The following is a 56,145-nucleotide window of genomic DNA, read 5'->3' as shown; positions in this document are numbered from 1 at the left end:
AGCGGGGTGGCGGCCTCCGGGGGAAGATCCGGTGCGAACTCGGTGACCATCCGCGCGGCCTCGTCGCGCAGATCGTCGGCGAGCGGCGGCAGGGCCAGGCCGTCCGTGCGATGGGCCTCCGCGACCACGGCGATCAGGACGAGGCCGACGCGGGAGGCGGGGCCGATCGTCGCCTGCGGGGCCGTGTAGCCGGGCACGGGCGAGCCGTAGATCAGGGCGTATTCGTGAGGGTGGGCGAGGGCCCAGTCGCGCACGGCGCGGGTGACCACGATCCAGCGGGCCAGGTGGGTGGCGGACTCGGCGCCGGCGGCCCGGTGGGCGGCCTCGGCGGCCTCGCCCACGGAGTCGTACGCGTCGACGATCAGGGCGGTCAGCAGTTCGTCCCGGCTGGGGAAGTAGCGGTAGAGGGCGGAGGACGCCATGCCGAGCTCCCGTGCGACGGCGCGCAGCGACAGCTTCGCGGCGCCCTCGGCCGCGAGCTGTTTCTTCGCCTCGTCCTTGATGGCGGCGGTGACCTCGATGCGGGCCCGTTCCCTGGCTCCTCGGACAGTGCTCATGGGCAGCAGTCTGCCACGGAAGCAGAGCACCGACCACTAACGAGAGCAGTGCTCTTGCTTTTGGGCACCCATCCCGTGCACACTGATCTCAAGCGAGAGCACCGCTCTCAAAGCCTTGGGGAGTCACCATGTCTCAGCCGTACTACCTTCGCGGCAGCGCCCTCAACGTCTGGATGAACGGCATCGTCGGCCGGCTCGCCCGCCACGGCGTCAGCATGTTCGGCTCGGCCGAGATGTCGGTGCGCGGCCGCAAGAGCGGGCAGCTGCAGCGCATACCCGTGAACCCCCACACCCATGAGGGCACGCAGTACCTCGTCTCCGCCCGGGGCCACTCCCAGTGGGTGCGCAACATGCGGGCCGCGGGCGGCGGCGAGCTGCGGGTGGGCCGGAAGGTCCGGGCCTTCACCGCCGTGGAGATCCCGGACGACGAGCAGAAGTCGCTGATCATCCGCACCTACCTGGAGCGGTGGGGCTGGGAGGTCAAGGACTACTTCCAGGGCGTCACCGCGAAGTCCTCGGACGCCGAACTACGGGCGGCCTGCCCGGATCACCCCGTCTTCCGGATCAGCGTGGAGCGCTGACCCCGCGGCCGGGCAGGCGGCAGTTCGATCGGAGCCGCTAGCGGTCCATCGCGTTCAGCGCCCGCTGCGCCAGCGGATGCGTACGGACCAGCTCGCCGAGCGAGGTCGTGCCACGGGTGATTCCGGCGAACGCGTTCCAGGCCGGACGGAATCCCGTGAGCACCGCGTGCAGCACCCCCGGACGGCGCTCGAACAGCTTCAGCATGCGCCGTCCGACGCCCATCTCGACGCCGAGCCCCGCCTTGACGGCGAACGCGTAGTTCAGCGCCTGGCGCCTGGCGTCCACCGCGTCGTGCGACTCCGCGATCCGGACCGCCCACTCGCCGGCCAGCCGCCCCGACCGCAGCGCGAAGGAGATCCCCTCGCGGGTCCACGGCTCCAGCAGCCCCGCCGCGTCGCCGCACACCAGCACCCGCCCGCGTGACAGCGGCGAGTCGTCGCTGCGGCAGCGCGTCAGATGACCGGAGGAGATCTTCGGCTCGAAGCCGGCCAGGCCGAGCCGGGCGATGAAGTCCTCCAGGTACCGCTTGGTTCCGGCCCCGTCGCCCCGCGCCGAGATCACACCGACCGTCAGGACATCGCCCTTGGGGAACACCCAGCCGTAACTGCCGGGCATGGGGCCCCAGTCGATCAGCACCCGCCCCGCCCAGTCCTCCGCGACCGTGGCCGGAACCGGGATCTCCGACTCCAGGCCGAGGTCCACCTGGTCGAGCTTCACCCCGACATGAGCCCCTATCCGCCCCGCGCTGCCATCGGCACCGACGACCGCGCGGGCCAGGACCGTCTCTCCGCCGGACAGCACCACGGCGACCGTGCGCCGGTCGGGCACCGAGGCGCCGTGCTGCTCGACCCGTGTCACCGTCGCGCCGGTGCGGAGCTCGGCGCCCGCCTTCTGCGCCTCCTCGACCAGGCCCGCGTCGAACTCCGGGCGGTTGATGAGCCCGAAGAGCATCCGCTTGGAGCGGCGGGTCCGTGCCAGCCTGCCGTTGAGCGAGAACGTGACCGCGTGAATCCGGTCCCGCAACGGCAGTTCGAACCCGGGCGGCAGCGAATCACGCGAAAACCCGATGATGCCGCCGCCACATGTCTTGTACCGGGGAAGCTCCGCCTTCTCGAGGAGCAGCACCCGTCGGCCGGCGACTGCCGCCGCGTATGCCGCCGAGGCTCCGGCCGGTCCACCGCCGACTACGACGACATCCCACACGGACGACTCTTCGTGCTCCTGTACGGCGTCTGCGTTCTCGCTGCTCACGATGTGCTTCTGCTCCCGATCCCACCAGTGGCCCATGCTGCTCACGGCATCCTACGGCGCGTTGCTCCCGGCCCCCGCTGTGGGAGGATCGACCGTACGTTCATCCTGCATGCGACGCCGCACACTCGGTGCCCATGTGGCCGGATTCGTATACATAACGTCGCACCCACGAGGAGCGTGCCCATGACCGCCCGTCCGATTTCCGAGACCATTGCCTCGCTGATGCCCCGCGCCAAGGCGGAGCTGGCCGAGTTGGTGGCCTTCCAGTCGGTGGCGGATCCCGCGCAGTTCCCGAAGAGCGAGTGCGAGGCGGCCGCAGACTGGGTCGCCGACGCGCTGCGCGCCGAGGACTTCCAGGATGTCGCCCTGCTCGACACCCCCGACGGCACCCGGTCGGTCTACGGCTTCCTGCCCGGCCCGGCCGGTGCCCCGACCGTACTGCTCTACGCGCACTACGACGTGCAGCCGCCGCTCGACGAGTCCGCCTGGCTCTCGCCCCCGTTCGAGCTGACGGAGCGCGACGGCCGCTGGTACGGCCGGGGCTCGGCCGACTGCAAGGGCGGCTTCATCATGCACCTCCTCGCTCTGCGCGCCCTCAAGGCCGACGGCGGCGTCCCGGTTTCGGTGAAGGTGATCGCCGAGGGCTCCGAGGAGCAGGGCACCGGAGGTCTGGAGCGGTACGCGGAGGCGCACCCCGAGCTGCTGGCCGCCGACACCATCGTCATCGGTGACACCGGCAACTTCCGGGTCGGTCTGCCGACGGTCACCGCCACGCTGCGCGGCATGACGATGCTGCGGGTCACCGTCGACACCCTCGAAGGCAACCTGCACTCCGGGCAGTTCGGCGGCGCCGCCCCGGACGCGCTGGCCGCGATGATCCAGCTGCTGGCCTCGCTGCGCGCCGAGGACGGCACCACGACCGTGGACGGGCTCGCCACGGACACCGAATGGGACGGACTCCAGTACCCGGAGGCCGATTTCCGCAAGGACGCGAAGGTCCTCGACGGGGTCGGACTGATCGGCACGGGCACGGTCGCCGACCGCATCTGGGCCCGGCCCGCCGTCACGGTCATCGGAATCGACTGCCCGCCGGTGATCGGCGCGACGCCGTCGCTCCAGGCGAGCGCGCGGGCGCAGATCAGCCTGCGGGTCCCGCCGGGCCAGGACGCCGCCGGGGCGACCGAGCTGCTGATCGCCCATCTCGAGGCGCACGCCCCGTGGGGTGCCAGGGTGACGGTGGAACAGGTCGGCCAGGGCCAGCCGTTCCGAGCGGACACCTCCAGCCCGGCGTACACGTCGATGGCTCAGGCGATGGAGGTCGCGTACCCGGGCGAGAAGATGCAGACGTCCGGCATGGGCGGCTCGATCCCGCTCTGCAACACCCTCGCCGCTCTCTATCCCGAGGCCGAGATCCTGCTGATCGGCCTGAGCGAGCCGGAGGCACAGATCCACGCGGTGAACGAGAGCGTGTCGCCCGAGGAGCTGGAGCGGCTGTCGCTCGCCGAGGCCCTGTTCCTGCGCAACTACGCGGAGTCCAAGCAGGTCTGACCCCACGCCGTGCGATCCGGAACCCCGCGGACCCCCGGCGCACCGCCGGACCGCGGGGTTCCGCGCTGTCGGCACGGCCGCACGGCACACGGCCGCTACGCGCTGAGCGAAGCTCGCCCACAGCGTAGATCCGTCCGGCGGGCGGGTACGTCCACGTACGTTCGCCGTATGGATGTCGTCGAAGTACTCCCCGGCTGCACCTGTTCCGCTTCCCCATCGGCCAGGCGTATCTGTGGCAGGACGGTGCGGACCTCACCCTGATCGGCGCGGGCGACATCGACGCCGCGCCCGCGATCGAGGGCGCGGTGCGCGGTCTCGGTCTGGACCCGGGACGCATCGGCCGGATCGTGATCACTCACGGGCACTGCGACCACTACGGCGCCGCGCAGGAGCTCGCCGACCGGCACGGCGCCGAGATCCTCGCCCATGGCCTGGACGCCGCGGTGATCCGCGGCGAGGAGGTCATCGCCGATCCCGTACTGCTCGAATGGGAACGCCCTCTGTGGGAGCACGCTCGGGCCGTTCCCGCCGCCCCGCCGACCCGGGTCGACCATGAGCTGGCCGACGGCGACGAGCTCGGGTTCGGCCCGGGGGCGCGGGTGGTCCACGCCCCCGGCCACACCCCCGGCTCCATCGGCATCCATCTCCCGCGGCACGGCGTGCTGTTCACCGGGGACTGCGTGGCCAGGGTCGACCGGGTGATGCTGGGCGTCTTCAACATCGACCGGGCGCAGGCCGTGGCCTCGTTCCGGCGGCTGGCCGCGCTGGAGCCGGCCACGGTCTGCTTCGGGCAGGGCGATCCGCTCACCGCGGACGCCCCGGCGCTGCTGCGCGCCTCAGCCGACGGGGACTCCGGCCTCCAGGTTGAGCACGGCTGACCGTTCGCGGGCGCGCAACGCCCAGCGCAGCCGTTCGTACCGGGTCGGGGGCAGCATGGTGGCCGCCTCCGCCTCGGTGACGAACCGCCAGCCGCGCAGTTCGGAGCCGGGCAGCAGCAGCCGCTCGGCGTCCGCGCCGGTCAGCAGGCCGCCGTCGAAGAGGAGCCGCAGGCCGCCGTAGCCCGGCGGCCGGGGCGCCTCCCAGTCGACGACGAGGAGTTTCGGCACCCGGTCGAGACGGATGCCTATCTCCTCGGCCACTTCACGGATCCCGGCCTGGGCCGGTGCCTCGCCGGACTCGACGACTCCGCCGGGGAATTCCCAGCCGGGCTTGTACGTCGGGTCGACGAGCAGCACCCGGTCGTGCTCGTCGAAGAGCAGGACTCCGGCCGCCACGGTCTCCGCGGTCGGCTCGGGTGTCTGCACGATCTCGCACGGGGTGGCGGCGCCGCTGCCGACCGCCTCGGCGATGCGCTCGGCCGTCTCGTACGGGGTGAGCGCGCCGGTGTCGATGGCGTAGGCGTCCGGGGTGAGCCAGTCGAGCGCGGCCCGGTACGGCTCGATGTGCTGGCGGGCCCATTGCCGTACCCGGTCGCTGTGCACCGGATCGTCGGGATGCTCCACACGGTCGGCGATCCGTTTGCGCAGGATCGTTTCCTCAGCCGAGAGCAGGACATGACGCACCGCGATGCGCCGGGAGGCCAGCCCTCCGAAGATCTCGTCGCGGTACTCCTGCCTCAGCAGAGTCATCGGCACCACCAGCACACCGGACACCTCGGCGAGCAGGGCCGCCGCGGTGTCCACCACCAGACGCCGCCAGATCGGCAGGTCCTGGAAGTCCGTCACCTCGGCGAGTCTCTTCTGGGGCAGAAGCTGTCGCAGCCCCGCGCCGACCAGTTCGGGGTCGTAGAAGGTACTGTTCGGGATCAGATCGATCAGTTCACGCGCGGCGCTCGTCTTGCCCACGCCGAACGCACCGTTGATCCAGACGATCACGGTTCCCCCTCTTCCGTAGCCCCCTGTGGCTTGCCCGCAACACCCTGCCGCGAAAACCCGGTTGTGGCGATGCCTGTTCCCCGGGCGGAACCGACGGCTGTCCGCCTCCGACAGCCCCGGCAGCTGCGACAACCTCCGGGCGCCTTCCGGACGGCCACGGCCCTTCCACTTGGTCTTCACAATTTCATCACCACCGGAATATTCGAATCCTGGGTACTTGCCGGGACCGTTACGGTCATCTCTCCATGAGCAGCACCAGGGGGGACATATGTCTCAAAGCCCGCAACCGCCGTGGGGGCCACCGCCCCAGCCGCCCGGCAACACCCCATACGGGACCGCCCGTTCCGCCGGACCGCCGTCCCGGATGGGCTACGCCAACTGCTCCGCCGCGCGCGCTGCCGGCGCCGCGCCCGTCCACACGGGTGAGCCCGGCTACGGTCGCCATCTCGACCGGGACGGGGACGGGGTCGGCTGCGAATAGCGGCCGCCCGGAGCGGTCCCGCTCCCTCGGGTCCGGTGACTACCCCTTGCTGGACCCGAGGGTGAGGCCCGCGATGAAGTGGCGCTGGAGCAGCAGGAAGACCACGAGTGTGGGCAGGGCGACGATCACCGAGCCCGCGGCGAGCAGGTTGTAGTCGGTGAAGAACTGGCCCCTGAGGTTGTTCAGCGCCGAGGTGATGGGGAGCTTGTCGCCGTCGGAGATGAAGACCAGCGCCCACAGGAAGTCGTTGTACATCCAGGTGAACTGGAGCGTCCCGAGCGCGGCCAGGGCCGGGCGGCACAGCGGCAGGGTGATCCTCCAGTACCGGGTCCAGACGCCCGCACCGTCGACGACGGCGGCCTCCAGGATCTCCTGCGGCAGGGTCCGCATGAAATTGGCCAGGACGAAGACACAGAAGCCGAGCTGGAATCCGACCTGTACGACGATGACGGCCCAGTACGAGTCGAACATCGTCATCGAGTCGGACATCCAGTAGGGCAGCGGGATGCGGTTGAACACCACGTACAGGGGCGTCACGATCATCTGCTGGGGCAGCAGGTTCCCGGCGGTGAAGAGCATCAGCAGGACCAGCCCGCCGCGCATCTTCAGGCGCGCCAGCGCGAAGGCCACGAACGAGGCGAGGAAGAGGGTGACGAGTACCCCCGGGACCGCGATGATCATGGTGTTGACGAAGTACTTCGTCATGCCGGAGTCGGAGAACGCCTGGCGGTAGTAGTCCAGGGAGAGATGGCGGGGCAGCGAGAAGTAGCCGTGCTCGGCGGTCTCGTCGTACGGCCGCAGCGATGCGTACACCGCGAGCAGCAGCGGGGCGAGGAAGGCGAGGGAGACCGCCATCAGGAAGGCGTGGACTCCGATCCGGCCGGGGCGGATCCGGCGCCGGGCGGCGGGGACCGGTGGCACGGGCTGTGCGGCGGGACGGGCCTGGGCTGCTTGGACGGTCAACGGTTCTTCTCCCCTCGGAGCTCCTGGACCAGGTACGTCACGACGAACCCCAGGGAGACGGCCAGCAGGACGACGGCGATGGCGGAGCCGAAGCCGATCCGGCTGGCCTCGCCGATGATGTTGTCGGTGACGAGCACCGAGAGCAGTTCGAGTCCGTTGCGGCCGTGGTTGACCGCGTACACGATGTCGAACGCGCGCAGGGACTCGATGACGGTGATGACGCCGACGATGACGTTGACCGGCCGCAGGGTGGGCAGGACGATGCGGAAGAAGGTCTGGGCCTCGCCCGCCCCGTCGATCGCCGCGGCCTCCTTCAGCGAGGGGTCGACGGCCTTCAGTCCGGCGAGGTAGAGGATCATCACATAGCCGGTGTGCCGCCAGGCGGCGGCGAGCATGACCATCCAGATGTTGAGGTCCGGGTCGCCGAGCCAGTCCGTCGGTGAACCCGTGTCGCCGATGACCGCGTTGAGGGCGCCCTGGTCGCGGGAGAAGACCAGCTGGGCGATGAACCCGACCACGGCGAGCGACAGCACGACGGGCATGTACAGCGTCGACTGGTAGAAGCGGCTGAAGCGCACTCCCCGGTCGATGAGCACGGCCAGCAGCAGTCCGAAGGGGGTGGCGACCAGGCCGAGGAAGGCGAGCCAGAGCAGATTGTGCCGGACCGCGGGCCAGAACTGCGGGTAGTTGGTGAAGAGGTTCTCGTAGTTCTGCGTACCGACCCACTTGATGTCACCGATGCCGTCCCAACCGGTGAAGGAGAGCACCACGGAGGCGAGGGCAGGCCCCCAGACGATGGCGATGTCGAGCAGGACGGGTATGCCGAGCAGCACACCGAGTACGGCGAGGTCGCGGCCGGTGAACCGCCGCGAGACCCGCCGTCCGGTGCGCCGGGCCGGGATGAACGACACGGTCGGTACTCCAGATTCGGTCGGATGCCATCGGGGTCGTCCGGGGTCAGTCGACGGCGAAGATGGTCTTCTTCTGCCGTTCGATGTCGTTGACCAGGCCGTCCACGTCGTTCGGGTCGTTGATGAACTTCTGGATCGCGGGGATCATGACCGTGGAGGAGAAGTCCGGCCTGGTGTCCCGGTCGAGGAACTGGGAGATCTGCTTCGCCCCGGAGACCAGCTCCACGGCCTTCTTCTGGAGCGGTGAGTAAGCGGAGATGTCCGCCTGGTCGCTGACCGCGATGTTGTTCGGGTCGCTCTTCAGGTAGATGTCCTCGGCCTTCCCGGTGGCCAGCCACTTGAGCAGGTCCTTGGCGCTCTCCAGGTTCTTGCTGTTCTTGAGGTTCTTCGACTTCTTGGCCAGCAGGAAGCCGTCGATGGGTGCCTCGACCGCGTCCTGCCCGTGCTCCGGATCGATCACGGGGAAGGGGAAGAAGTCGATGTCGTCCTGTTCGCCCTTGGGGAACTGGGCGCCGGGGTGCGGCAGTCCGAGGACGGCCATGCCGGCCTCCTTCTTCTGGAGGCTGTTGGCGGCCTCCTGCCAGGTACGGCCGTTGGCGCCCTGCTGGCAGTACGGCAGGAGCCGGCGCCAGGTGTCGAAGACCTCCCTGACCCGCTTGTCGGTCCAGGCGACCTCGCCCGCCATCAGGCTCTTGTGGAACTCGTAGCCGTTGGTCCGCATGTCGATGTAGTCGAAGGTGCCCATGGCGGGCCAGCCGTCCTTGTCGCAGAACGCGATGGGGTCGAGCTTGTCCTTCTTCATCTGTTCGGCGAGCGCCACGTATTCGTCGAGCGTCCTCGGCGCCTGGTAGCCGCGGTCGGCGAACAGGCTCTTGCGGTGGAAGACGGCCCACGGATAGTAGTAGTACGGCGTGAGGTACTGCTTGCCGTCCGCTCCGGTGGACTGGGCCTTCAGCGCGGCCGAGAAGCCCTTGTAGTCCTGCCAGTTGTCGCTGATGTCGTGCAGCAATCCCTTTTCGGCGAAGAATTGCATCCGGTTGCCGGCGAACCACATGAAGACATCGTCCGGCTTGCCCTGCAGATACCGGTTGATGTTCTCCTGGAAGGTGTTGTGGTCGACGGTGTTGACCCGCACCTTCCGCCCGCCCGACTGAGCCTCGTACGCGGCGAATGCGTCGTCGAATGCCTTCTTCGGAACCGGGTCGGAGGAATTGGACCCCAGGGTGATCGTCTTCCCGTCCCCACCGGGTCCGCTCCCGCACGCGGCGAGCAGCGCGGGCAGCGCCACCGCTCCGGCACCAACGGCCGCACCACGCAGCAGACTTCGCCGGGACATCCGATGTCCCGCGACGCTGCCCGGCACACCTGACCTGTCGTAATCAGACTGCGTCATGCCCCGCTCCTCCGGAGATGCAACCCAACACAACCGAACGTGCGATTGGATCTCACCCCCAACTGATGGAGCCGTCAAGGGTTTTGACGAGATGTCGGACAACCGTCGCAGCTCCCCTTCCAACAGAGTTCAACACGCCCTAACGTAATCACACGCTTTGGCGTGCACATGTCGTCATCCGATCATGGACGAGTATGGAGGAACGTAACGATGCGTCATCTTCCAACCCGTACAACCCGAACCAGCCGTCGCGGAGTCGTCGGAGCACTGATGGCCGGGCTGCTGTGCGTCGCGGGAACCGCCGTTCCCGCCGTCGCGGACTCGCCCGTAGCCGCCCGCACCGTGACTCCGCAGTCCGGAAACGGCCTTGCGCTCACCCCGCCGATGGGTTTCAACAACTGGAACTCGACGCACTGCCGGGCCGAGTTCGATGAGTCGATGATCAAGGGCATCGCCGACATCTTCGTCGAAAAGGGTCTCAAGGAAGCGGGATATCAGTACGTCAATCTCGACGACTGCTGGGCAAAGCCACAGCGCAATGCGGACGGCAAACTGGAGGCCGATCCGCAGCGATTCCCGAACGGCATCAAAGCCGTCGCGGACTATGTCCACTCCAAGGGCCTCAAGATCGGCATCTACACCAGCGCCGGCACCAAGACCTGCGACAGTGTGGGTCTCCCGGGCGCGCTGGGTCATGAGTTCAGCGACGCGCAGCAGTTCGCGGACTGGGGCATCGACTATCTGAAGTACGACAACTGCAACAACCAGGGCGTCGACGCGAAGAAGCGCTACACGACGATGCGGGACGCGCTGGCGGCGACCGGCCGCCCGATCGTCTACAGCATCTGCGAATGGGGCGAGAACAAGCCCTGGGAGTGGGCCGGCGAGCTCGGCAATCTCTGGCGCACGACCGGCGACATCAACGACAGCTGGGGCAGCATGCTGTCGATCATGAAGAAGAACCTTCCCCTGGCTGCCGCCGCCGGCCCGGGGCACTGGAACGACCCCGACATGCTGGAGGTCGGCAACGGCGGCATGACGGACACGGAGTACCGCACCCACTTCTCCATGTGGTCCGTGATGGCCGCGCCGCTGCTCATCGGCTCCGATCTGCGCAAGGCGAGCGCGGAGACCTTCGAGATCCTCTCCAACCACGAGGTCGTCGCGGTCGATCAGGACCCGCTCGGCAAACAGGGCACCGTGCTCTCCTCCGCCGGCGGACGCTGGGTGGTCGCCAAGGAGATGCAGGACGGCAGCCGCGCCGTCGCCCTCTTCAACGAGACCGGCAGCGCCCAGCGCATCGCGACGACGGCCACGGAGGTGGGGCTGCCGCAGGCCGACGGGTACACGATGCGCGACCTGTGGGAACACAGGTCGTACAACACGGCGGGCACCCTGGCGGCGACCGTCCCGGCGCACGGGACGGTGCTGCTGCGCGTCGCCGCCGACGACACGTGGGCCGCGCAGCCGCCCGCGCTGGAACTCGGCCTGGGCAACCGGCCGTTGATCGCGGCCGGGCGGACCGCCACGCTGACCACCACGGTCACCGATCTGGGCCGCACCCCCGCCAGGTATGTCTCGGCGCTGCTCACCGGCCCCTCGGGCTGGCAGGTGAAGGCGGTCTCGCCGACCGCTTCACCGGCCCTGCCGACCGGCCGGTCCCTGACCACCCGCTGGCAGGTGACGGCCCCCGCGGACGCCACCGGTGCCCACGACCTGACGTTCGCCGTCCGGTACCGCTCGCCGGCCGGCACACGGGTGAGCTCCACGGTCCCCTTCCGGGCCCATGTCGTGGTCGCGCCACCGGCGGGCGGCGGCTACCTGAGCGATCTGCCGCAGCTCTCGGCCGCCAACGGCTGGGGCCCGGTCGAGAAGGACACCAGCAACGGCGAGAGCGGTGCGGGTGACGGCAGTCCGCTGACGATCGGCGGCGAGGTCTTCGCCAAGGGCCTCGGCGTGCACGCCGACAGCGCCGTCGAGTTCTACACAGGCGGGGCGTGCAGCACCGTGACGGCGCGGGTCGGGGTCGACGACGAGAAGGGCGCCAAGGGGACGGTCGCCTTCGAGGTCTGGGCCGACGGTACGAAGGCGGCGTCGACCGGTGTGCTGACCAACGCGATGCCCGCCCAGCCGCTCAGCGCCTATGTCAGCGGCGCGCAGGTGGTACGTCTGGTGGTCGGCGACGGCGGGGACGGCGTCGACTCCGACCACGCCGACTGGGCGGACCTCCGGATCGCCTGCTGACGAGGGAGCGAGGTGGCGGCCACGCCGTCGGGCGGGCTCCCGGGACATCGCCCCCAGGAGCCCGCCCGGCGCACCTCGCGCCCGCTCCGCCCGGTCAGCCCCGGGCGGCCACCACGCCGCCCGGACCCACCCGCGCCGCCGCGGCGGCCGCACCGACCAGTCCCGCGTCGGTACCCATCACCGCCGGGGCCACCGTGATCTGCCGGATGAAGGAGAGCGTGGCGTACTGGCTCAGGGCCCGGCGCAACGGCGTGAAGAGAACGTCTCCCGCACCGGCCACTCCCCCTCCGATCACCGCGATGTCGATCTCGACGAGCGTGGCGGTGGCGGCGATCCCGGCGGCCAGTGCCTGAGCGGCGCGCTCGAAGGAGGCGACGGCGATCCGGTCCCCCACGCTCGCCGCGTCGGCCACCGCGGCGGCCGAGACATCACCGTCCGGCCCGGGCCGCCAGCCGGCCTCCAGCGCCCGGCGGGCGATGTTCGGACCGCTGGCGATGCGCTCGACACAGCCACGCGAACCGCACGGGCAGGGATCGCCGTCCAGGTCCACGCAGACATGACCGATGTGCCCCGCGTTGCCCGTGGGGCCGGGATGGAGCGTGCCGCCGAGGACGAGCCCGCCGCCGACACCGGTCGACACCACCATGCAGAGCGCGTTGTCGTAGCCGCGGGCGGCGCCCAGCCAGTGCTCGGCGGCCGTCATCGCGACCCCGTCGCCGACCAGCTGCACGGGCAGCCCGCCGACCGCCTTGCCGACCCGTTCCACCAGCGGGAAGTCCCGCCAGCCGGGGACGTTGACCGGGCTGACCGTACCGGCCGCTGCGTCGACCGGACCCGCGCTGCCGATACCGACCGCCGTCGCCCGCCCCCACAGCGGCGAGCCGGACAGCTCGGCCAGGACCTCCGTCACGGCCCCCATCACCGTCTCGGCGCTCTCGCGGGCGGGCGTCGGCCGCTGCGCCCGTGCGAGGAGCGAACCGCCGCCGTCCACCAACGCGGCGGCGATCTTGGTGCCGCCGATGTCCAGCGCGGCGACGAGGTCGGTATGCATCGGTGTGGCTCCGTGAGTAGAGGGCGGGGACCTGCGGCTTCTGGAAACAGTCTGCTCAGTCTCCATTCTGCTGACAACGTTGTCCAGGGCCTATGCTCGTCGGCACAGCCGGTCCGGCCGCCTCCGTGACACTTCCACGGATCCGCCGGACCGCCCGCACCCGAGGACAGGACAGCGCACCGTGGCCGAGACCACCCGTCACTCCGAGACCCGTTACGGCAACCGGCCGACCATGAAGGACGTGGCGGCCCGCGCCGGAGTGGGCCTCAAGACGGTCTCGCGCGTAGTCAACAGCGAGCCGGGGGTCACGCCCGACACCGAACGCCGGGTCCAGGAGGCGATCGAGGCGCTCGGCTTCCGGCGCAACGACAGCGCGCGCGTCCTGCGCAAGGGCCGCACCGCCTCGATCGGCCTGGTCCTGGAGGACCTCGCGGACCCGTTCTACGGGCCGCTGAGCCGGGCCGTGGAGGAGGTCGCCCGCGCGCACGGCGCGCTGCTCATCAACGGGTCGAGCGCCGAGGACCCGGAGCGCGAGCAGGAGCTCGTGCTAGCGCTGTGCGCGCGCCGGGTGGACGGGCTGATCGTGATCCCCGCCGGTGACGATCACCGCTATCTGGAGCCGGAGATAAAGGCGGGCGTCGCCACCGTCTTCGTGGACCGCCCGGCGGGCCGGATCGACGCCGACATGGTCCTCTCCGACAGCTTCGGCGGCGCGCGCGAGGGGGTCGCCCATCTGATCGCGCACGGCCACCGCCGGATCGGCTTCATCGGTGACCAGCCGCGTATCCACACCGCGACTGAGCGGCTGCGCGGGTATCACGCGGCGATGTCGGACGCCGGGATCGCCGTCAAGGACTCCTGGGTCTCGCTCGGCTCCACCGAACCCGCTCGGGTCAGAGCGGCCGCCGAGGCGATGCTCGCGGGCCCGGAGCCGGTCACGGCCCTCTTCGCGGGCAACAACCGTGTGACGGTCACCGCGGTCCGCGTGCTGGCCGAGCAGGACCGCCGGATCGCGCTGGTCGGCTTCGACGACATCGAGCTCGCCGATCTTCTCGGCATCACCGTCATCTCCCAGGACGCCGCGGCCGTGGGCCGGACGGCGGCCGAGCACCTCTTCCGCCGCCTGGACGGCGCGGACCACGCCCCGGCACGGGTGGAGCTGCCGACCTCCCTCATCCCCCGCGGCTCCGGCGAACTGCCGCCCGCCTGAGCGGGACGGACGGCCCCGCGTAAACCGATTGCCGGTTCCGTCGTCCGGTCATCAGGACGGCGCCGTGCCCACCTTCACCGCTGACGACGGAACCGAACTCGCCTACCACCTCAAGGGCGAGGGTGAGCCGCTGCTCGTCCTGCCCGGAGGCCCGATGCGAGCCTCCGCCTACCCCGGCGATCTCGGCGGTCTGTCGAGCCGGCGCCGGCTGATCATGCTCGATCTGAGGGGTACGAGGGATTCCGCCGTACCCGCCGATCCGGCGACCTACCGCGTGGACCGACAGGTCGCCGACGTGGAGGCGTTCCGCGAGCACCTCGGCCTCGACCGGGTGGACGTCCTCGCACACTCGGCGGGTGGCGATCTCGCGCTCCTCCACGCGGCCCGGCATCCGCGGCGCGTCCGTAACCTCGCGCTGATCACCGCCCGTGCGCGCCCCCGGTGTCGACTTCACCGAGGAGCACCACAGCGAAGCCATGGCCCTGCGCGCGGGAGAGCCGTGGTTCGCGGCCGCGCACAGCGCGTACGACGCCGTCCGGGCGGGCGAAGCGACCGACGACGACTGGGACGCCATCGCCCCGTTCTTCTACGGCCGTTGGGACGGTGCCGCGCGGGCACACGCCGCCGCCGACGCCGAGCAGAGCAACTACGCAGCCGCCGACCGCTATGCGGCTCCCGACGCCTTCGATCCCGCCGAAGCCCTCGACGCGCTGGCCGTGTGGGATGCCCGGGTCCTGGTCCTCGCGGGCGAGCTGGACAGCGGTCCGCTGCCCCGGGTCGCGGCCACGATCGCGGGGTTGTTCCCCCGGGCGGAGCCGGCCGTCCAGCCGGGTGCCGGTCACTTCCCGTGGCTCGACGATCCCCGGTGCTTCACGGGGATCGTCGAGACCTTCCTGCAGGGGTGACCCTACGGTCTGGGCCCTATGGCGCCGTCACCGTCAGCCCGCCGCGCCGCGGCGAGGCGAAGGCGTCCAGGTCGTCCCGCGTCAGCCCGGTCAGCCGGGCGACCTCGGCGGTGTCCAGGGCACCGCAGTCGATGCCGCGCAGCAGGTAGCCGCTGAGGGCCTTGGCGGTGGCGGGCTCGTCCATGACGTCGCCACCGGCCTTGGCCACGTACGCGGCGAGGCGGGCGGCGGCCTGCTCCAGGCCCTCGCGGTAGAAGGTGTAGACAGCCGCGTAACGGGTCGGCAGGTGGCCCGGGTGCATGTCCCAGCCCTGGTAGTAGGCGCGGGCCAGGGCGCGGCGCGTGAGGCCGTAGTGCAGCCGCCAGGCCTCGTGGACCTGGGGCGTGGGGCCGACCGGGAGGACGTTGGTCGAGCCGTCCGAGACCCGTACGCCGGTGCCGGCGGCGGCGACCTGCATGACGGCCTTGGCGTGGTCGGCGACCGGGTGGTCGCTGGCCTGGTACGCGGCGCTGACGCCGACGCAGGCGCTGTAGTCGAAGGTGCCGTAGTGCAGACCGGTGGCCCGGCCCCGCGCCGCGCCGATCATGCGGGCGACCGCCGCGGTGCCGTCGGCGGCGAGGATGGACTGGCTCGTCTCGATCTGGATCTCGAAGCCGAGCCGCCCGGCGGGCAGCCCGTGCGCCTCCTCGAACGCCTCGAGCAGCCGGACGAAGGCCGTGACCTGCTCGGGGTACGTCACCTTGGGCAGCGTCAGGACCAGCCCGCCGGGAAGGCCGTCGGCCCGCATCAGACCGGTGAGGAAGATGTCCGTGGTGCGGATGCCGCGGTCGCGTACGGCAGCCTCCATGCACTTCATCCGGATGCCCATGTACGGGGCCGCCGTGCCGTTCGCGTACGCCTCCGAGACCAGGCGGGCGGCGCGGGCCGCGGCCTCGTCCTCCTCCGCATCGGGGCGGGGGCCGTAGCCGTCCTCGAAGTCGATGCGGAGGTCCTCGATCGGCTCGCGTTCCAGCTTGGCGCGCACCCGGTCGTGGACGGGCCCGGCGAGTTCGGCCGGGATGCCGAGGACGGCGGCGAACGAGGCGGCGTCGGGGGCGTGCTCGTCGAGCGCCGTCAGTGCCTGGTCGCCCCAGGACCGGATGGTGCCCGCTGCGAAGGTGTCGCCGGGTACGTAGACCGTGTGGACCGGCTGGCGTGTGCCCGGGTCCCCGGGGTAGCGGCGTGCCAGCTCGGCGTCGACCGCGGTGAGGGAAGCGCTGATCTCCTCGCTGACCGCACCTGCGAGGCTCGTTGCCACCTTCTCCTGCTGACCCATCTCCACACCCTCCACAGTCACGCTATTTCCGCTTCCTGGAAACAACAATCCGTATAGTGAAGTTATAAGGCTGTCGGACCTGCGTCAATGGTGACCGTAAACGGTCCGGGGCCGTGTGGTGCGTGTGCACCGCACGGCCCCGGACCGTCGGACGGGGGTGTCCCGGCTCGGCCGGGGGTCAGCCCTTGCGGGCCTTGACCTCGTCGGTGAGCTGGGGAACGACCTGGAAGAGGTCACCGACGACGCCGTAGTCCACGAGGTCGAAGATCGGCGCCTCGGCGTCCTTGTTGATCGCGACGATCGTCTTCGAGGTCTGCATCCCGGCCCGGTGCTGGATCGCACCCGAGATCCCCGACGCGATGTACAGCTGCGGAGAGACGGACTTACCGGTCTGGCCGACCTGGTTGGAGTGCGGGTACCACCCGGCATCCACCGCCGCACGCGACGCACCCACGGCCGCACCGAGCGAGTCCGCGAGCGCCTCGATCAGCGCGAAGTTCTCCGCACCGTTGACACCACGGCCACCCGAGACCACGATCGCGGCCTCGGTCAGCTCCGGGCGGCCCGACGCCTCACGCGGCGTCCGCGCGGTCACCCTCGTCCCCGTCGCCAGCGCCGAGAACGCCACGGGCAGCACCTCGACCGCACCCGCGGCCGCGAACGCCTCGACCGGGGCCGAGTTCGGCTTCACCGTGATCACCGGCGTACCCCGCGACACCCGCGACCGCGTCGTGAACGACGCCGCGAACGCCGACTGCGTGGCCACCGGACCCTGCTCACCGGCCTCCAGATCCACCGCATCGGTGATCAGACCCGAACCGATCCGCACCGCGAGCCGCGCCGCGATCTCCTTGCCCTCCGCCGACGACGGCACCAGCACCGCCACCGGCGACACCGCCTCGTACGCCGCCTGCAACGCATCCACCTTCGGCACCACGAGATACCCGGCGAACTCCGCATCCTCCGCCGTCAGCACCCGCACCGCACCGTGCTCACCCAGCACCGCCGCCGTACCGGAAGCACCCGCACCCACCGCGAGCGCCACCGGCTCACCCAGCCGACGCGCCAGCGTCAGCAACTCCAGCGTGGGCTTGCGAACCGCACCGTCCACGTGATCGACAAAAACCAGAACTTCAGCCATGGGACTTCAATCTCCTGCGAGTAACGAAGAAACAGGGGGAACACAACCCGAACCCGAACCGACAACACGGCCACGGAACCAGGACCGCGGAGTGCGGGAAACAGGTCAGATGAACTTCTGGCCCGCCAGGAACCCGGCCAGCTGCCGGCCGCCCTCACCCTCGTCCTTCACGATCGTGCCCGCCGTACGCGCCGGACGCTCCGCCGCCGAATCCACCACACTCCAGGAACCCTCCAGACCGACCTCGTCCGCCCCGATCCCCAGATCCTCCAGATCCCACGACTGAACCGGCTTCTTCTTCGCCGCCATGATCCCCTTGAACGACGGGTAACGCGCCTCACCCGACTGGTCCGTCACCGACACCACCGCCGGCAACGACGCCTCCACCTGCTCCGAGGCACTGTCACCATCACGACGGCCCCGCACCACCCCGCCCCCGACCGACACCTCGGACAGCAACGTCACCTGCGGCACACCCAGACGCTCCGCCAGCAACGCCGGAACCACACCCATCGTCCCGTCCGTCGACGCCATCCCCGAGACCACCAGGTCATACCCGGCCTTCTCCACAGCCTTCGCCAGCACCAACGACGTACCCATCACATCACTGCCGTGCAGACCCTCGTCCTCGACGTGAACCGCCTTGTCCGCACCCATCGACAACGCCTTGCGCAACGCGTCCTTGGCATCCTCCGGACCCACCGTCAACACGGTGACCTCCGCATCGTCCGCCCCGTCCGCGATCTGCAACGCCTGCTCCACCGCATACTCATCGAGCTCCGACAGCAGACCGTCCACATCCTCACGGTCCACCGTCAGGTCATCGGCGAAATGCCGGTCACCGGTGGCGTCGGGCACGTACTTCACACAGACAACGATCCTCAAGCTCACGCCGGCTCTCCTACTGCATCGTCATTTCCGGGCTGCCTTGTTGCACGCAGCATAGGCGCCTGATGGGGCGGTTTCCGGTCGAGGCGACCGACGCCTCGACCGGAAATATTACTAGCCAGTACACCCAGCGGCTCACTCATGAGCAAGCGCTTGGAACTGTGATATGCCCAACGTACGGCACCCCCATGTGGCGCCCGGGCGGAGTCAGTCCCGCAGCGCGTTGAAACGGCCCTGGTGATAGATCAGCGGACGGCCGCCTCCGGCCGGGTCTCCGACCACGGCCTGCGCGATCACGATCCGGTGGTCCCCCGCCGGGACGCGGGCGACCACGCGGCAGACCAGCCACGCCAGTACGCCGTCGAGCACCGGCACTCCTTCGGGGCCGCTGCGCCAATAGGTGGACGGGCCGAACCGGTCGGCGCCACTGCGGGCGAATGTGGCGGCCAGCTCCTGCTGGTGCTCGCCGAGTATGTGGACGCCGATGTGCTCGGCCTCGGCCAGGACCGGCCAGCTGGAGGACGCGGTGCCGACCCCGAAGGAGATCAGCGGCGGCTCGGCGGCCACGGAGTTGAGGGAGGTGGCGGTGAAGCCGACCGGCCGGTCACCGGAGGCGGTGATCACCGCCACACCGGCGGCGTGTTGCCGGAAGACCGAGCGGAGCAGTTCGGGAGAAGCCGTGCGGGGGGTACCGAGCTCGGGCGATGCCGTCATGAACATGTCCTTCTGCGGAAGGGGCTGACAGGGCCTTGGTTGCTCAGGCACCCGGACAGCGCGCACTCGCGTTGCGGGCGAGATCCACGTGGACCCGGCCGTAGAGAAGGACTTCCGGCGGCATAGCGTCAGACTGACGATGCGTGGCGGGCGCAGTCAAGAGCGTTCCGCGATGTGGGAGATGTATCACGGTCCGTCACATCGCCTGCCCGAGGGCGGCGACCACGTCGACGGTGCGCGGCCGGCCGACGGCCCGGCGAACGATCCGGCCGGCCGCGTCCAGGACCAGCACGGTCGGCGTCCGGTTGATCTCCAGCTCCCGCACAAGGGTGAGATGCGCCTCGGCGTCGATCTCCACATGGGCCACGCCGTCCACCATGCGCGCCACCTCGGCAAGGGTGCGGCGGGTGGCCCGGCAGGGCTGGCAGAACGCGCTGGAGAACTGCACGAGGGTGGCCCGCTCCCCCAGTTCGGCGCCGATCCTGGCCGCGTCCAGCGACCCTCCACGCATCTGCCCGTCCACCTTCGGCCTCCTGTCAGAGCTCATCGCAAGAGGTCAGCACCACCGGCCCGCGAGACATTCCCGGAGGTTCCACGTGACGAGAATCTCGCGCCCCGAGCCCTCGGAGACTGGCCACCGCGTCGCGCATGGGGCACGATCGGCGCAATGCCGCAAACCTACGGCTGCGTAACTTCCGCCGGGAGAACCCTCCTCAGGCGCTGAAGAAGGGTCTTCCCCAGATGGCAGAACTCGTCTATCGGCCGGTCATCGGCGCCGCTCGTACGTTTTTCAAGGCGCTTGACCTGAAGATCGACACTCAGGGTTCCGAGCACATCCCGAAGACCGGTGGCGCGGTACTGGTAAGCAACCACATCAGCTATCTGGACTTCATCTTCACCGGGCTCGCGGCCCTGCCGCAGAAGCGGCTGGTCCGCTTCATGGCAAAGGAATCGGTCTTCCGGCACAAGGTCTCGGGACCGCTCATGCGCGGCATGAAGCACATCCCCGTCGACCGCAAGCAGGGCGAGGACGCGTATGCGCACGCACTCGCCTCACTTCGCTCCGGCGAGATCGTCGGCGTGTTCCCCGAGGCCACCATCTCGGAGTCGTTCACGCTGAAGAGCTTCAAGTCGGGCGCCGCCCGGCTGGCCCAGGAGGCCGGCGTACCGCTGATCCCGATGGCGCTGTGGGGGACACAGCGGCTGTGGACCAAGGGCCGGCCGCGCAATTTCAAGCGCACTCACGTGCCGGTGACGATCCGGGTCGGCGAGCCCATGGAGGCGCCCACCGACCAGTACGCGGGCGCGATCACCCGGCGCCTGCGGGAACGGGTCCAGGAGCTCCTGGAGGCGGCCCAGCGCGCCTATCCCGTCCGCCCGAAGGACGCGAGCGACACCTGGTGGGTGCCTGCCCACCTCGGCGGTACGGCACCGACCCCCGCCGAGGTCAGGGAGAAGAGCTGACGCGGCCGAAACGTCACTCCGGGGAGCGGGCCTCGACCCGCGCCCCGGAGGGCGGATTTTCCGGCGGTCGGCGGACTCGGCGGTTGATTCGCACCCCGCAGTAGCACCTCCCCGGCTCAGAGCGCGAGGCGCGCCAGGTGACCCGCATGTCGCCGGAATCGGCGGAGTGCGTAATGGTGTCGCGCACAAAGGCGTAGGCGGCGGACGCGTATGCATATGCGTCGGTGGTGTCGCCACGGAGCTCGGCGACGGTCTCCCGCACCAGCGGATGCTCGTGGTCGATGGCCTCGTCGGCGGCGAGATAGGCGGAGACTTCAGGAACCTGCTGGATCAGTTCCATGGCCGCCGAGCGTAGATGTGCGGCCGACCAGGAGTCAATGAATTTCCGGTCGGCCGCATACCCATTCAGCAGCTATTGGGTTCTGGCTACTTCGCCATCTCTTCCTTCAGGGCGAGGACGAACGCGTCGACGTCGTCCTCCCTCGTGTCGAAGGCACACATCCAGCGGACATCGCCGGCCGCCTCGTCCCAGAAGTAGAAGCGGAAGCGCTTCTGCAGCCGCTCGCTCACCTCGTGGGGCAGCCGGGCGAAGACTGCGTTGGCCTGGACGGGGTGAAGGATCTCCACCCCGTCCACCGTCCGAACGCCATCGGCGAGCCGCTGGGCCATCGCGTTGGCGTGCCGGGCGTTGCGCAGCCAGAGGTCACCGGCGAGCAGCGCCTCCAGCTGTACGGAGACGAAGCGCATCTTCGACGCGAGCTGCATCGACAGCTTGCGCAGGTGCTTCATGGCGCGGACGGCGTCCGGGTTCAGCACGACCACGGCCTCGCCGAAGATCGCCCCGTTCTTCGTACCGCCGAAGGACAGCACATCGACGCCGACGGTGTTGGTGAACGTACGCATCGGCACGTCCAGCGACGCCGCGGCGTTGGCTATCCGGGCCCCGTCCAGATGGACCTTCATGCCGTGTCCGTGGGCGTGTTCACAGATGGCGCGGATCTCGTCGGGTGTGTAGACCGTGCCCAGCTCGGTGTTCTGGGTGATCGAGACGACCTGCGGCATGGCACGGTGCTCGTCGTCCCACCCGTATGCCTGCCGGTCGATGAGCTCGGGGGTGAGCTTGCCGTCCGGGGTGGGCACGGTGAGCAGCTTCAGGCCGCCCACCCGCTCCGGGGCACCGCCCTCGTCCACGTTGATGTGGGCGGACTCGGCGCAGATGACCGCGCCCCAGCGGTCCGTCATCGCCTGGAGGGAGACGACGTTGGCGCCGGTTCCGTTGAAGACGGGGAAGGCTTCGGCGGTGGGGCCGAAGTGACTGTGCATGACGCGCTGGAGGTGCTCGGTGTACTCGTCCTCGCCGTAGGCGATCTGGTGACCGCCGTTGGCGAGGGCGAGGGCCGCGAGGATCTCCGGGTGCGTGCCCGCGTAGTTGTCGCTGGCGAAACCGCGGATCTGCGGGTCGTGGTGGCGCCGCGCGTCGGTCCTTACGGTTGTGGGGTCAGCCACAGGCGCTTTCCGTTCACTTCCGGGGCGGGACGGTCCCAGACGCCGGCGATGGCATCGGCCAGCTCCTTGACGTCGGTGAAGCCCGCGAACTTCGCATTGGGGCGCTCGGCGCGCATCGCGTCGTGCACCAGTGCCTTGACGATCAGGATCGCAGCCGCGGTCCTCGGCCCTTCGTCGCCCCCCGCCTTGCGGAACGCGTCCGCGAGCGCGAGCGTCCAGGCCTCGGCGGCCGCCTTCGACGCGGCGTAGGCCGCGTTTCCCGCGGTGGGCTTGCTCGCCCCGGCCGCGCTGATCAGCACATAGCGACCCCGGTCGCTGCGCTGGAGACCCTCCTGGAAGGCCAGCGAGGTGTGCTGGACCGTACGGATCAGCAGCTTCTCCAGCAGGTTCCAGTCGGCGAGGTCGGTCTCGGCGAAGCTCGCGCTGCCGCGCCAGCCGCCGACGAGGTGGACCAGGCCGTCGATCCGGCCGAATTCCTTCTCGGTCTTGTCCGCCCATTCACGGGCGGCACCGAGGTCCAGCAGATCGACCGTGTCGCCGGTGACAGTGGCGCCGCCGTGGGCGTAGCGCGCGGCGTCGACCGCCTCGGCCAGGCGGGCGGCGTCCGCGTCGGAGGCGACGACCGTCGCACCGGCCTCGGCGAGCCTCATCAGTGTGGCCCGCCCTGCCGGGCCCGCGGCCCCGGCCACCGCGACCACGGCACCTTCGAGAGCACCGCTCCCGTTGCCCCTGCCGTTTCCGTTCATGGCCACCGCCTCCTCAGACCCGGCGCTCACGCGGCTGCCCGCTCGGCATCCGCAGCGGTGATCCCCTTGGTCGAGGCGATCACGTTCTTCAGCTTCTTGGAGAGCGCCTCATAGAACATGCTCAGGGGAAACTCGTCAGGAAGCACATCGTCGACGAGCTTACGCGGCGGCTGCGACAGGTCCAGCGCGTCCGGACCCTTGGCCCAGCGGGAGCCCGGGTGCGGGGCGAGGTAGGTCGAGACCAGGTCGTACGCGGCGAACCAGTGGACCAGCTTGGGGCGGTCGATGCCGTCGCGGTAGAGCTTCTCGATCTCGGCGCAGAGCTGGTTGGTGATCTGCGGGGCGCGGTCCCAGTCGATCTTCAGCGTGTTGTCGGTCCAGCGGACCACATCGTGCTTGTGGAGGTACGCGAAGAGCAGTTGGCCGCCGAGGCCGTCGTAGTTACGGACGCGCTCGCCGGTGACGGGGAAGCGGAACATCCGGTCGAAGAGGACCGCGTACTGGACGTCGCGGCCGTGCGCGTTGCCCTCGGCCTCCAGTTTCACGGCCTCCTTGAAGGCGGTGAGGTCGCAGCGCAGCTCCTCCAGGCCGTACATCCAGAACGGCTGGCGCTGCTTGATCATGAAGGGGTCGAAGGGCAGGTCGCCGTGGCTGTGCGTCCGGTCGTGGACCATGTCCCAGAGCACGAAGGCCTGCTCGCAGCGCTGCTGGTCGGCGACCATCTCCCGGATGTCCTCGGGCAGCTCGACGCCGAGCAGCTCGACCGACGCCTCGGTGACCCGGCGGAAGCGGGCCGCCTCACGGTCGCAGAAGATGCCGCCCCAGCTGAAGCGTTCGGGGGCCTCGCGCACGGCGATGGTCTCCGGGAAGAGCACGGCGGAGTTGGTGTCGTAACCCGAGGTGAAGTCCTCGAAGGTGATGCCGCAGAACAGCGGGTTGTCGTACCGGGTCGCTTCGAGCTCGGCCAGCCACTCGGGCCAGACCATCCGCAGCACGACCGCTTCGAGGTTGCGGTCCGGGTTGCCGTTCTGCGTGTACATCGCGAAGACGACCAGGTGCTGGAGCCCGTCGGTGCGGTCCTTGGCCGGCTGGAAGGCGAGCAGCGAGTCCAGGAAGTCCGGTACGCCGAAGCCGTTGGTGGCCCAGCGGCGCAGGTCCGCGGCGAGGGCGCGATGGTACGCGGCGTCGTGCGGCAGCAGCGGGGAGAGCTCCTCGACCGCGGTGATCACACGGTCCAGCGTCGACCGCACGGCCTCCGGGGACGGCGCGCCCTCGGCCTCGAGGTCGATGGAACCGTCCTTCGACTGCCAGGGGCGGATCTCCTCCACGGCATTCTTGAGCGCGGGCCAGGCGGGATGATCGACCACCCTCCGATCCGTGGCTATGCCGCCCGCAGCAGCGTCCTGCACAAGAATTTCCGTCATAACACTTCCTCCACAGGAGAACCTCGCGTTAAGCAACCGTATCCATGTGCGGTTCTTTGAGACAAGTGGGGTCCAGAAAATTATCCTGCCGCTCCCCATGGTCACCGCGATTCTTCCTGCACTGAACGTTTCCGGCGGCCACTTCCGTCGGCCGGGCATGCACCTCGGGTGTCCGCCCCTTCCCGCTCCCCCAGTAGGGTCAGGCTGCCGGATCGCCGTATGCCGCAGCGCCTCGTGGGTAGGAACCGCACGGGGGAGACGCCGTCGACGGAAGCGGGTTGCCTTGTCTTTTCTCACCATCGGCCATCGCGGAGTGATGGGTGTCGAGCCGGAGAACACCCTGCGCTCCTTCGTCCACGCGGAACGGGCCGGAATGGACGCGATCGAGCTGGACCTTCACCTGAGCAAGGACGGCGCACTGGCCGTCATGCATGACGCCGATGTGGACCGTACGACGGACGGCAGGGGGCCGATCAACGAGAAGACCCTGTCCGAACTGCGTGAACTCGATGCCGGGCTGGGCGAGCGGGTGCCGGTCTTCGAGGAGGTGCTGGACGCCGTGCGGTCGCCCGTGCAGGCCGAGATCAAGGATGCGGCGGCGGCCCGCGCGCTGGCCGAAGTGATGCTGCGCCGCGATCTGGTCGACCGGGTCGAGGTGTCCTCGTTCCACGACGAGGCGGTGGCCGAGATCGCCCGGCTGGTGCCGGGCGTACGGACCGTGCTCATCGCGAGCCGCTGGCGAGGCGATGTGGTGGACCGGGCGAAGGCGGTGGGGGCGACGACGCTCGCGCTGGACATCCGCCGTCTCACCCTGGAGGTGGCCGAACAGGCGCGCGCCGAGGGGCTGAAGGTCATCGGCTGGGTGGTGAACACCCAGGACCATCTGCGGCTGGCACGCGCCCTGCGGCTGGACGGCGCGACCACCGACTACCCGGAGATCCGCCGCGCAGGCCGCTTCACCGCCTGATCGCGGCCCCGGTCAGACGAGGTTCTTGACCAGCAGCTCGAAGGCGAGATCGTCGCGCTGCGGAATGCCGAAGCGCTCGTCGCCGTACGGGAACGGGCTGAGCTTTCCCGTACGGCGGTAGCCGCGCCGCTCGTACCAGGCGATCAGCTCATCGCGCACCGAGATCACGGTCATGTGCATCTCACTCACGCCCCAGCTCTCCCGGACGGTGCGCTCGGCCTCGGCGATGATCACCTTGCCGAGCCCCGCCCCCTGCAGTCCGGGTCGGACCGCGAACATCCCGAAGTAGGCGGCGTCGCCCCGGTGTTCGAGCTGGCAGCAGGCGACGAGCCCGCCGTCGCGCTCCACCACCAGCAGCCGGCTGCCGGGTGCTTGGAGGACCTGTCGCACACCGTCCGGGTCCGTCCGCTGCCCCTGCAGGATGTCCGCCTCGGTGGTCCAGCCGGACCGGCTGGAGTCGCCGCGGTACGCCGACTCGATCAGTGTCACCAGTGCGGGCACATCGGCGTCGGCCGCGTCGCGGAAGGTCAGCTGTCCCGGGTCCTGGGCGGGGGCGGTGTCCATCGGGGTGGCTCTCCGTTTCTGTGCTGTGGCCGTGCCGGAGCAGCGTAACGCGGGTGTGGCGGACCTAGGGCCTCTCGTTTGGATCATGCCGGGGTCGCGGGGTCCGGCACGCACTCCCCCAAGGCCTCAAGGGCCAGGGGGACCCCCTCCGCGCTGTCGTCGGTCGCCAGGACTCCGCCCTGACTCCCTCCTCCGCCCTGACTCCCTCCTCCGCCCTGCGATCGCACGCACCAGACCCCGCTCCCTGATGATCCGGCCTGATCCAAACGAAAGACCCTAGAGTCGGCGCATGGTTCATGTGCTGAGCAGCCGGACCCTGTTGCACCCGGCCGATCCCGAACGGTCCCGCGTCTTCTACGGGCAGTCGCTCGGGCTGCCCGTCTACCGGGAGTTCGGCACCGGCCCCGAGCGGGGCACGGTCTACTTCCTCGGCGGGGGCTTCCTGGAGGTTTCCGGACGCGCCGCAGAGCCGCCGGTGCCCGGCCTCGAACTGTGGATGCAGGTCGCGGACGTGCGGGGGGCGCACGAGGAGTTGTCGGCCCGCGGCGTCGAGGTGCTGCGGGAGCCGGTGCGCGAGCCGTGGGGGCTGATCGAGATGTGGATCCGCGATCCGGACGGGCACCGGATCGTGATGGTGGAGGTACCGGCGGACCATCCGCTGCGCTATCGCCCCTGAGCCGGGTGGTGGCGCCGTCAGTGCTGGGTGCGGCTCCGCCGCGCGCAGTCGAGGAGCACGGGCAGGGCCTTCGCCAGACCGCCGTCGTCATCGGCGAACGGAAGTCGCACATGGTGGCGGAAGCCGTCCACGGCGGAGAAGGCCGGGCCGGGGACGATCAGTACGCCCGCGCGGCGGGCCAGCTGGGCGGTGGCTTCGGCGTCGGCGCCAGGGATCTCCACCCAGAGGGCGGAGCCACCGGCGGGTCGTTCCCACCGCCAGCCGGTCCGCTGCCCGCGCAGCAGTTGTTCGGTCTCCGCCAGACGTTCACGCAGCCGGGAGCGGCGTCGGGCGCGGGCCTCGGGCAGTTGACCCAGCAGCTTCACGGCCAGCATCTGGTCCACCACCGGGCACGACAGGTCGACGGACTTCTTGATGTCGGCCAGACGATGGATCACCGTGGTGGAGGCCCGGATCCAGCCCAGTCGGAGCCCGCCCCAGAAGAGCTTGGACAGCGTGCCCACGGTGGCCGTGGCGGCGGGCGGCAGCAGGCCGGCCAGGGAGCGGGGCGCGGCGTCGTCGAGCAGGGAAAGCTCGGCGTAGGCGTTGTCCTCCACGACGTACAGGCCCTGTTCGGCCAGTACGGCGGCCCAGGCGCGGCGGGTGGGCTCGTCCATGCCGCGTCCGGTGGGGTTGTGGACGGACGGCTGCAGATAGACGAGGCGGGGCCGGACATGGCCGGCCAGCCGTGCCAGTGTGCGGGCGCCGTGCGCCCCGTCCGCGGGCAGCGGGACGAGCCGGGCGCCGCGTCCGCGCAGTGCTTCGAGCGCGCCGCGGTAGGTGGGGTCCTCCACGATCACCGTGTCACCGGGCTCGACCAGGCCCTGGGTGATCAGCCAGACGGCCTGCTGGGATCCGGCGGTCACCAGGATCTGTTCCGCAGTGGTCGGCAGGCCCGCGGACCGGTGGTACTCGGCGATCCCCTCGCGGAGCTCGGGCAGCCCGTACGGGAGGTATCCGTCGCCGGCCAGCGCCGCGGTGAGGTCGGCGGCGGAAAGGTCACCGACCGCCGCCGCGACCGCGGGCAGGCCATCCAGCGCGCCGCTGGACAGGTCGATGCCGCCTTCCCTGGTCCCGAAGCTGGCCAGCCGTCCCTCGGTCACCGGCTCGCCCACCGCGCCGGAACCCCGCAGCCGGGAGCCGCTGCCCTGCCGGCTCTCCAGCCACCCCTCGGCCTCCAGCAGTCCGTACGCGGCCGTCACCGTGGAGCGGCTGACGCCCAGCGCCGCCGCCAGGGCGCGCTGGGAGGGCAGCACCGTGCCCGGCGCCACGTCTCCGCGCTGCGCCAGCTCGCGCAGCGCCTCGGCCAGCAGCCTCGGCATCGCACCCGTGCCGTCCTTGGACCACCCGGTCAGCAGACGGGACAGCCGGGTGGGAGGAATGCGGTCCATGCACTCATCATCGCCCGCCGCAGGCCAATTGCCCTCAAGTGGTCTTTGCCGCCCTCCGGTGGCTCGCACATGATCGGGAGAACGCCGTTGCAAAGGAGCAGAACATGGCGACCGTGGTGCTCGTCGGGACATTGGACACCAAGGGGGCGGAGTACGAGTGGCTCGCGGCGCGGCTTCGCGAAGCGGGCTGCGACGTGGTGCTCGTCGATGGCGGAGTAATGCCTTCGCCCGCGGGCACGGTCACCGGTGACATCGACGCGGCGGCCGTCGCGCGCCGTGCCGGGCACGGTCTGGAGGCGCTGCGTGCCAACGGAGACCGCGGTGCGGCGGTGTCCGCCATGGCCGACGGGGTCGAGCGGATCGTCGGTGATCTGCACCGCGAGGGGCAGCTGCACGCGGTGCTGGCGGTGGCCGGAAGCGGTGGGTCGTTCATCGCCGCGCGTGCCATGCAGGCGCTCCCGATCGGCGTTCCGAAGGTGCTGGTGTCCACCATGGCCAGCGGGGATGTGGCGCCGTACGTGGGCAGCAGCGACATCACCATGATGTACAGCGTGGTCGACGTGGCGGGCATCAACTCCGTGTCCTCGCAGATCATGGGCAACGCGGTGGCGGCGGTGGCCGGCATGGCCATCCACCACGAGCGGAGCCTGAACGAGTCGCAGCCCCAGGGGCGACCGCTGATCGGCGCCAGCATGTTCGGCGTCACCACGCCCGCGGTCGACGCCGCCCGCCGGCGGCTGGACGAGCTGGGTTACGAGGTCCTGGTCTTCCACGCCACCGGCGCGGGCGGCCGGGCGCTGGAGAAGCTTGCCTCGGGCGGGTTCCTCGCAGGTGTCCTGGACCTGACCACCACCGAGCTCGCGGACGAGCTCGTCGGCGGCGTGCTGAGCGCCGGCCCCGACCGGCTCACCGCGGCGGGCCGGGCCGGCGTGCCGCAGGTGGTCGCGCCAGGTGCACTGGACATGGTCAACTTCGGACCCGCCGACACCGTGCCGGAACGGTTCGCCGATCGCCACCTGCTCGTGCACAACCCCACCGTCACCCTGATGCGCACCACGGCCGGGGAGATGGCCGGACTCGGCGCCTCCATGGGGGACAAACTGGCCTCGGCGCACGGCCCGACTGCGGTCCTCTGGCCGCTGGGCGGTGTCTCCGCGGTGGACGCCCCGGGCGGGCCGTTCCACGATCCGGAGGCCGACGCGGCCGGGCTGGCCGCCCTGCGCACCGCCCTGCGGGGCAGCGCCGTCGATCTGCGCGAGATCAGCGCCCATCTCAACGACACCTCGTTCGGCGTCGCCGCCGCCGACCATCTCCACCAGCTGATCAGCACCCGGGAACGTTCGCACCCGCACGTCTGAGCCTCGCCTCCGCACGTCCCGGCAGCGAGAAACCCACCGATCGAACCAGGAGTCCATCCTTGAACCGCAATCAGGCCCTGTCCCGCCTGACCGAGCAAGTCGCAGCAGGCAAGGCCGTCATAGGTGCGGGCGCAGGCACCGGCCTGTCCGCCAAGTGCGCGGAGGCCGGCGGCGTCGACCTGCTGATCATCTACAACTCCGGCCGCTACCGGATGGCCGGCCGGGGCTCGCTGGCGGGCCTGCTGCCGTACGGCGACGCCAACGCCATCGTGCTCGACATGGCGGGCGAGGTCCTGCCCGTGGTGCGGGACGTCCCCGTGCTCGCCGGGGTGTGCGGCACCGACCCGTTCCGGATCATGGGCAACTTCCTCGACCAGCTGAAGGCCATCGGCTTCACCGGCGTGCAGAACTTCCCCACTGTCGGGCTCTACGACGGCAGGTTCCGCGAGAACCTCGAGGAGACCGGCATGGGCTTCGGTCTGGAGATCGACATGATCCGCCAGGCCCACGAGCGCGATCTGCTCACCGCGCCCTATGTCTTCGAACCGGAGCAGGCCGCCGAGATGGCACGGGCGGGTGCCGATGTCCTGGTACCGCACGTCGGGCTGACCACCAAGGGGTCCATCGGCGCCTCGACCGCACTCACGCTCGATCAGGCCGCCACCGCCGTGCAGGAGATGCACGACGCCGCCAAGCGCGTCAATCCGGACATCATCGTGCTCTGCCACGGCGGCCCGATCGCCGAACCGGAGGACGCCCGCTACGTCCTGGAGCACACCACCGGGATCGCCGGCTTCTTCGGCGCCTCCTCCATGGAACGGCTGCCCACGGAGCGGGCCATCACCGAGCAGGCACGCGCCTTCAAGTCCCTCACGCTCGGCTGACGAAGGGACGAAGCCACAGCGCGCGGCAGGAACGCTCCTGCCGCGCGCTCCCCTTGTACCTCAGTGCGCCGCGTACGACGGTCCTCGGCCGGGCATCGACCAGGGGGACCGCGTCGTACGGCCAGGGGGAGGTGCGCTGTGCACGGATCGGCGATGTCGGGCTGGCTCCTGATGGCGTTGTGCGCAACGACGGGCGCGTACTGCCTGCTGCGTACCCGCAGCGAGACCGGGGAGGCGCGCAGGACCGCGCGTGCGGAGGCGCTGATGGGCTTCGGCATGGCCGCCATGGCGGTGCCGGCGGCAGTCGTGACACCTCCCGCGTGGGCATGGGTGGTCTACGCGGCGCTGTTCGGGGCCGCCTCGTTGCGCGCACTGTGGTTCTCCCGGCGCAGCGGACACCATCTGCACCATCTCGTCGGGTCCTCGGCGATGGTCTACATGGCCCTGACCATGGCACCGGGCGGCGGTGCGGCACACGGAGGGCACGGCGGACACACGGGCCACGGGGCCGCGGTGGCGGCCGGGGGCGTCCCCCTGCTGACCGGGCTGCTGCTCGCCTACTACGCGGTGTACGTGCTGCGGTCGGGGGCCCGGCTGATACCCGTGGCCGCCGCCCCGGCGGGCGGTGGTGGCGGCCCCGCCGTGGGTGGCTGGGGTACGCGGCCCGAGCTGGCGCTCGCCTGCCGGCTGACGATGGGGATGGCCATGTTCGCGATGCTGCTCACCCTGTGAGACGGTCGGCCGGTCAAACCGTGGTCTGCGTCACTTGCCGTGCACAGCCATACCCGTGGGTACCGCACCCCTCATAGGCTGATGTCATGTTGGTCTCCCTCGCACTGCTGCTGCTCGGTGCACTGGCCGCCGTCCTGACCCCGCGGCTGATGGCCAGGGCCCGGTGGCCGGAGCGCGAGCCCGTCGTGGCGCTGTGGGTGTGGCAGTGCGTGGTGGCCGGGGTGCTGCTCTCCTTCGCGCTCTCCATGACGTTCAGCGCGGCCGCCGCCTGGCAGGCGGTGCGTGGGCATGTGTTCGCCCCGGCGCCGCACGCGGTGGTGGAGGCGTACGCGTTGGGCGGGCACGGGCGGTGGTCCGCCGCCATGGCCGTGCTGCTGGCACTCGGCGGGCTGTGGTCGGCGGTGATGCTGACCCGGGAGATCCACCGGGCCCAGGTGCGTCGCAGGCAGCGGCGCGCCGAACTGCTGGTGCGTGCCCCGCTGATGCCCGGCGAGAAGCCCGGCAGCGGCCGTCTCGTCGTACTGGAGGGCGAGCGTCCGGACGCCTGGTGGCTGCCGGGCGCCGCGCCTCAACTGGTCATCACCACCAAGGCACTCAGGCGCCTGAAGGGCCGTCAGCTGGATGCGGTGCTGGCCCATGAGCAGGGGCACGCGAACGCGCGGCACGACTGGCTGCTGCACTGTTCCGGAGCGCTGGCGACCGGGTTCCCGCAGGTGCCGGTGTTCGCGGCGTTCCGCGACGAGATGCACCGGCTGGTCGAACTGGCCGCGGACGATGTGGCGTCGAAGCGTTTCGGACGGCTGACGATCGCCCTGGCCCTGGTGGAACTCAACGAGGACCGGGGCGTGTTCGGCCCCTGCCCGGCGCCGGACGCACAGCTGCCGCTGCGGGTGAACCGGTTGCTGACCCCGGCGGACCGGCTGACCGCGGGCCGCCGGCTCCGGCTGACCGCTGCGGCCGCGCTGGTGCCGGTGGTTCCGGTTCTGGTGGCCTTCATCCCTGGACTCAGCGCGCTGCGATAGCCAGGGCCGCCGGCCGTCCGCGAAGATCGCCCCATGCCGTCCACGCAGCTCCCCCCGCCGGTCCGTACGCCTTCCCGTGTCACACCTTTCGGGATGGGTACGGTCTGCGCGCTTCTCGCACTGGTCGTACTGATCCTCGTCGCCGTGCGCTGGTCACCGCTGATGACGCTGGACCGTACCGTCGCGGAAGCCCTGCACCGCAGGGCGGTGACCGAACCCGGCCTGGTCCATGCCAACCGGATCCTGACCGACTGGGCCTGGGATCCGTGGACCATGCGCGCCCTGATCGCGGCGGCGGTGGTGGCGCTGTGGTGGCGTCGGGAGCGACTGCTCGCGGTGTGGGTCGCGGCGACGAGCATGCTGGGCTCTCTGGTGCAGCAGGGGCTGAAGTCCGCGGTCGGCCGGGAGCGGCCGCAGTGGCCCGACCCGGTGGATTCTGCCCATTACGCGGCGTTCCCGTCCGGTCACGCGATGACGGCGACGGTGAGCTGCGCCCTGCTGCTCTGGCTGCTGCGCCGGTACGGCGCCGGGCCCTGGCTGTGGCGGACGGCGCTGGTCGTGGCGTGCGTCTCGGTCGTCGGGGTGGGCCTGACCCGCCTCTACCTGGGTGTGCACTGGCTGAGCGACGTACTGGGCGGCTGGCTGCTGGGCGTGGCCCTGGCCGCCTTCGCGATCGCCGGATTCGCCCGGTACGAGCGGCACGGCGGGTCCCGCGCGCCCGGCAGTTCCTGAGCCGGGCCGGACTCGGCGCGTCCCGCCCTCTCCCTCCCCCGGCCCCGGCCGACCGGCCTTGTCGAGCCGCCCCGTGCCGGGGAGGATCGCAGCCATGCAGATCAAGGGTGTGCTCTTCGACTTCTCCGGAACTCTCTTCCGTATCGAGTCCGTCCGGTCCTGGCTGCGCGCGGCCCTGGCCGAGCGGGGGGTGACGGTGGACGAGGCCGACTTCGAACGGTACGCGGGCGAGCTGGAGGCCGCCGGGGCACTGCCGGGCGGCCCGCCTCCCCGGCGCGTCCCCGCCCGGCTCGCCGCCGCGTACGCCACCCGTGACGAGAGTGCGGAAATGCACCGGGAGGCGTACACCGGGCTGGCGCGGCAGGTGGCCCTGCCGGATCCGGGCCTGTACGACGCGCTGTACGAGCGGCATCGGACGCCGGACGCCTGGCAGCCGTATCCGGACGCGGCGGAGGTGCTCGGCGCGCTGCACGACCGCGGCATCCGGATCGGCGTGGTCAGCAACATCGGCTGGGACCTGCGGCCGGTCTTCCGGGCGCACGGCCTGGACCCCCTGATCGACGCCTATGTGCTGTCGTGCGAGTACGGCATCCAGAAGCCGGACGCACGGATCTTCCACACGGCCTGCACAAATCTCGGGCTGAATCCGGCGGATGTGGTGATGGTCGGCGACGACCGGAACGCGGACGGCGGGGCCGCCGCACTGGGCTGTGACGTGCGGTTCGTGCACCATCTGCCGGTGTCGGAGCGGCCCGACGGACTGCGGACGCTCGGACTGGTGCCGGGCGTTGCCTGACAGACATGTGAGAGATGTCCCTGACGCCCAATGGGTCTGATTGTCACATCGGGGCCTTAGCCTGTATGTATGTCCCGTTCTCCGTGCTCCTCCGACTCCACGCGCACCGCCGCCGTGGTGAACAAAGAGATCCGTGACCTGTGGCAGCGCTCGGGCGGCTGTCTGTCCCCGGAGGACGAGGAGCAGTACCAGCGCCTGCTGGTGGAGTGGGCCGCGGCGACGGGCGGCGGCGCCAGGTCCGCCGCCTGAGGACTGTCCTGTGATCCCTGGTGGATCGGCGTGCGGCGTCGGACGCGGTGCGTCGCAAGGTGCCCTTGGCCCTTCGCTGTCCCGCAGGGCGGTGGATCCGCCCTGCGGGACGTCTTCCGTTCGCGGTGGATCCGGCCGGCTGGGTGTTCCGGCCGGTCAGCGGTCGAAGTACTCCGGCTGGGTCTGCACATTGAGCTCGTCCAGACGCACCCGCTTCGCCGGGTCGGTCCGCCGGTCGTCGAGCTTCAGGACGTCGAAGCCTTTGGCGATGTCGTTGGAGTAGATGTAGCCGTTGTAGTAGTACGCCGACCAGGGGCCGGCCGTGGTGACGGCGTCGGTGGTGACCGGGCCGCGCTCGAAGTAGCCGATCTCCTTGGGCTTCGAGGAGTCGGTGAAGTCCCACACCGACACCCCGCCCTGGTACCAGGCCTGGACCATCAGGTCCCGGCCCTTGACCGGGACGATCGAGCCGTTGTGGGCGACGCAGACCTCGGTGTCGGCCTGCGGGCGGTCGATCTTGAAGTAGCTGCGGAAGACCAGCTTGCGGTGGTCGCCCCTGCCGACGATGTCGTAGATGCCGTTGGCGCCGCGCTTCGGGCCGATCTCCTCGTTGCAGGTGGCCGCGCCACCGCCGCCGAGCTCATCGGTGAAGACGACCTTGTCCGTCGTCTGATTGAACGTCGCCGAGTGCCAGAACGCGAAGTTCACATTGTCCTGCACCCGGTCGATGATCTTCGGGTTCTCCGGGTCCTTGATGGAGAACAGCAGGCCGTCACCCATGCAGGCACCCGCGGCCAGGTCCTTCGAGGGCAGCACGGTGATGTCGTGGCAGCCGGTGGTCCTGGAGACGCCCGGGTTCTCCGGCGCACCCGGGTTGCCGCCGTCCGGGAAGAGCACCGGGAAGTTCACGACCGCTGCCTTCTCGGGTGCGTTGCGCGGCACCTTGATGACGGAGATCCCGTCGTGCGGCGGCTGGCAGTCGGGGAACGTCGCGCTCGGCGAGTACGAGGAGACGTAGACGTACACGTTCTTGCGCTCGGGGACCAGTGTGTGGGTGTGCGATCCGCACGTGGTCTCGACGGCGGCGACGTACTTCGGGTTGCGCTTGTCGCTGATGTCGAAGACCTTCATGCCCTCCCAGGAGGACTTCTCCGTGGCGGGCTGGGTGGTGCTGGTGCAGGAGTTGTCGCTGCGCGAGGAGTCGGTGGACAGGAAGAGCAGGTCGCCCGAGACCGAGATGTCGTTCTGCGAGCCGGGGCAGAGGACCTGCGAGACCGTCCTCGGGGACCGGGGGTTGCTGATGTCGAAGATCCGGAAACCGTCGTAGTTTCCGGCGAAGGCGTACTTCCCCTGGAAGGCCAGGTCCGTGTTGGTGCCCTTGAGCGCGTCCTTCGGAACGTTGGCCAGATGAGTGATGTTGGAGCTGTGGACGATCTCGTCCACGCCCGGCACCTCGCCGCTCTTGATCGCGGCCTCGGTTTCGGCCTTCTCGGCGGCGGAGATGCCCGTCCGGGCCCCGCCCCGGTCACCGGGGTCGGGCGTCGCGGCCGCCGGTCCGGCCATCAGCAACGTGGCCAGCAGCCCGGCGGCTGCCGTCGCCACGCCCAGGCGTCTGCGCCGCACCGGGCTCGTGTGCAACGAAATCACTGCGTCCTCCCATGCATCCGAACGTAGTTGAACGGTTCACGGACCTCGGCAGTATCGTCCTTGCCATGGTGATCCCAACAGATGGCAACAGAGACGTAATGAAAGTTTCTGACGGCTGCCGTGCGGAAGCGTGTTAGGACGGTCGGCAACCACCCCATATGGCAATGGAGGCCCACTTGTTGATCCGCCGTCAGACCATGTGTGTACGTAACTCCGTTCTCGTCGCAGTAGCCGTTTCGGCCGTTCTCGCCCTCGCCGCGTGCGGTGCGGGGGACGGCGAGAGCCGCGCCAAGGCCCGGGCGGGCGGGGGGCCTTCGGTGGTGGCCCCGGGAAAGCCTGGCGAGCCCGCCCGGACGCTCTCCGCCGAGGAGGCCGTGCAGGCCGCCGGAAACGACGCCCCCAACTCGGCCGACTTCCGCTATGCACAGATGATGATCCAGCACCACGCGCAGGCCCTGGAGTTGACCGCACTCGCCCCGTCGCGTTCCGGCTCACCCTCGGTCAAGAGGCTCGCCGAGCGCATCACCGCGGGCCAGAAGCCGGAGATCGGCGCCATGGAGGGGTGGCTCACGCACAACGGCGGAGCGAATCGCAAAGCCGCCCACGACCACTCGGCGATGCCCGGGATGGCGACCCCGGCACAGCTGGAACAGTTGCGCGCGGCGGACGGCGCGGCCTTCGACAAGCTCTTCCTGAAATTGATGATCACCCATCACCAGGGGGCGATCACGATGGCGACCGAGGTGCTCACGGAGGGGAACAACGTGCAGATCGAGGAGATGGCCGGCGACGTCGTCGCGCAGCAGACGGTGGAGATCAACCGGATGCGCACCATGTCGCCCTGACGGGGGACGCCGGCTCCACTGCTCGACGACGCACCGCTGCTGCTCGCCGGGCTCCCGCCGGCACCCGACCCGGTGGCGGCCGGGGGAGCGCGCGGCTGAGGGCTGCCCCGTAATCCCTGTCCGACGGCAGGGCGGCCCTAGCGGTCCTCACCGGCGCGCCGAACCTGCCGGTTCGCCGCGTCGAGGACTCTGTCGAGGAGTCCGGGGAACAGCGCCTCCAGATCATCTCGCCGCAGCCCGTTCATCTTGGCCGTGCCCCGGTAGATCTGCTGGACGATCCCGCTCTCGCGCAGCACCCGGAAGTGGTGCGTGGAGGTGGACTTGGAGACCGGCAGCTCGAAACAGGAGCAGGTGAGTTCGGCGTCGGCGTCGGCCAGCTCGCGGACGATGCGCAGTCGGATCGGGTCGGAGAGCGCGTGGAGCACCCCCTCGATGCGGATCTCGTCCCGCGCGGGGTGGTCGAGCGCTCGACCACCCGCCTCGGCGGTACTGGCGGCAGGGGCGCTGGCGGCGGTCACGTCGGCTCCACTTCCTGGGGTTGCTCGGATCCTTCAGGTCGGACCCTTCAGGTCGGACCCTTCATAATACGAGGCTCATCGTAGTTCTACCTGCGCCGGAAAGGAGCGGTCCGCCGACGACCACGGCGCTTCCGACTTCGGCAAAGCCCCTCCCCGGCAAGATCCGCACGGCGGGTCCGTATCCGAAGCAGCCGGCCCGGCGGGCCGCCCCGGCCCGGCACCCCGTGGCGCATCGCACCGTGCGGGGACCGGCCGGGGCGGAACGGGGCGTCAGACCGCGCGGAGGTACTGCTCCGGCTTGCGGAGCTCGCCACCCAGTTCGCGGGCCGCCTCCTGGGCCCAGGACGGACTGCGCAGCAGCTCGCGCCCGAGGAACACGGCATCGGCCCGCCCCTCGGTGATGATCTTCTCGGCCTGCTGCGGCTCGGTGATCAGGCCCACCGCCGCCACCGGCAGCGAGGTCTCGGCCCTGACCCGCTCGGCGAAGGGAACCTGGTACCCCGGCCCGGTCCCGATGCGGGCGCGCGGGGCGTTTCCGCCGCTGGAGACGTCCAGCAGGTCGACCCCGTGGGCCTGGAGCAGCCCGGCCAGCCGCACGGTCTCGTCGACGGTCCAGCCCTCGCGGTCGTCCTCGTCGTTCTCCGTGAGCCAGTCCGTCGCGGAGATCCGGAAGAGGACGGGCAACTCTTCCGGCCAGACCTCACGCACCGCGTCGACGATCTCCAGGGCGAGGCGGGCGCGGTTCTCGAAACTGCCGCCGTACTCGTCGGTGCGCCGGTTGCTGTACGGGGAGAGGAACTGCCCGATGAGGTACCCGTGGGCGCCGTGCACCTCGGCGACCTCGAACCCGGCGTCGAGAGCGCGGCGCGCGGCCTCGCGGAACCGGTCGACGACGCCCCGGATCTCGTCCACGGTCAGCTCGTGCGGCACGGGGTGCCCGTCGTCGAACGGCAGCGGGCTGGGGGCGACGGGCGTCCAGCCGTGTGCCTCGGGACCGACCGGCCCGCCACCCAGCCAGGGGGCTGCCGTGGAGGCCTTGCGCCCGGCGTGCGCGAGCTGGATGCCGGCGACGGACCCCTGCCCCTTGATGAATTCCGTGATCCGGCGGAGGGCGACGACCTGGGTGTCGTTCCAGATGCCGAGGTCGGCGGGGCTGATCCGGCCCTCGGGACTGACGGCCGTCGCCTCGGTGATGATGAGCCCGGTGCCGCCGATGGCTCGCGCCGCGAGATGGGCGAAGTGCCAGTCGGTCGCGACGCCCTGATCGGGCCCGTCCGGTGCGGCGCTGTACTGGCACATGGGCGCCATCCAGACCCGGTTGGGAATGACGAGCGACCGCAGGGTGTAGGGCTCGAAGAGGGCACTCACGTCGGACTCCGTTTCGACAGGTACGGAAGAATCGCTAGTACGATACATCCCGTACTACGACGCTCGTCAAATTACGAAGACTCTCGTACAACCCGGAGCGTGATCTCGGCGTCCGCGTCATAACCCTGGGTCCAGCTGCGCCCGGCCCCCGATCTCCAGGTGACATGGACGGTGGCACCGTCGACCCTGACGTCGTCCACCGTCATGACCCGGTCACCGTCCCGTACGTCCCCCCGGCGCAGTTCACGCGCCTTGACGGTGACGGGCTCCGCCGACCGCGCGCTGTCTGCCTCGTCCGCCGCGAGGGCGAGTGCCGCCGCCAGCTCCCGGGCCCGGACGGGGGTGCAGTTCAGCGACAGCTCGCACGTGTGCGCCTCGATCCTGATCCCGACCCGGGCTCCGGCCGGGTTCACCGCCACGCTTGCCGCACGCCCCTCGGCGTCCTCGATCCCGCTCGTCATCGCTCCACGCTTCCTCTCGCCCGGCCGGCACTTCTTCGTCCGACCGGATTCTCTCCTTCGTCCGACCTGCCCTTTCCTTCACCCGGCCGGTCCTCGGCCGGTCCTCGGCCGGCCCGTCGCCCGCCTCGTCACGAGACCCGCTGCTCCGGGGCCAGCGCCTCGCAGATCTGCCGGTGCGTCACCTTGTGCCGCACGCAGGCGGACAGACGCTGCAACTCGGTCCGGGCCAGATCGTGCGGGATACGGGCCAGGGCTCGAACGGCCGTGCCGGTCAGTGAAGTTCTCAGAGGTGGGCGCTCGACCAGGGCGCCGAGCGCGCGGATCGAATCAGGGTGCGGTGGCAGCAGGGAGAGCAGCCGGGCGAGGCCCACGAGCGCGGGCAGGTTGTACGCGTCGTAGGCGCCGTCGTCGCGGCCTCCGCCCTCGGCGGCGAGCTCGATCCAGGGCGCCATCGTGTCCCGGACCTGCCCGGGTCCGAGCGGATCGGCGAGGGCGAGCGCGAGGCTGTCCCAATTCCGGTGGGAACGCCCCATCGGCGCGTGCAGGGCGTGCTCCACGAGGGCGTGCCAGGGCTCCCCGAGCGCGGGCAGTTCGGCGAGGACGCGGTCGGCCCAGCGGTCACCGGGATTGAGCACCGGACCGTGGAGCCGGCCGAGCACCGGCTCGACGCACTCCTGCGGCCAGGAGCCCTCGAGCGCCGAGCGGCGCAGCAGGGCGACGACCTCCCCGTCCAACCGCCGGCCCGCGTCCAGCAGCGCGTGGCCGCAGGTCCACAGGTCGTCCTCCGTCCCGCAGGCCCAGAGCCGGCTCGCCCGGTCCCGCAGCAGGGCCTCCCAGGCGTCGCACCACGAACCGTCCGCGAAGCCGTACGAGACGGCGGCGAGCAGCACCAGCCCGCGCCTGCGGCCCCCGGCGCCCGCCCGCGTGGTGGACACGTGCTCGGCGAACGACCGGGCCAGTTCCAGGCGAGCGGCGAACGGCAGGCCGCGCAGCACGGTCGTCACGCCGAAACCGTCGTCCCGGTCGCCCTCCGGGAGGAGCAGGGCGCGTGACAGCACCGCCAAGTCACCCTTGCCGACGAGCCCCTGGACGTACTCCACCCTCTCCCGGGGCTCCCACGGCGACGTAGTCGGTTCCATGGCTCCGACGGTACGGGCCGCCACTGACAACGCGGGCGCCCCTCCCGGCCGGCCAGGGACTATTGCGTTGCGGGCCGCCCGTGAGTCTGCGTAGCGTCACCGGCCATGACGACCCCTGCCCTGCACACCGCACGCCTGCACCTGGCGCCGTACACGCCGGACGACGAGGAGGACTTCGTCGCGCTCTTCCAGGACACCCGGGTGTCCCGCTGGATGGGGGAAGGAACCGTGAGCGAGGCCGAGGACCGCGCCCTGTTCGGGCGGATCTTCAGCAAGGTCTACGCACAGGATCTGTTCGATGTCTGGGCGGTCCGGCACGAGGGACGGTTCGTCGGCCATGCGGAGATCAAGCCGTCGACGGACGTGGGCGGCCACGAGATCGTCTACGCACTGACCACCAGAGCCTGGGGGCGGGGGTTCGGCACGGAGATCGCGCAGGCCCTGACCGGGTACGGGTTCGACGCGCTCGGACTCACCGAGGTGCATGCCACGGTGTCCGCCGGGAACACCGCGTCACTGGCGCTGCTGGACCGGATCGGTTTCCGGCACGTCCGGGACACCGTGGAGGAGGACGGCAGCACGACTCGGGTCCTGACCCGCTCCGCCACCTCCGGCGACGCCGGGACCGATCAGCCCCGGTAGACATCCAGGCGGCCGCACATGCCGAACTTTCCGTGCGCGGACGGCTGTTCGGCGTGCACGCAGGCGTCGGCGAGGTAGCCGCCGTCACCGCGTGCCACGGCGTCGAGCTGGGCGCCGGTGATCTCGGAAGCGGCGGCGGCTCCCCGCAGCCAGCGCCCGCGCCAGTCGTCGGCCCTCGGCCGTACGAGCGCGGCCGCGGCCCGGTGGAACGCGGCGAGCGGCGCGGGGTCCCCCGCTTCGGTGGACCGGCGCAGGGCGAGGAAGCCCTCCACGGCGAGATCGCGGCGGGCACGGGCGGCCCGTTCCTGTTCCGCATCCGGGCCGTCGACGGGCAGGACGACCGACGCCCGGTAGACATCGGGGTCCGCCAGGCGGTCCGGCGGCAGGGTGAGTACGGCGTCACCCGCCTCCGGCAGTCCGCTGTTCTCCATGAGGACGACGATCCGCAGCCCGTCCTCGTTGACGAGCCGGTGGATCGTGCCCGGCGTGAACCACACCAGCGCGCCCGGTGCCAGTGGCGTCTGCCGGAATCCCGACGCGGTGAGGGTCTGCACCGAGCCCGTGCCGCCGACCACCACGTACCCCTCGGAGCAGGTGAGGTGGAGATGGGGCGTTCCGCCGCGCAGGCCGTCGGCGGTGGGCCAGTCGTACACCCGCAGGTGGGACACCGCGACGGCGCCGGGCAGCCCTTCGAAGGTCGGCACAGTTGCTCCTCGTTCTCTCTGCCGTGTGGACGCACGCGGTTCGTGCGAGGTTCACACGCATCCGCCTACGGATCGGCAAGCGCTTTCCACGCCTGCCGCACGGTACTCGCACCGGCCGCGGACGCAACAGGGTCCGGGTGTCATGGCTGCCCTGCGGGCCGCTGTCAGTGGTCGGGTGCAGACTTGCCGATATCCGGCACAACGGCGTTTCGGGAGGTTCGGCCATGACCGACGTACTGCTCACCGTGGGCACCCGCAAGGGACTCTTCATCGGCCGCAGGCGCGGTGGCACATGGGAGTTCGACGGCCCGCATTTCAATGCCCAGGCGGTCTATTCGGTCGCCATCGACACCCGCAGGCAGGTCCCAAGGCTCCTGGTCGGCGGCGACAGCGCCCACTGGGGTCCCTCGGTCTTCCATTCGGACGATCTGGGCAGGACCTGGGTCGAACCACAACAACCGGCGGTGAAGTTCCCCCGGTTCACCGGGACATCGCTGGAGCGGGTGTGGCAGCTGCACCCGGCGGGCCCCGAGGCACCCGACGTCGTGTACGCGGGGACCGAGCCCGCCGCGCTGTTCCGTTCGCAGGACGGCGGGGAGTCGTTCGAGCTGGTCCGCCCGCTGTGGGAGCACCCGACGCGTTCGCAATGGGTGCCCGGCGGGGGCGGTGAGGGGCTGCACACCATCCTGACGGACCCGAGGGACGCCCGGTCCGTGACCGTCGCGGTCTCCACGGCCGGGGTGTTCCGCACCAAGGACGGCGGCGCGAGCTGGGCCCCGTCGAACAAGGGAGTGTCCGCGGTCTTCCTTCCCGACCCGGATCCGGAGTTCGGCCAGTGCGTCCACAAGGTGGCGCGGGACGCGGTCGATCCCGACCGGCTCTATCTCCAGAACCACTGGGGAGTGTTCCGGAGCGACGACTCCGGGGACAACTGGACCGACATCGGCCGGGGACTGCCGTCGGACTTCGGTTTCGCCGCGGCCGCGCACCCGCACCGCGCGGACACGGCGTACATCTTCCCGATCAACGCCGATGCCGACCGGGTGCCCGCCGAGCACCGCTGCCGGGTGTTCCGCACCGGCGACGCGGGCGGCACCTGGGAGCCGCTGTCGGCGGGCCTGCCCGAGGAGACGCATTACGGCACGGTGCTGCGCGACGCGCTCTGCACGGACGATGCCGACCCCGCGGGTGTCTATTTCGGCAATCGCAACGGCGAGCTGTACGCGAGCGCGGACGACGGGGACAGCTGGCAGCAGCTCGCCTCGCATCTGCCGGACGTCCTGTGTGTCCGGGCGGCGGTGATCGACGCCTGATCGCCGGCGGCCGGTACGCGTAGCCGACGCCCGCCGTCCGCGGCCCCGGTCGGCGGTTTTCCGGCGCCCGGAGCCGGTCAGCGCCAGGCCGTCCGGCACCGGGCCGGCCCGGTGCCGCCGCTTGACCGGTTCCTTGCGGCCATCGGCCCAACTCGATTCCTCGAAGCAGCAGTTCCGCGCGATCGACGCGGCCTGAGGCAACCCCTGGGCCTCGCTCTCCGTCCTCCGGGAGCGGGGGCCCCAGGGATCTCTGGGGAGTTCGAGAAGGCCGATGACCAGGAGGACCACCTTGATCCGTGTCCCGCGCACGGTTACCGCCGCACTGGCTGTACTCACTCTGACCGTGGGATGGCCGGAGTCGGCGCGCGCGTCGCCGCAGCCGGCCCACGCACAACATTCCGCCGAATCCATATCCGCCATATCCCGCATATCGCGCGTAGAGCCGGACGGCAGGCTCCCCGCGGGCTGGCGGATCACCGGCACGGGGGCCGGGCAGCGGCTCGTCTGGACCTCGCCCGACCCGGTGCCCATGGGTGATGCCCGAGTCGAGTTCTATGCCGGGGACAGGCTCCTGGGCCGGCCGGTCGCCACGCAGGACCGGCGTACGTTCCGGCTGAGGCTCGACGGCGCGCGCATCGGACCGGCGTCCGGCCTCAAGGCGCTGGCGGGCGGACGGCGTCTCGACGCGTCGGACGCCCGGCAGGCCCCGGACGCCCGGCGGGCCACCGAAGCGGCGCGGCCGACGGCTCCCGCTCCCGCGAACCCGGTCGATCCGGGCGTACCGGGCAAGTACCGGACCGTCAGCGGCGAGTACGCCCTGAAGTCGGTGCGGTTGCCCGGGTTCAGCGCACCGGTGGAGATGCGCGCCGCGGTGGTGTCACCGGTCGGCGCACCGGGACGCCGACCGCTCGCGCTGTTCCTGCACGGCCGTCACTACACGTGTTTCGACGCCAAGGGCGACCAGGGCATCTCCTGGCCCTGCGAGGCGGGCACCCGTCCGGTGCCGAGCCATCGGGGCTATCTGCGCGACCAGAAGCTCCTGGCCTCCCAGGGCTACGTCACGGTGTCCATCTCGGCCAACGGGATCAACGGGCAGGACGACGCCGCCGACGACGGTGGCGCCCAGGCGCGATCTTCCCTGGTGCGGCTGCACCTCGCCCGCTGGGCGGACTGGGCCGCCCACCGGTCCGGAGCGCCCGCGGCCGTGCGTGCCGCACCGCCGGCCGACATGTCCCGAGTGCTGCTCGTGGGCCACTCCCGGGGCGGCGAAGGCGTCAACCGGGCCGCACTCGACAGCCTCTCCCGGCCGCCCGCGGACCAGGACGGCTACCGGGGCCCGGTGCGCTGGCGCATTCGCGGCACCGTCCTGATCGGCCCGACCGTCTTCGGGCAGAACCCGGTTCCCGATGTGCCGTCCATGACCATCCTGCCGGGCTGCGACGGCGACGTGTCCGACCTCCAGGGCCAGATCTACGTCGATGGCACCCGCGGCGTCAGCCGCGGCGCAGCACTGCACAGCGCGGTCTACATCGTCGGCGCCAACCACAACTTCTTCAACAGCGAGTGGACGCCGGGGCAGGCACAAGCGCCCGCCGACGACGACTTCTGGGACGGCGACACACCGGACCCGGTGTGCACACCGGGCAGGAAGGCCCGGCTCACCGCCGCTTCGCAGCAGGCCGCCGGGGCCACGTACACAGCCGCCGCAGCCCGGCTGTTCGTCGCGGGTGACGACCGCGTACGCCCGCTGCTGGACGGTTCGGACCGGCGCGCGCCCTCTGCCGGTCCGGCGCGTGTGCTCACTCACGCGGTCGGCGGGAAGCGCACGCCCGTACTCCTGCCGGACACCTCGACGTCCGTGACGGGCGGCCGGGTGTGCGCGCAGGTGGACCCCGATCCGGGCCGCTCCTGTCTGCCGCCCGAGGGCTCCGCCGTCTCCCCGCACTTCGCGATGTGGGAGACCGCGCGGGAGCCCGGCCGCTACGCGGTCGCGATGCGCTGGTCGAAGCCGGGTGGGGCAGTGAGGATCCGTCCCGCGCGTCCGGTCTCCGTGGCGGGCGCCGATGCGCTGGCGCTCCGCGTGATCGTGCCGCCCAACACCACCGGCACCCGGCTGGACATAGCTCTCACCGACACCTCCGGCCGACGGGCGACGCTCGGCCACGCACGGATCGACGGGCTGCCGGGCAGCGACCGGACCGCCTCCTACTGGGGACGTGAGATCCGCGTGCCGCTCTCCGCCGCCGTGCGGAGCAAGGTGGACCTGAAGCACGTGAAGAGCCTCGAGCTGACCCCGGGAAGCGGTTCGGGGCAGGCCTGGCTGGTCGACGCCTGGGGCTGGAGCCCCGGCACGCCCGCGGTTCGGGCGGCCTCGCTGCCGCGCGTGGACATCGGCCACCTGAAGGTCGAGGAGGGCGACTCGGGGGTCCGCACCTACCGCGTTCCGGTCACCGTCTCCGGGCGCGGCAGCGGACAGGTCCGGCTGTTCGTCACCGAGCCGGGCAAGGACGAACCCGGCCACCGGACGGTGACGGTGCGTCCGGGCGGCAATGCCATCGATCTGCCGGTCGAGGTGCGGGGCAACGACCGTTACGGCTACGACATCACGCACCGCGTGTTCGTCAAGGCGGTCCGGGGCGCGGTCGTCGGCTCCCACCTCGGGGGCGTGACCGTACAGAACGACGATCCGATGCCCACGATCGAGGTGAAGCCGGTCGCGGACCAGGTCACCGAGGGGCAGAGCCTGCGCTGGAAGGTTTCGCTCTCCGCGGTCGCCGATGTCGACGTCGACTCCGCCGGTTTCGCGATCCAGCCGGTCGGCCGGGGGACGGAGCTGTCCACCCCGGACGCCGACGGGCCGTGGCTGCGGGAGACGTTCGGCGAGTCGCCCGACCCGGCCAGACCGCTCTCCGAGGTGGCGGAGCCGTCGTTCCTGCCGGCCGTGGTGCCCGCCGGGAAGCTGAGTGCCGAAGTGAGTGTGCCCACGGTCCGTGACGCGCTGAAGGAGCCCGAGGAATCACTGCGGATGCAGTTGATGACCTACGACGATTCCTGGGAGCCGCAGGAAGGTCCTGTGTTCATGGGCACGGTGCGCGACGCGTCGTGAATCGATACGACCGGCGCGTGATCTGAGGATGCGGCACCGGCTCCCTCGCGGAGCCGGTGCCGCATCCGGGGACGGCCGGGCGCACGCCCCTACGGCAGCTGCCAGTCGACCGCCTGGGCCCCCTGGCGCAGCAGGAGTTCGTTGGTGCGACTGAACGGGCGCGAGCCGAAGAAGCCGCGGTCGGCCGACATCGGTGAGGGGTGCGCGGACTCGATCGCCGGGTAGCCGTCGAGGAACGGCCGCAGGTTGCGGGCGTCGCGCCCCCACAGCACGGACACCAGCGGCTTGCCGCGTGCGGCCAGGGCCCGGATGGCCTGTTCGGTCACTTCCTCCCAGCCCTTGCCGCGGTGCGCGCCGGGTTTGCGGGGCGCCGTGGTGAGTGCCCTGTTCAGCAGCAGTACGCCCTGCCGCGTCCAGGGCGTCAGGTCGCCGTTCGACGGACGCGGAAGACCCAGGTCCGTGTGGAGTTCCCGGAAGATGTTCTCCAGGCTGCCCGGCACCTGGGGGACCTCGGGAGCCACGGAGAAGCTCAGCCCCACCGCCATTCCGGGTGTCGGGTAGGGGTCCTGACCGACGATCAGGACGCGTACGTCGTCGAAGGGCTGCTGGAACGCGCGCAGAACGTTCGCTCCGGCCGGCAGATAGGTGCGTCCCGCCGCCACCTCCGCACGCAGGAAATCGCCCATCGCGGCGATGCGTCCGGCCACGGGGGCGAGTGCCTCGGCCCAGCCGGGCTCGACTACTTCATTCAACGGTCGTGGTGCCACGGAACGTCACTCTACCGGCGTAAACGCCCCGCTCTCGGCCCGAGCCCGGCCTGAGCCCGGTCCGAGCGTCCCAACTCGCACTCCCCCGGCCCGTTCTCGCGGTACGGGGGGATAGGCTGCCGCCGTCATTCGTCTTCCTTCCTGGAGTCGGCCCATGAGCTCACCTCGGCGATCGCCGGAAAGCACCGGCACCGGTGCGGGTCCGTGCGGGGCGACGGCCGCACCGGGGCCGTACGTGCTCGGCGTGGACTCGGGCGGTTCGGGGCTGCGCGTGGCGCTGGGCGCCGTCGGCCTGTCCGCCCCCCTGGCGACGACGGCCTGCGCCGCTCCGGTGCGCACCGGAGCGGCCGGAATCGACGCGGCCCATCTGCTGGAACAACTGCTGCCCGCCGCCCGTCGGCTGCTGGAGCAGTGCGGCGGCAAGGGCGATGCCGGAATCGACGCCGTGGCGATCGGCGCCGCCGGCATGGCGACGCTCGGCGGGCAGCTGCGCGCGGAGCTGCCCTCGGCGTTGGAAGGGGCGCTCGGGGTACGGCGGCTGGCGCTGGCCGCCGATGCCGTGACCGCGTACGCGGGAGCGGTCGGTCAGCGCCCGGGGGCGGTCGTCGCGGCCGGTACGGGCATGATCGCGCTGGGCACGGACCTGACGAGCTGGCGCCGGGCCGACGGCTGGGGGCATCTGCTGGGCGACAGCGGCGGCGGGGCCTGGATCGGCCGGGCCGGGCTCGACGCGGCCATGCGTGCCCATGACGGACGGCGCGGCGGATCCGCCGTCCTGCTGTCCCGGCTGGAGGCGGTGTTCGGGCCGGCGCAGGAGTTGCCCGGGCTGCTCTATCCGCGTACGGACCGGCCTGCGGTGCTGGCCTCGTTCGCGCCCGAGGTCGCCGCGTGCGCCGGGCACGATCCGGTCGCCGCGGGCATTCTGCGTGAGGCCGCGGCACATGTCGCGGAGGCGGCCGCGGCGGTGTGCCCGGAGGCGGGGGCCGACGGCGAGCCGTGCGAAGTGGCGCTGACGGGCGGCTTGTTCCGGATGGGCGATCCGCTGCTCGTACCGCTGCGCGAGGAGCTGGCCCGACAGCTTCCGCGGGCACGGGCGGTCCCCGGTTCGGGTGATCCATTGACCGGTGCACTGTCCATCGCGGGGGCGTTGGCGACCGGGGATCTGCGGCTGCCCCGCCACCCGACGCTGCTCCGGGTGCCTGGTGAGGGGCCTGAGCAGAAGCCAGAACAGGTGGCGACAGAGCAGGACAGTAAACCAGTAAGCCGCTGATCGGATAAAAGCGGACAGATAACGCCTGTCCGGGCCCTCCCCGAACAGAGGCGCACCCAAAACCAGTAGCATGCGGCGCCATGAGCACCCCCACTGGGCCCGCTTCCGGCCTGCCTGTACGAATGCCGCGACCTCGCCAGTCCGGACGGCACCGCCGCCCGGAGCCCGTGGTCGCACCCGAGGGCGCTGCCGCGCTCGTTCTCGCCGTTCCCGGTACCCCTTCTTCGGCCACGCGCAGTCTGGCCGAGGAAGTGATCAGCATCGCCCGTTCCGAGCTGCCCGGCCTCAACGCCCGGATCGGCTACCTCGACAGCGACGATGCCGAGTACCCGGCGCTCTCCGCCGTACTCACCCACTGCGCCGCCGAGCGGGTCGCGCGCTACGAGCAGGCGCAGGCCGCGGGCCGTGAGGTCGCCGCGCCCGAAGGGCCATCCGCCGTCGTCGTACCGCTGCTCGCGGGGCCGGACAGCGCCCTGATCCGGCGGATACGACAGGCCGTGATGGACAGCGGTACGCAGGTCGAGCTGACCGATGTGCTCGGTCCGCACCCGCTGCTCGCCGAGGCGCTGCACGTGCGGCTCTCCGAGGCCGGTCTGGCCCGCGCCGACCGGGCCAGGCTCTTCACGGTCGCCACGGCCGCCGACGGCATCGTGCTGGCCACGGTGGGTGGCGACGAGGCCGTGCAGGCCGCCGGGATCACCGGCATGCTGCTGGCCGCCCGGCTCGCGGTTCCGGTGATGGCCGCGGCGCTCGACGTCGAGGGATCGGTCGCGTCGATCGCCGAGCAGCTCACGAGCTCCGGCTCGGCGCAGCTCGCGCTGGCCCCGTACCTGGTGGGCCCGGAGGTGGCCGAGGGGCTGCTGGACGCCGCTGCGAAGGAGGCGGGCTGCGCGACGGCGGAGCCGCTCGGCGCGTACCCGGCGATCGGCAAGCTCGTGCTGTCGATGTACATGACGACGCTCGGCATCACGCCCGTCGCGCCGCAGGGCGCCCAGGCGCACTGACCCCGCGCCGGGTGCGCCCGGCAGCCGGTCGGTCCACGAACGCCGTACGGGCCCGGAGAACCGGGTCCGTACGGCGTTCGTGCTGTGCGGGGCGCGCGGTCAGGCGAAGATCACGCAGGACGCGGCGGGGACGGCCAGCGAGCCCGCCGGGCGCGGGAGGCCGGTCTCCTGGTCGATGTCGAACCAGCTGACGTCGCCGGACCGCTCGTTGGCCGCGTAGAGGCGGCGGCCGGTGGGGTCGAGTGCGAGGTCGCGCGGCCAGTGCCCACCGCAGTCCACGGTCGCGACCAGGGTCGCCTTCTCGCCGGTCGCGTCGAGCGCCAGGACCGAGATGCTGTCGTGCCCGCGGTTGGCGGTCCAGAGGAAGCGTCCGTCGTACGAGACGACCACCTCGGAGGGGTACGTCGCCGGGTCGCCGCCCTCCGCCGGCCGGGCGGGCAGCACGGAGGTCTCCCCCACCGGCTCCAGGACGCCCGCGGCGGCGTTCCACCGGCAGGTGGTGACGGTCGGTTCGAGCTCGTTGAGGACGTAGGCGTGGCCACCGGCGGGGTGGAAGGCCAGGTGGCGCGGACCGGTACCGGGCCGCAGGGCCGTCTCGCCGTGCAGCCGCAGCGCCCCGGTCGCGGTATCGAGGGCGCAGATCCGTACGGAGTCCGTCCCGAGGTCCACACTGAGCACCCAGTTCCCCGACGGGTCGGGCAGCACCTGGTGGGCGTGCGGGCCCCGCTGCCGGTCGGCATCGGGGCCGCTGCCCTCGTGCTGGAGGACGGCAGTGGCCGGGCCGGGAGAACCGTCCGCCCCCACCGGCAGGACACTCACGCTGCCGGAGCCGTAGTTGGCGGTGAGCAGATGACCGCCCGCGAGCGCGAGATGGGTCGGTCCGTCGCCGTGCACCGGGCGGATCGTGCCGAGCGGCTTCGGCACATCGCCGGTGATGTCCAGTGCGGCTGCCGCACCGGGCTCGGTCTCGCTGACCGCGTAGAGAGCGCCGCCGCCGGGCCCCGGCCCGTGCCCCAGGGCGAGGTACGAGGGGTCGGGGACGGCGTCCGTGGCGCCGAGGACGGTCAGCGCCCCGGTCTCCTGGTCCACGGCGGCGACGGTGACTCCCCGTCCGCCCGCCGAAGTGAACGACCCGATGAATGCCCGCACCGTGCCGTCGTCGCTGCCCGCCGTACTGTCAGTCACCGCACTGCCCCTCTCCGCCGACCGATCACGGCGGCCCGTACCGTCGTGATCTTCCGGGGCGACGGTAGCAGTCGGCCGTCAGGTCCAGACCAGCACCTCCGCTGCCGGGGCCTCCCCGGCGGACACGTCCGAGGCCGTTTCACACACCGATCGACGGGGCGCGCGGGTCGCTGTGCAGTGGTGCGGCGAGTTCGGCCAGCGCCCGCTCCAAGCCGTGCAGATGGGCGAGCGCAGGCCCGGCCGTGACCGCGTGCGGCGGGACGCCCGGTGCGCCCGCCCGGTGCTTCGGGTCGGGAGCCGTCAGGGCCTCCACGGATGCCTCGACCCGCCAGCAGGCCGCGGCCAGGCGGGCGTCGTGGGACGCCTCCGGGTCCGCCGCGACGGAGGCCAGTCCGCGCACCTCACGCGCGCAGGCGTCCAGCAGGGCGAGCACCTGGCGGGCACGGGCCTTGCGGGCCCGCAGCGGGCTGAGCGGGTGGACCAGCGGGGCCAGCGACATCCGTACCCGGCCGAGCAGCGCCTCCAGCTCGGCGATCCGGGGTGCGGGATCGGCGGTCGGGGACCCCGAGAGCCGTGCGGCGGCCTCCGCGGTGCAGGCGTGCACACAGCGCAGGGCCCGCTGGATCCAGGCGTCGGTGGTGGCGTGCGTGGTGACCGGCAGCACGAGCAGCACCGCCAGCATCGCGCCGAGCGCGCCCACGCCTGTCTCCGTCAGGCGCAGCACGAGCAGGGCGGGGTCCAGCACGCCGAGGAGTCCGTAGAGCGCACCGGCCATCACCGTCACCGAGAACACCATCCAGGTGTAGGAGACCGCGGCGGTGTAGAAGATCCCGAAGACGCCGGCCGCGACGACGAGCGCGGTGGGTACGGGCGCTCCGTGCAGCGGGACCACGACGGCCAGACCGATGGGGATGCCGACCAGTGTTCCCAGGACCCTGCGGAAGCCGCGCACCAGCGTCTCGCCGCGCGAGGCGGTGTTCACGAAGACCCACCAGGTGGCGCCCACCGCCCAGTACCAGCGCTGCTCGGAGAGGACGAGCCCCGCCATCAGCGCGAAGGCCGCGCCCGTGGTGGCCTGGACCGCCTGACGCGTGGTCGCCCGGCCCAGCCCGGTGCCGGTCATCGGGGCGGGCACGAAGGGGGCGGGCTGCCGCCGCTCGTAGCACCAGAGCCCGAAGCGGACGGCCGAGGAGACGAGCAGGGAGAGGGCGACCGCGGAGTACAGCTCGGGCAGCTGTCCGGGCAGTGTGTGCAGGAACTGCGTGGTGAAGAAGGCCATGAACGCGAACACGCCGAGCGAGTGACCGCGCGGCCCCCATCGCCGGGCGTACACACCCGCGCCGATGACCGCGAGGAACGCCGCGTCGCGGGCCACCGGGTGGTCGTGCAGTCCCGCGGCGAGGGCGAGCACGGGGAAACCGGCGACGGGCAGCAGGGCGGTGGTGACCGCCTGTCCCCGCACCGTGGTGTCCAGCACCGTGAACAGGGCCAGCAACGCGGCGAGGCCGCCGGTGACGGCCGCGACGAGGGAGTGACCGGCCAGACCGCACACCGCGACGGCGAGTCCGATGCCGAGGACGGCCCGGACGCTGCTGCGCAGCCTCAGCCGGCCCGGGTCCGGGGCAACGAACATCCTCTTCAGCACCAAACGCTCCCGCTTCCGTGCACCGGCCCTGTACACCGGCATGAAAAAGGCGCCGCGGAGATCCGCAGCGCCATCGACGGGTACATCACAACATCCTTACGGCCCATGGCTCAACACGAGCAGGTTTCACTGAGCCATTGGCACAATCATCACGGGAGGCGGTGCACCATCAGTAAGCCAACGGACCGGCAGTGTGCCGAACCCCGGCCGGTGACCGCACCGCCCCCGCGCGGCTCGCTACTCCTCGCCCGGCAGGGGCGCCGCCGCTTCCTCGACGGGGGTCAGAAGGTCCGTCAGGTGGCGGGCCGACGCGTCCCACGACCAGGACTCCCGGACCCATTCACGGCCCGCTGCGCCCATCGCCGCCCGGCCGGGGTCCAGGAGTATCCCGGTCAGCGCCTCGGCGACGGCCGCGGGGTCGGTGCCGTCCACGACCCGGCCGGTCCTGCCGTCGAGGACGGTGTCCGGAGCGCCGCCCGAGTCGCCGACGACCACCGGCAGACCGCTCGCCGCCGCCTCCAGGAACACGATCCCGAGCCCCTCCGCCTCCAGACCGGCCCGCCGGGTACGGCACGGCATCGCGAAGACATCCGCCGCGGCGTAGTAGGGCGGGGTGTCGGTGTGCGAGACGCCGCCCGCGAAGTGGACCGCTCCCCCGCCGTGCCGCGCCGCCAGTCTGCGCAGCCGGGCCTCGTCGGGCCCCCGGCCGACCACCACCAGCTCGGCGTCGGGCACCTTGCTCCGGATCAGCGGCAGGGCCCGGATGAGCGTGTCCTGGCCCTTGCGGGGAACGAGCCTGGCCACACAGAGGATGACGCGCTTGCCGTGCAGGGCGAGTTCGGTACGCGGGTCGGGTCCGGCGTCGGCGCGGGGCCGGTACACCCCGGCGTCGACCCCGGGAACCAGCCGGCTCATGCGTGCGCGCGGGCCGAGCGCGGGCTCGATCCGGGCGCGGGTGTACTGGCCCAGATACGTGACCACGTCGACGCCGTCGCCTATCCGGCGCATCAGCGCACGCGCACCGGGCGTTCTCGCCCACCAGATCTCGTGGCCGTGGGTGGTCGCCACCATGCGCCGTACGCCGCTGCGCCGCAGGGCCGGCGCCATCAGGGCCAGCGGAGCGGCGGCGCCGAACCAGACCCGGTCGCAGCCGTGGGCCCCGGCGATCTCCACGGCCCTGCGGGTGACCCGGCCGGTCGGCAGCAGGGTGCGGCTGGAGTCCCGCACGACGGGGAACGGGAGCTTCGCGTCGTAGGCGGTGTCACCGGGCTCGTGCGAGGTGTAGACGACGACGTCGTCGTTCGGCACCCGGGTGGCCATCGCGTGCACGAAGGTCTCGATGCCGCCCTGACGCGGCGGGAAGTCGTTGGTGATGACGAGGGTGGAGCCCATGGACTTTTCGGTTCCTTCGGTCGGAGACGTGATCGGTCGGACCGTGCGGGGGAAACGGCTCGATGCCGTGGGTCGCGGGGCGCGACGACTCGCCGGACGGCCCTCGGCCGCTCGGTGGTCCCGGGTCGTACACCCCTGGTCCGCGGCGCTCCCGCCGTGTTCCGGGCATGCCGGAGCGTGCGACGGGTGCGGACCCGTGCTGTGTGCGATGTGTCGTGCGGGTTGCGCTGCAGGAGGTGTGCGGGTTGTGTTGTGGAGCCGGCTCAATAGCCGGACGGGCGCACCAGGCCCGTTTCGTAGGCGTGGACCGCGGCCTGGGTCCGGTCGCGCAGACCCAGCTTGGACAGGATCCGGCCCACATGGGACTTCACGGTCTGTTCGGCGACCACGAGACGCTCGGCGATCTCGGTGTTGGACAGGCCCTGCGCGATCAGGGCCAGGACCTCGGTCTCACGTTCCGTCAGTTCGCCGGTGCGGTCCCTGAGCGGGGCTCGTGGACCTGCGCTCACCCGGGCGAACTCGGCGATCAGCCGCTTGGTGATGTTCGGGGCGAGCAGGGCCTCCCCTTCGGCCACCACCCTGACCGCATGGGCGAGTTCGTCGGCCGAGGCGTCCTTGAGAAGGAACCCGGACGCGCCTGCGCGCAGCGCCTCGTAGACGTACTCGTCGAGGTCGAAGGTGGTCAGGACGAGGACCTTGACGGTGGCGCCGTCGGCCCCGGTGATGACGCGTGTCGCCTCGATGCCGCCGAGCCGGGGCATGCGGATGTCCATCAGCACGACGTCCGGGGCGAGTTCGGTCACCTTCTCCACGGCGTCCGCGCCGTCCACCGCCTGGCCGACGACCTCGATGTCGGGTTCGGCGTTCAGCAGCACCGTGAAGCCCTGCCGGACCATCATCTGGTCGTCGGCGATCAGTACGCGGATGGCCGTCATCGGGTGTCCTCGGCAGGGTCGGCGGAATCGGCGGGGTCGATGGGCCCGGCGGGACCGGTGGGCCCGTCGGGTCCCGCGGGCCCCGCGGTGGGCCGTGCGGGCAGTATCGCAGTGACTTCGTAGCCGCCGTCGGGAGTGGGTCCGGTGGCGAGTTCGCCGCCCAGCATCGCGGCGCGCTCACGCATGCCGAGCAGACCATGCCCCACGCCCGTGGTGGGCGGGGCGGGGCGGACCGGCGCGGTGTTGGTGATCCGCACCGTGACCCCGGAGCTCCGATGGCCGACCTCCACCCGCACCCGGGCCCCCGGCGCGTGCCGCATGGCGTTGCTGAGCGCCTCCTGCACGATGCGGAACGCCGACAGCTCGACACCCGGCGACAGCGGACGCGGCTCCCCGGTGGTCCCGGCGGTGACATCCACCCCGGCACCGCGCGCGTTGCCGATCAGTTCGTCCAGCCGTTCCAGTGTGGGCTGCGGGGCGTGCCGCGCGGCCTGCGGCAGGGGGTCCTCGGAGCGCAGTACGCCGAGCACCCGGCGCAGTTCGGTGAGCGCGTCGACCGCGTTCCTGCGGATGCCCTCGACGTTCTCCCGCAGTTCGTCGGACGGGTTCTCGACCAGGTGCGGAACGACCTGCGCCTGGATGGAGACGACCGACATGTGGTGGGCGACCACGTCGTGCAACTCGCGTGCGATGCGGTTGCGTTCCTCCAACAGGGTGCGTCTGGACCGCTCCTCGGCGGTGAGCTCCTCCTGCACGACCAGCTTCGTACGGACCACCACGAGGCCGCGCAACGCACCGCCCACCACCACGGTGACGACGAGGACGGCGATCGCGAGGCGGATGTCGTGGGCGCTGCGCCACGGTGTGCTCGCCCCGCAGGCGAGCCCCAGCAGCACGGTGATCGTCAAGGTCTCGACGGCGATCCGGGGACGCACCCGCAGCGCGAGCAGGAGGAGCACCCCGGCATGCATCGCGATCCCGGCTCCGCTCCAGGGGTATGCCCCGTCCCACGGAATCCTGTCCCAGGAACCGGCGTTCGTGGCGAAGGGGGTGACCATCACCATGCCGGCCATCGATGCCCACCAGGCCGGCACCGGACGGTACACGGCGACAAGGAACGCCCCCGACTGGATCCCGGCGAACAGAATGCCGAGCTGAATGCCCATCCCGAATTCGAAGGCGTACTGGTTGGTGCCGACGATGAGCATCACCACCGCGAGCATCACCAGCGGCACCATGATCACCGGTCGCCACTCCAGCCACCGCGGCTGCCCGGCCTGCCCGTTGGGGTCGGCCTCCAGCGTCAGGAGGTCCTTGCGCAGTATGCCGGGCAGTGCCCGCAGCGCCTGCGCCGAACGCTTCATCATGTTCCCCCGGTTCACAGGTCGCACCTTAGGGCCTTCTTCTGGATCATGCCGGACCCGGCCGGACGGGGCATCTCCCCACGCGTGCCGGACCCGGCCGGACGGGACGTCCCCCCACGGACGACCAGGCTCCTCGTCCGCGGCCGCCGCTGTTCGTGGCCGCGGAACGCCAGCCGGCAGATGAGCAGCGCCGCGGCGAACGCCGGCAGCCAGGCCAGCCGGGCCCATACCCAGCCGGGTTCGTCGGGCACGGTGTGCAGGCCCGGCAGCGTCCCGCCCGCCCACAGCCCCATCGCGGTGACCGCGATCATCGCCGTCTGGTGCCACAAGAACACCGTCATCGCCGAGAGGTTCAGCGTCGCCACCACCGCCCAGAGCGCGGGGCGCCGCAGCGCCCGGCGCAGCGGCCCGGTCAGCAGCAGCGCCGCCCCGCACTGCGCGAGGCCGAAGGTGACCACGGCGAGGGTCGGCGGGTCGAGGTTGGAGACGGCCACGCCGGGTACCCCGACCATGGTCGCGGGGTATCCGGCCCACAGGATCAGTGCCGCGGTGGCCGCGGCTCCGCCGAGCAGCAGGGTCCAGCCGGTCCGGCGGCCGATCAGCTCGCCCCGGGCCCAGGCCGCGCCCAGGCAGTACGGCACCAGCCAGCCGGCCGCGACGTTGACCGAGGCGAGTCCGCCGGGCGCGTCCAGACCGAACCGGTAGAGGTCGACGACCAGCACGACGGCGAACGGCCACAGCGGATGCAGCTTCGCCACCAACGGGGTGACCGCCGTCAGCGCCGCGAAGACCACGAGGAACCAGAGCGGGGACCAGACCAGCTTGCACAGGGCACGTACGGTGTCCTGATCCACGCCGGAGGCGAGCATCACGCAGGCCGCCACGGCCCATACGGCCAGCACCACGGCCAGCGGGCGCAGCAGCCTGCTCATCCGCGCACGGAGCCAACCGCCGTAACTCTCGCCCTTGGCGCGGGCAGAGGCATGGCTCCTCGCGCCCACGAGTCCGCCGACCAGGAAGAAGACGGCGAGGGTCTGGAACAGCCAGGAAGCCGGTGTGAGTCCGGGCATGTACCGCAGCGGGCTCGCTCCGTGCACGGTACCGCTGTCGACGACCAGCGCGGTCACCAGCCAGTGGCCGAGGACCACGCCCAGGATGGCGATGGCCCGCAGTGCGTCGACCGCCCGGTCGCGGTCGGCGGGGGTGGCGGACTCGATCCGCCGTGCGAAGTCACGCATGGTGCTCTCCCGCGGGATCTGGGG

53 protein-coding genes and 2 pseudogenes (2 of these 55 running past the window's edge) are annotated in these 56,145 nt (G+C 71.2%); 23 read left to right on the top strand and 32 right to left on the bottom strand.

What is annotated here, in order from left to right; genetic code table 11:
• Window positions 1-557, bottom strand: partial view of a TetR/AcrR family transcriptional regulator gene (locus OHA19_RS36130; RefSeq protein ID WP_405709316.1) — the 5' portion only. Its footprint begins 151 nt before the window's first position; only the first 557 of its 708 coding nucleotides appear in the window; the start codon lies at window positions 555-557; the stop codon falls past the left edge of the window.
• Between the two features lie 128 nt (window positions 558-685).
• Between OHA19_RS36130 and OHA19_RS36125 the strand changes: the two genes are divergently transcribed.
• A complete protein-coding gene (locus OHA19_RS36125; RefSeq protein WP_405709320.1) occupies window positions 686-1,138 on the top strand; it encodes a nitroreductase family deazaflavin-dependent oxidoreductase in 453 nt (150 codons plus the stop codon).
• Between the two features lie 37 nt (window positions 1,139-1,175).
• Here OHA19_RS36125 and OHA19_RS36120 read toward each other — a convergent pair whose 3' ends face one another.
• On the bottom strand, window positions 1,176-2,390 hold the full coding sequence (locus OHA19_RS36120; protein WP_405752966.1) for a geranylgeranyl reductase family protein: 1,215 nt from the start codon (window positions 2,388-2,390) through the stop codon (window positions 1,176-1,178).
• 183 nt (window positions 2,391-2,573) lie between these two features.
• Between OHA19_RS36120 and OHA19_RS36115 the strand changes: the two genes are divergently transcribed.
• Both OHA19_RS36115 and OHA19_RS36110 read left to right on the top strand, forming a co-directional pair.
• A complete protein-coding gene (locus tag OHA19_RS36115) occupies window positions 2,574-3,938 on the top strand; it encodes a dipeptidase (RefSeq protein WP_405709326.1) in 1,365 nt (454 codons plus the stop codon).
• 305 nt (window positions 3,939-4,243) lie between these two features.
• The gene (locus OHA19_RS36110; protein WP_405752964.1) at window positions 4,244-4,816 is read left to right on the top strand and encodes an MBL fold metallo-hydrolase; all 573 of its coding nucleotides are present in this window, start codon (window positions 4,244-4,246) and stop codon (window positions 4,814-4,816) included.
• Here OHA19_RS36110 and OHA19_RS36105 read toward each other — a convergent pair.
• On the bottom strand, window positions 4,775-5,812 hold the full coding sequence (locus tag OHA19_RS36105; protein ID WP_405752961.1) for an NUDIX domain-containing protein: 1,038 nt from the start codon (window positions 5,810-5,812) through the stop codon (window positions 4,775-4,777). The two genes, OHA19_RS36110 and OHA19_RS36105, sit on opposite strands and share 42 nt — an antisense overlap.
• Window positions 5,813-6,080: 268 nt before the next feature.
• Between OHA19_RS36105 and OHA19_RS36100 the strand changes: the two genes are divergently transcribed.
• Entirely contained in the window at window positions 6,081-6,293 is a 213-nt protein-coding gene (locus tag OHA19_RS36100) for an excalibur calcium-binding domain-containing protein (RefSeq protein WP_405752958.1), read from the top strand.
• A 39-nt stretch (window positions 6,294-6,332) separates the two neighbouring features.
• Here the strand turns inward: OHA19_RS36100 and OHA19_RS36095 are convergent, their stop codons facing one another.
• Genes OHA19_RS36095 through OHA19_RS36085 form a run of 3 tightly spaced genes read right to left on the bottom strand, consistent with a single transcriptional unit; the run spans window position 6,333 to window position 9,503 of the window.
• Complete coding sequence (locus OHA19_RS36095; protein WP_405753366.1) at window positions 6,333-7,214, bottom strand: carbohydrate ABC transporter permease; 882 nt, start codon at window positions 7,212-7,214, stop codon at window positions 6,333-6,335.
• A 38-nt stretch (window positions 7,215-7,252) separates the two neighbouring features.
• Window positions 7,253-8,167 (bottom strand): carbohydrate ABC transporter permease, encoded by a 915-nt coding sequence (locus OHA19_RS36090; protein WP_405709338.1) that lies wholly within the window; start codon window positions 8,165-8,167, stop codon window positions 7,253-7,255.
• Window positions 8,168-8,213: 46 nt separating this feature from the next.
• The gene (locus tag OHA19_RS36085) at window positions 8,214-9,503 is read right to left on the bottom strand and encodes an ABC transporter substrate-binding protein (protein ID WP_405753365.1); all 1,290 of its coding nucleotides are present in this window, start codon (window positions 9,501-9,503) and stop codon (window positions 8,214-8,216) included.
• Between the two features lie 267 nt (window positions 9,504-9,770).
• Here OHA19_RS36085 and OHA19_RS36080 point away from each other — a divergent pair, with 267 nt between their 5' ends.
• Window positions 9,771-11,804, top strand: a complete 2,034-nt coding sequence (locus OHA19_RS36080) for an NPCBM/NEW2 domain-containing protein (RefSeq protein WP_405709341.1) — start codon at window positions 9,771-9,773, stop codon at window positions 11,802-11,804.
• Between the two features lie 94 nt (window positions 11,805-11,898).
• Here the strand turns inward: OHA19_RS36080 and OHA19_RS36075 are convergent, their stop codons facing one another.
• Window positions 11,899-12,855 carry an ROK family protein gene (locus tag OHA19_RS36075; RefSeq protein WP_405709344.1) on the bottom strand — a complete coding sequence of 319 codons (957 nt, stop codon included), beginning with the start codon at window positions 12,853-12,855 and terminating at the stop codon, window positions 11,899-11,901.
• 181 nt (window positions 12,856-13,036) lie between these two features.
• Here OHA19_RS36075 and OHA19_RS36070 point away from each other — a divergent pair, with 181 nt between their 5' ends.
• Together OHA19_RS36070 and OHA19_RS36065 are read left to right on the top strand one after the other, a co-directional pair.
• Window positions 13,037-14,065, top strand: a complete 1,029-nt coding sequence (locus OHA19_RS36070) for a LacI family DNA-binding transcriptional regulator (RefSeq protein WP_405709347.1) — start codon at window positions 13,037-13,039, stop codon at window positions 14,063-14,065.
• 64 nt (window positions 14,066-14,129) lie between these two features.
• A pseudogene (locus tag OHA19_RS36065) lies at window positions 14,130-14,970 on the top strand (alpha/beta fold hydrolase).
• 16 nt (window positions 14,971-14,986) lie between these two features.
• Here OHA19_RS36065 and OHA19_RS36060 read toward each other — a convergent pair.
• The 5 genes from OHA19_RS36060 to OHA19_RS36040 all read right to left on the bottom strand — a co-directional run bounded on the left by OHA19_RS36060 (window position 14,987) and on the right by OHA19_RS36040 (window position 19,539).
• Window positions 14,987-16,285, bottom strand: coding sequence for a DUF6986 family protein (locus OHA19_RS36060; protein WP_405721204.1), 1,299 nt, complete (start codon window positions 16,283-16,285; stop codon window positions 14,987-14,989).
• Between the two features lie 178 nt (window positions 16,286-16,463).
• On the bottom strand, window positions 16,464-17,426 hold the full coding sequence (locus tag OHA19_RS36055) for an electron transfer flavoprotein subunit alpha/FixB family protein (RefSeq protein WP_405709350.1): 963 nt from the start codon (window positions 17,424-17,426) through the stop codon (window positions 16,464-16,466).
• A gap of 105 nt (window positions 17,427-17,531) precedes the next feature.
• Entirely contained in the window at window positions 17,532-18,317 is a 786-nt protein-coding gene (locus OHA19_RS36050) for an electron transfer flavoprotein subunit beta/FixA family protein (protein WP_405709352.1), read from the bottom strand.
• Between the two features lie 204 nt (window positions 18,318-18,521).
• The gene (locus tag OHA19_RS36045) at window positions 18,522-19,028 is read right to left on the bottom strand and encodes a flavin reductase family protein (protein WP_405709355.1); all 507 of its coding nucleotides are present in this window, start codon (window positions 19,026-19,028) and stop codon (window positions 18,522-18,524) included.
• Window positions 19,029-19,224: 196 nt separating this feature from the next.
• Window positions 19,225-19,539 (bottom strand): TlpA family protein disulfide reductase, encoded by a 315-nt coding sequence (locus OHA19_RS36040; protein WP_405709358.1) that lies wholly within the window; start codon window positions 19,537-19,539, stop codon window positions 19,225-19,227.
• A gap of 230 nt (window positions 19,540-19,769) precedes the next feature.
• Between OHA19_RS36040 and OHA19_RS36035 the strand changes: the two genes are divergently transcribed.
• Entirely contained in the window at window positions 19,770-20,492 is a 723-nt protein-coding gene (locus OHA19_RS36035) for a lysophospholipid acyltransferase family protein (RefSeq protein WP_405709361.1), read from the top strand.
• 100 nt (window positions 20,493-20,592) lie between these two features.
• On the opposite strand, the pseudogene OHA19_RS36030 reads toward OHA19_RS36035, so the two are convergent.
• The 4 genes and pseudogenes from OHA19_RS36030 to OHA19_RS36015 all read right to left on the bottom strand — a co-directional run.
• Window positions 20,593-20,832 (bottom strand): annotated as a pseudogene (locus tag OHA19_RS36030) (transglutaminase); the annotation flags it as partial.
• A gap of 86 nt (window positions 20,833-20,918) precedes the next feature.
• Window positions 20,919-21,998, bottom strand: a complete 1,080-nt coding sequence (locus OHA19_RS36025; RefSeq protein WP_405709364.1) for a threonine aldolase family protein — start codon at window positions 21,996-21,998, stop codon at window positions 20,919-20,921.
• Entirely contained in the window at window positions 21,977-22,744 is a 768-nt protein-coding gene (locus OHA19_RS36020) for an SDR family NAD(P)-dependent oxidoreductase (RefSeq protein WP_351253538.1), read from the bottom strand. Before OHA19_RS36020 ends, OHA19_RS36025 begins: the two co-directional genes overlap by 22 nt.
• Before the next feature lie 26 nt (window positions 22,745-22,770).
• Window positions 22,771-24,168, bottom strand: a complete 1,398-nt coding sequence (locus OHA19_RS36015) for a DUF6421 family protein (protein ID WP_405752956.1) — start codon at window positions 24,166-24,168, stop codon at window positions 22,771-22,773.
• Between the two features lie 283 nt (window positions 24,169-24,451).
• Between OHA19_RS36015 and OHA19_RS36010 the strand changes: the two genes are divergently transcribed.
• Window positions 24,452-25,135 carry a glycerophosphodiester phosphodiesterase gene (locus tag OHA19_RS36010; RefSeq protein ID WP_405752953.1) on the top strand — a complete coding sequence of 228 codons (684 nt, stop codon included), beginning with the start codon at window positions 24,452-24,454 and terminating at the stop codon, window positions 25,133-25,135.
• A 12-nt stretch (window positions 25,136-25,147) separates the two neighbouring features.
• On the opposite strand, the gene OHA19_RS36005 is transcribed toward OHA19_RS36010, so the two are convergent.
• Window positions 25,148-25,699 carry a GNAT family N-acetyltransferase gene (locus tag OHA19_RS36005; protein WP_405709374.1) on the bottom strand — a complete coding sequence of 184 codons (552 nt, stop codon included), beginning with the start codon at window positions 25,697-25,699 and terminating at the stop codon, window positions 25,148-25,150.
• 289 nt (window positions 25,700-25,988) lie between these two features.
• Here OHA19_RS36005 and OHA19_RS36000 point away from each other — a divergent pair, with 289 nt between their 5' ends.
• Window positions 25,989-26,375, top strand: coding sequence for a VOC family protein (locus tag OHA19_RS36000; protein WP_405709378.1), 387 nt, complete (start codon window positions 25,989-25,991; stop codon window positions 26,373-26,375).
• A 17-nt stretch (window positions 26,376-26,392) separates the two neighbouring features.
• Here the strand turns inward: OHA19_RS36000 and OHA19_RS35995 are convergent, their stop codons facing one another.
• The gene (locus OHA19_RS35995; protein ID WP_405709381.1) at window positions 26,393-27,805 is read right to left on the bottom strand and encodes a PLP-dependent aminotransferase family protein; all 1,413 of its coding nucleotides are present in this window, start codon (window positions 27,803-27,805) and stop codon (window positions 26,393-26,395) included.
• A gap of 104 nt (window positions 27,806-27,909) precedes the next feature.
• On the opposite strand from OHA19_RS35995, the gene OHA19_RS35990 reads away from it, so the two are divergent.
• The 7 genes from OHA19_RS35990 to OHA19_RS35960 all read left to right on the top strand — a co-directional run bounded on the left by OHA19_RS35990 (window position 27,910) and on the right by OHA19_RS35960 (window position 33,578).
• Window positions 27,910-29,163 carry a Tm-1-like ATP-binding domain-containing protein gene (locus tag OHA19_RS35990; protein WP_405709384.1) on the top strand — a complete coding sequence of 418 codons (1,254 nt, stop codon included), beginning with the start codon at window positions 27,910-27,912 and terminating at the stop codon, window positions 29,161-29,163.
• A gap of 59 nt (window positions 29,164-29,222) precedes the next feature.
• Window positions 29,223-30,047: a phosphoenolpyruvate hydrolase family protein gene (locus OHA19_RS35985; protein WP_405709386.1), complete on the top strand. Its 825-nt coding sequence runs from the start codon at window positions 29,223-29,225 to the stop codon at window positions 30,045-30,047.
• 138 nt (window positions 30,048-30,185) lie between these two features.
• Window positions 30,186-30,779 carry a DUF5134 domain-containing protein gene (locus tag OHA19_RS35980; protein WP_405709389.1) on the top strand — a complete coding sequence of 198 codons (594 nt, stop codon included), beginning with the start codon at window positions 30,186-30,188 and terminating at the stop codon, window positions 30,777-30,779.
• An 86-nt stretch (window positions 30,780-30,865) separates the two neighbouring features.
• Entirely contained in the window at window positions 30,866-31,801 is a 936-nt protein-coding gene (locus tag OHA19_RS35975) for a M56 family metallopeptidase (RefSeq protein ID WP_405709392.1), read from the top strand.
• Between the two features lie 33 nt (window positions 31,802-31,834).
• A complete protein-coding gene (locus OHA19_RS35970; protein WP_405709395.1) occupies window positions 31,835-32,533 on the top strand; it encodes a phosphatase PAP2 family protein in 699 nt (232 codons plus the stop codon).
• A 94-nt stretch (window positions 32,534-32,627) separates the two neighbouring features.
• Window positions 32,628-33,329 (top strand): HAD family hydrolase, encoded by a 702-nt coding sequence (locus OHA19_RS35965; protein WP_405709397.1) that lies wholly within the window; start codon window positions 32,628-32,630, stop codon window positions 33,327-33,329.
• A 69-nt stretch (window positions 33,330-33,398) separates the two neighbouring features.
• On the top strand, window positions 33,399-33,578 hold the full coding sequence (locus OHA19_RS35960; protein ID WP_405709400.1) for a hypothetical protein: 180 nt from the start codon (window positions 33,399-33,401) through the stop codon (window positions 33,576-33,578).
• A gap of 156 nt (window positions 33,579-33,734) precedes the next feature.
• Here OHA19_RS35960 and OHA19_RS35955 read toward each other — a convergent pair whose 3' ends face one another.
• A complete protein-coding gene (locus OHA19_RS35955; protein ID WP_405709403.1) occupies window positions 33,735-35,225 on the bottom strand; it encodes an LVIVD repeat-containing protein in 1,491 nt (496 codons plus the stop codon).
• A 158-nt stretch (window positions 35,226-35,383) separates the two neighbouring features.
• Between OHA19_RS35955 and OHA19_RS35950 the strand changes: the two genes are divergently transcribed.
• The gene (locus OHA19_RS35950) at window positions 35,384-36,070 is read left to right on the top strand and encodes a DUF305 domain-containing protein (RefSeq protein WP_405709406.1); all 687 of its coding nucleotides are present in this window, start codon (window positions 35,384-35,386) and stop codon (window positions 36,068-36,070) included.
• Between the two features lie 137 nt (window positions 36,071-36,207).
• Here OHA19_RS35950 and OHA19_RS35945 read toward each other — a convergent pair whose 3' ends face one another.
• The 4 genes from OHA19_RS35945 to OHA19_RS35930 form a co-directional block, all read right to left on the bottom strand.
• Window positions 36,208-36,588, bottom strand: a complete 381-nt coding sequence (locus tag OHA19_RS35945) for an ArsR/SmtB family transcription factor (protein ID WP_405709409.1) — start codon at window positions 36,586-36,588, stop codon at window positions 36,208-36,210.
• Window positions 36,589-36,858: 270 nt separating this feature from the next.
• Window positions 36,859-37,956, bottom strand: coding sequence for an NADH:flavin oxidoreductase/NADH oxidase (locus OHA19_RS35940; RefSeq protein ID WP_405709411.1), 1,098 nt, complete (start codon window positions 37,954-37,956; stop codon window positions 36,859-36,861).
• Window positions 37,957-38,027: 71 nt separating this feature from the next.
• Window positions 38,028-38,417 (bottom strand): hypothetical protein, encoded by a 390-nt coding sequence (locus tag OHA19_RS35935; protein ID WP_405709414.1) that lies wholly within the window; start codon window positions 38,415-38,417, stop codon window positions 38,028-38,030.
• 128 nt (window positions 38,418-38,545) lie between these two features.
• Window positions 38,546-39,556, bottom strand: a complete 1,011-nt coding sequence (locus OHA19_RS35930) for a hypothetical protein (RefSeq protein ID WP_405709417.1) — start codon at window positions 39,554-39,556, stop codon at window positions 38,546-38,548.
• 105 nt (window positions 39,557-39,661) lie between these two features.
• Here OHA19_RS35930 and OHA19_RS35925 point away from each other — a divergent pair, with 105 nt between their 5' ends.
• Window positions 39,662-40,198, top strand: a complete 537-nt coding sequence (locus tag OHA19_RS35925; protein WP_405752950.1) for a GNAT family N-acetyltransferase — start codon at window positions 39,662-39,664, stop codon at window positions 40,196-40,198.
• Here OHA19_RS35925 and OHA19_RS35920 read toward each other — a convergent pair.
• Window positions 40,186-40,902 carry a cupin domain-containing protein gene (locus OHA19_RS35920; protein WP_405752947.1) on the bottom strand — a complete coding sequence of 239 codons (717 nt, stop codon included), beginning with the start codon at window positions 40,900-40,902 and terminating at the stop codon, window positions 40,186-40,188. The genes OHA19_RS35925 and OHA19_RS35920 overlap by 13 nt on opposite strands.
• A 224-nt stretch (window positions 40,903-41,126) precedes the next feature.
• On the opposite strand from OHA19_RS35920, the gene OHA19_RS35915 reads away from it, so the two are divergent.
• Both OHA19_RS35915 and OHA19_RS35910 read left to right on the top strand, forming a co-directional pair.
• Window positions 41,127-42,215 carry a WD40/YVTN/BNR-like repeat-containing protein gene (locus tag OHA19_RS35915; RefSeq protein ID WP_405709427.1) on the top strand — a complete coding sequence of 363 codons (1,089 nt, stop codon included), beginning with the start codon at window positions 41,127-41,129 and terminating at the stop codon, window positions 42,213-42,215.
• Window positions 42,216-42,486: 271 nt separating this feature from the next.
• Window positions 42,487-45,321, top strand: coding sequence for a hypothetical protein (locus OHA19_RS35910; RefSeq protein ID WP_405752945.1), 2,835 nt, complete (start codon window positions 42,487-42,489; stop codon window positions 45,319-45,321).
• Between the two features lie 89 nt (window positions 45,322-45,410).
• On the opposite strand, the gene OHA19_RS35905 is transcribed toward OHA19_RS35910, so the two are convergent.
• Window positions 45,411-46,088, bottom strand: coding sequence for a uracil-DNA glycosylase (locus tag OHA19_RS35905; protein ID WP_405709433.1), 678 nt, complete (start codon window positions 46,086-46,088; stop codon window positions 45,411-45,413).
• A 154-nt stretch (window positions 46,089-46,242) separates the two neighbouring features.
• On the opposite strand from OHA19_RS35905, the gene OHA19_RS35900 reads away from it, so the two are divergent.
• On the top strand, window positions 46,243-47,358 hold the full coding sequence (locus OHA19_RS35900) for an N-acetylglucosamine kinase (protein ID WP_405752943.1): 1,116 nt from the start codon (window positions 46,243-46,245) through the stop codon (window positions 47,356-47,358).
• Between the two features lie 80 nt (window positions 47,359-47,438).
• Complete coding sequence (locus OHA19_RS35895; RefSeq protein WP_405709438.1) at window positions 47,439-48,362, top strand: sirohydrochlorin chelatase; 924 nt, start codon at window positions 47,439-47,441, stop codon at window positions 48,360-48,362.
• Between the two features lie 99 nt (window positions 48,363-48,461).
• Here the strand turns inward: OHA19_RS35895 and OHA19_RS35890 are convergent, their stop codons facing one another.
• The 7 genes from OHA19_RS35890 to OHA19_RS35860 form a co-directional block, all read right to left on the bottom strand.
• A complete protein-coding gene (locus OHA19_RS35890; protein ID WP_405752940.1) occupies window positions 48,462-49,547 on the bottom strand; it encodes a lactonase family protein in 1,086 nt (361 codons plus the stop codon).
• Window positions 49,548-49,686: 139 nt separating this feature from the next.
• A complete protein-coding gene (locus tag OHA19_RS35885; RefSeq protein ID WP_405752937.1) occupies window positions 49,687-51,192 on the bottom strand; it encodes an FUSC family protein in 1,506 nt (501 codons plus the stop codon).
• A 237-nt stretch (window positions 51,193-51,429) separates the two neighbouring features.
• Window positions 51,430-52,584 (bottom strand): glycosyltransferase family 4 protein, encoded by a 1,155-nt coding sequence (locus OHA19_RS35880; protein WP_405752935.1) that lies wholly within the window; start codon window positions 52,582-52,584, stop codon window positions 51,430-51,432.
• A 263-nt stretch (window positions 52,585-52,847) separates the two neighbouring features.
• On the bottom strand, window positions 52,848-53,519 hold the full coding sequence (locus OHA19_RS35875) for a response regulator (RefSeq protein WP_405709451.1): 672 nt from the start codon (window positions 53,517-53,519) through the stop codon (window positions 52,848-52,850).
• Window positions 53,516-54,886, bottom strand: a complete 1,371-nt coding sequence (locus OHA19_RS35870) for a sensor histidine kinase (RefSeq protein ID WP_405753363.1) — start codon at window positions 54,884-54,886, stop codon at window positions 53,516-53,518. Before OHA19_RS35870 ends, OHA19_RS35875 begins: the two co-directional genes overlap by 4 nt.
• 11 nt (window positions 54,887-54,897) lie before the next feature.
• Window positions 54,898-56,121: an acyltransferase gene (locus OHA19_RS35865; RefSeq protein WP_405752933.1), complete on the bottom strand. Its 1,224-nt coding sequence runs from the start codon at window positions 56,119-56,121 to the stop codon at window positions 54,898-54,900.
• Window positions 56,114-56,145 carry the 3' end of an alpha/beta hydrolase gene (locus OHA19_RS35860; RefSeq protein ID WP_405709457.1) on the bottom strand. Its footprint extends 946 nt past the window's final position, so 32 of the gene's 978 nt are visible here — the last part of the coding sequence; its start codon lies off the right edge, out of view; the stop codon is at window positions 56,114-56,116. Before OHA19_RS35860 ends, OHA19_RS35865 begins: the two co-directional genes overlap by 8 nt.

Source organism: Streptomyces sp. NBC_00012 (genome assembly GCF_045040875.1).
In the GTDB taxonomy this organism is placed as follows: Bacteria; Actinomycetota; Actinomycetes; order Streptomycetales; family Streptomycetaceae; genus Streptomyces.
This window is presented reverse-complemented; position numbering and strand designations above follow the sequence as displayed.

Coding starts and splice junctions, on each gene's coding strand:
- OHA19_RS35960 (WP_405709400.1), top strand. CDS start 33,399: ATGTCCCGTTCTCCGTGCTCCTCCGACTCCACGCGCACCGCCGCCGTG.
- OHA19_RS35910 (WP_405752945.1), top strand. CDS start 42,487: ATGACCAGGAGGACCACCTTGATCCGTGTCCCGCGCACGGTTACCGCC.
- OHA19_RS36060 (WP_405721204.1), bottom strand. CDS start 16,285: ATGGGTCAGCAGGAGAAGGTGGCAACGAGCCTCGCAGGTGCGGTCAGC.
- OHA19_RS36020 (WP_351253538.1), bottom strand. CDS start 22,744: ATGAACGGAAACGGCAGGGGCAACGGGAGCGGTGCTCTCGAAGGTGCC.
- OHA19_RS35880 (WP_405752935.1), bottom strand. CDS start 52,584: ATGGGCTCCACCCTCGTCATCACCAACGACTTCCCGCCGCGTCAGGGC.
- OHA19_RS35900 (WP_405752943.1), top strand. CDS start 46,243: ATGAGCTCACCTCGGCGATCGCCGGAAAGCACCGGCACCGGTGCGGGT.
- OHA19_RS36040 (WP_405709358.1), bottom strand. CDS start 19,539: ATGCGTGGAGGGTCGCTGGACGCGGCCAGGATCGGCGCCGAACTGGGG.
- OHA19_RS35975 (WP_405709392.1), top strand. CDS start 30,866: ATGTTGGTCTCCCTCGCACTGCTGCTGCTCGGTGCACTGGCCGCCGTC.
- OHA19_RS35965 (WP_405709397.1), top strand. CDS start 32,628: ATGCAGATCAAGGGTGTGCTCTTCGACTTCTCCGGAACTCTCTTCCGT.
- OHA19_RS36015 (WP_405752956.1), bottom strand. CDS start 24,168: ATGACGGAAATTCTTGTGCAGGACGCTGCTGCGGGCGGCATAGCCACG.
- OHA19_RS35870 (WP_405753363.1), bottom strand. CDS start 54,886: ATGATGAAGCGTTCGGCGCAGGCGCTGCGGGCACTGCCCGGCATACTG.
- OHA19_RS36115 (WP_405709326.1), top strand. CDS start 2,574: ATGACCGCCCGTCCGATTTCCGAGACCATTGCCTCGCTGATGCCCCGC.
- OHA19_RS36075 (WP_405709344.1), bottom strand. CDS start 12,855: ATGCATACCGACCTCGTCGCCGCGCTGGACATCGGCGGCACCAAGATC.
- OHA19_RS36085 (WP_405753365.1), bottom strand. CDS start 9,503: ATGTCCCGGCGAAGTCTGCTGCGTGGTGCGGCCGTTGGTGCCGGAGCG.
- OHA19_RS36005 (WP_405709374.1), bottom strand. CDS start 25,699: ATGGACACCGCCCCCGCCCAGGACCCGGGACAGCTGACCTTCCGCGAC.
- OHA19_RS35970 (WP_405709395.1), top strand. CDS start 31,835: ATGCCGTCCACGCAGCTCCCCCCGCCGGTCCGTACGCCTTCCCGTGTC.
- OHA19_RS35995 (WP_405709381.1), bottom strand. CDS start 27,805: ATGGACCGCATTCCTCCCACCCGGCTGTCCCGTCTGCTGACCGGGTGG.
- OHA19_RS35875 (WP_405709451.1), bottom strand. CDS start 53,519: ATGACGGCCATCCGCGTACTGATCGCCGACGACCAGATGATGGTCCGG.
- OHA19_RS36080 (WP_405709341.1), top strand. CDS start 9,771: ATGCGTCATCTTCCAACCCGTACAACCCGAACCAGCCGTCGCGGAGTC.
- OHA19_RS35865 (WP_405752933.1), bottom strand. CDS start 56,121: ATGCGTGACTTCGCACGGCGGATCGAGTCCGCCACCCCCGCCGACCGC.
- OHA19_RS35925 (WP_405752950.1), top strand. CDS start 39,662: ATGACGACCCCTGCCCTGCACACCGCACGCCTGCACCTGGCGCCGTAC.
- OHA19_RS35930 (WP_405709417.1), bottom strand. CDS start 39,556: ATGGAACCGACTACGTCGCCGTGGGAGCCCCGGGAGAGGGTGGAGTAC.
- OHA19_RS35935 (WP_405709414.1), bottom strand. CDS start 38,417: ATGACGAGCGGGATCGAGGACGCCGAGGGGCGTGCGGCAAGCGTGGCG.
- OHA19_RS36000 (WP_405709378.1), top strand. CDS start 25,989: ATGGTTCATGTGCTGAGCAGCCGGACCCTGTTGCACCCGGCCGATCCC.
- OHA19_RS35950 (WP_405709406.1), top strand. CDS start 35,384: ATGGCAATGGAGGCCCACTTGTTGATCCGCCGTCAGACCATGTGTGTA.
- OHA19_RS36035 (WP_405709361.1), top strand. CDS start 19,770: ATGGCAGAACTCGTCTATCGGCCGGTCATCGGCGCCGCTCGTACGTTT.
- OHA19_RS35990 (WP_405709384.1), top strand. CDS start 27,910: ATGGCGACCGTGGTGCTCGTCGGGACATTGGACACCAAGGGGGCGGAG.
- OHA19_RS35915 (WP_405709427.1), top strand. CDS start 41,127: ATGACCGACGTACTGCTCACCGTGGGCACCCGCAAGGGACTCTTCATC.
- OHA19_RS36055 (WP_405709350.1), bottom strand. CDS start 17,426: ATGGCTGAAGTTCTGGTTTTTGTCGATCACGTGGACGGTGCGGTTCGC.
- OHA19_RS36100 (WP_405752958.1), top strand. CDS start 6,081: ATGTCTCAAAGCCCGCAACCGCCGTGGGGGCCACCGCCCCAGCCGCCC.
- OHA19_RS36045 (WP_405709355.1), bottom strand. CDS start 19,028: ATGACGGCATCGCCCGAGCTCGGTACCCCCCGCACGGCTTCTCCCGAA.
- OHA19_RS35895 (WP_405709438.1), top strand. CDS start 47,439: ATGAGCACCCCCACTGGGCCCGCTTCCGGCCTGCCTGTACGAATGCCG.
- OHA19_RS36125 (WP_405709320.1), top strand. CDS start 686: ATGTCTCAGCCGTACTACCTTCGCGGCAGCGCCCTCAACGTCTGGATG.